Origin of the sequence: Centipeda noxia ATCC 43541 (assembly GCF_000160555.1) — a bacterium.
Lineage (GTDB): Bacteria > Bacillota > Negativicutes > Selenomonadales > Selenomonadaceae > Centipeda > Centipeda noxia.
The window spans coordinates 7702-63021 of record NZ_GG749278.1; the positions used below are offsets into that span (position 1 = coordinate 7702).

At 55.1% G+C, this 55320-nt stretch carries 62 protein-coding genes and 5 tRNA genes; 19 read left to right on the plus strand and 48 right to left on the minus strand.

The window, feature by feature from the left end; translation table 11 throughout:
* The 8 genes from HMPREF7545_RS00050 to HMPREF7545_RS00090 all read left to right on the plus strand — a co-directional run.
* Positions 1-385, plus strand: a 385-nt coding sequence (locus tag HMPREF7545_RS00050; RefSeq protein WP_006693607.1) for an endonuclease toxin domain-containing protein, incomplete at its 5' end; no start/stop codon positions are given.
* A 13-nt stretch (positions 386-398) separates the two neighbouring features.
* Positions 399-839 carry a hypothetical protein gene (locus HMPREF7545_RS00055; protein ID WP_040571054.1) on the plus strand — a complete coding sequence of 147 codons (441 nt, stop codon included), beginning with the start codon at positions 399-401 and terminating at the stop codon, positions 837-839.
* Positions 840-896: 57 nt separating this feature from the next.
* Complete coding sequence (locus HMPREF7545_RS10315) at positions 897-2054, plus strand: hypothetical protein (RefSeq protein WP_006693609.1); 1158 nt, start codon at positions 897-899, stop codon at positions 2052-2054.
* A gap of 86 nt (positions 2055-2140) precedes the next feature.
* A complete protein-coding gene (locus tag HMPREF7545_RS00065; RefSeq protein ID WP_040571055.1) occupies positions 2141-2521 on the plus strand; it encodes an endonuclease toxin domain-containing protein in 381 nt (126 codons plus the stop codon).
* A gap of 13 nt (positions 2522-2534) precedes the next feature.
* On the plus strand, positions 2535-2975 hold the full coding sequence (locus tag HMPREF7545_RS00070) for a hypothetical protein (RefSeq protein WP_006693611.1): 441 nt from the start codon (positions 2535-2537) through the stop codon (positions 2973-2975).
* Positions 2976-3419: 444 nt separating this feature from the next.
* Complete coding sequence (locus HMPREF7545_RS10320; protein WP_040571057.1) at positions 3420-3911, plus strand: hypothetical protein; 492 nt, start codon at positions 3420-3422, stop codon at positions 3909-3911.
* Positions 3912-4382 (plus strand): hypothetical protein, encoded by a 471-nt coding sequence (locus HMPREF7545_RS00085; protein WP_006693613.1) that lies wholly within the window; start codon positions 3912-3914, stop codon positions 4380-4382.
* Positions 4383-4931: 549 nt separating this feature from the next.
* Positions 4932-6602, plus strand: coding sequence for a ShlB/FhaC/HecB family hemolysin secretion/activation protein (locus HMPREF7545_RS00090; RefSeq protein ID WP_040571058.1), 1671 nt, complete (start codon positions 4932-4934; stop codon positions 6600-6602).
* A gap of 54 nt (positions 6603-6656) precedes the next feature.
* On the opposite strand, the gene HMPREF7545_RS00095 is transcribed toward HMPREF7545_RS00090, so the two are convergent.
* From HMPREF7545_RS00095 to map, 21 genes are all read right to left on the minus strand, one after another.
* Positions 6657-7277 (minus strand): hypothetical protein, encoded by a 621-nt coding sequence (locus HMPREF7545_RS00095; RefSeq protein ID WP_006693617.1) that lies wholly within the window; start codon positions 7275-7277, stop codon positions 6657-6659.
* Between the two features lies 1 nt (position 7278).
* Positions 7279-8430: a molecular chaperone DnaJ gene (gene dnaJ / locus HMPREF7545_RS00100; RefSeq protein WP_006693618.1), complete on the minus strand. Its 1152-nt coding sequence runs from the start codon at positions 8428-8430 to the stop codon at positions 7279-7281.
* Positions 8431-8439: 9 nt separating this feature from the next.
* On the minus strand, positions 8440-10296 hold the full coding sequence (gene dnaK / locus HMPREF7545_RS00105) for a molecular chaperone DnaK (RefSeq protein WP_006693619.1): 1857 nt from the start codon (positions 10294-10296) through the stop codon (positions 8440-8442).
* 35 nt (positions 10297-10331) lie between these two features.
* Positions 10332-10910, minus strand: a complete 579-nt coding sequence (grpE, locus tag HMPREF7545_RS00110; protein WP_006693620.1) for a nucleotide exchange factor GrpE — start codon at positions 10908-10910, stop codon at positions 10332-10334.
* Positions 10904-11938 carry a heat-inducible transcriptional repressor HrcA gene (gene hrcA, locus HMPREF7545_RS00115; RefSeq protein WP_006693621.1) on the minus strand — a complete coding sequence of 345 codons (1035 nt, stop codon included), beginning with the start codon at positions 11936-11938 and terminating at the stop codon, positions 10904-10906. The genes grpE and hrcA overlap by 7 nt, the downstream gene beginning before the upstream one ends.
* A 232-nt stretch (positions 11939-12170) precedes the next feature.
* Entirely contained in the window at positions 12171-12650 is a 480-nt protein-coding gene (locus HMPREF7545_RS00120) for a YfbM family protein (RefSeq protein ID WP_006696719.1), read from the minus strand.
* Between the two features lie 97 nt (positions 12651-12747).
* Positions 12748-13122, minus strand: a complete 375-nt coding sequence (gene rplL / locus HMPREF7545_RS00125; protein ID WP_006693623.1) for a 50S ribosomal protein L7/L12 — start codon at positions 13120-13122, stop codon at positions 12748-12750.
* Positions 13123-13163: 41 nt separating this feature from the next.
* Complete coding sequence (rplJ, locus tag HMPREF7545_RS00130; RefSeq protein WP_006693624.1) at positions 13164-13700, minus strand: 50S ribosomal protein L10; 537 nt, start codon at positions 13698-13700, stop codon at positions 13164-13166.
* A gap of 196 nt (positions 13701-13896) precedes the next feature.
* Complete coding sequence (gene rplA, locus HMPREF7545_RS00135) at positions 13897-14580, minus strand: 50S ribosomal protein L1 (RefSeq protein WP_006693625.1); 684 nt, start codon at positions 14578-14580, stop codon at positions 13897-13899.
* 54 nt (positions 14581-14634) lie between these two features.
* Positions 14635-15060: a 50S ribosomal protein L11 gene (gene rplK / locus HMPREF7545_RS00140; RefSeq protein WP_006693626.1), complete on the minus strand. Its 426-nt coding sequence runs from the start codon at positions 15058-15060 to the stop codon at positions 14635-14637.
* 40 nt (positions 15061-15100) lie between these two features.
* Positions 15101-15652 carry a transcription termination/antitermination protein NusG gene (nusG, locus tag HMPREF7545_RS00145; RefSeq protein ID WP_006693627.1) on the minus strand — a complete coding sequence of 184 codons (552 nt, stop codon included), beginning with the start codon at positions 15650-15652 and terminating at the stop codon, positions 15101-15103.
* Positions 15653-15666: 14 nt separating this feature from the next.
* Positions 15667-15852 (minus strand): preprotein translocase subunit SecE, encoded by a 186-nt coding sequence (gene secE / locus HMPREF7545_RS00150; RefSeq protein WP_006693628.1) that lies wholly within the window; start codon positions 15850-15852, stop codon positions 15667-15669.
* Positions 15853-15865: 13 nt separating this feature from the next.
* A complete protein-coding gene (gene rpmG, locus HMPREF7545_RS00155) occupies positions 15866-16015 on the minus strand; it encodes a 50S ribosomal protein L33 (RefSeq protein WP_006307107.1) in 150 nt (49 codons plus the stop codon).
* A gap of 148 nt (positions 16016-16163) precedes the next feature.
* Positions 16164-16240: transfer RNA gene (locus HMPREF7545_RS00160), tRNA-Met, on the minus strand.
* A gap of 6 nt (positions 16241-16246) precedes the next feature.
* Positions 16247-16322 (minus strand) — tRNA-Thr (locus HMPREF7545_RS00165).
* 9 nt (positions 16323-16331) lie between these two features.
* Positions 16332-16407, minus strand: a tRNA-Met gene (locus tag HMPREF7545_RS00170).
* Between the two features lie 6 nt (positions 16408-16413).
* Positions 16414-16499: transfer RNA gene (locus tag HMPREF7545_RS00175), tRNA-Tyr, on the minus strand.
* Between the two features lie 18 nt (positions 16500-16517).
* Positions 16518-16593, minus strand: a tRNA-Met gene (locus tag HMPREF7545_RS00180).
* Positions 16594-16736: 143 nt separating this feature from the next.
* Positions 16737-17999 (minus strand): diphosphate--fructose-6-phosphate 1-phosphotransferase, encoded by a 1263-nt coding sequence (gene pfp / locus HMPREF7545_RS00185; protein ID WP_006693629.1) that lies wholly within the window; start codon positions 17997-17999, stop codon positions 16737-16739.
* Between the two features lie 134 nt (positions 18000-18133).
* A complete protein-coding gene (locus HMPREF7545_RS00190; RefSeq protein ID WP_006693630.1) occupies positions 18134-19411 on the minus strand; it encodes a DEAD/DEAH box helicase in 1278 nt (425 codons plus the stop codon).
* Complete coding sequence (gene map / locus HMPREF7545_RS00195) at positions 19408-20280, minus strand: type I methionyl aminopeptidase (RefSeq protein WP_006693631.1); 873 nt, start codon at positions 20278-20280, stop codon at positions 19408-19410. Before map ends, HMPREF7545_RS00190 begins: the two co-directional genes overlap by 4 nt.
* Before the next feature lie 162 nt (positions 20281-20442).
* Between map and HMPREF7545_RS00200 the strand changes: the two genes are divergently transcribed.
* Both HMPREF7545_RS00200 and HMPREF7545_RS00205 read left to right on the plus strand, forming a co-directional pair.
* Complete coding sequence (locus HMPREF7545_RS00200; protein WP_006693632.1) at positions 20443-21288, plus strand: polysaccharide deacetylase family protein; 846 nt, start codon at positions 20443-20445, stop codon at positions 21286-21288.
* 91 nt (positions 21289-21379) lie between these two features.
* Positions 21380-21580: a hypothetical protein gene (locus HMPREF7545_RS00205; RefSeq protein WP_006693633.1), complete on the plus strand. Its 201-nt coding sequence runs from the start codon at positions 21380-21382 to the stop codon at positions 21578-21580.
* A gap of 54 nt (positions 21581-21634) precedes the next feature.
* On the opposite strand, the gene HMPREF7545_RS00210 is transcribed toward HMPREF7545_RS00205, so the two are convergent.
* Positions 21635-23092 carry a sucrose-6-phosphate hydrolase gene (locus HMPREF7545_RS00210; RefSeq protein ID WP_006693634.1) on the minus strand — a complete coding sequence of 486 codons (1458 nt, stop codon included), beginning with the start codon at positions 23090-23092 and terminating at the stop codon, positions 21635-21637.
* Positions 23093-23360: 268 nt separating this feature from the next.
* On the opposite strand from HMPREF7545_RS00210, the gene HMPREF7545_RS00215 reads away from it, so the two are divergent.
* Complete coding sequence (locus HMPREF7545_RS00215; RefSeq protein WP_006696722.1) at positions 23361-23723, plus strand: PTS glucitol/sorbitol transporter subunit IIA; 363 nt, start codon at positions 23361-23363, stop codon at positions 23721-23723.
* 60 nt (positions 23724-23783) lie between these two features.
* Here the strand turns inward: HMPREF7545_RS00215 and HMPREF7545_RS00220 are convergent, their stop codons facing one another.
* Genes HMPREF7545_RS00220 through HMPREF7545_RS00240 form a run of 5 tightly spaced genes read right to left on the minus strand, consistent with a single transcriptional unit; the run spans position 23784 to position 28848 of the window.
* A complete protein-coding gene (locus tag HMPREF7545_RS00220) occupies positions 23784-24998 on the minus strand; it encodes a type II secretion system F family protein (RefSeq protein WP_006693636.1) in 1215 nt (404 codons plus the stop codon).
* Positions 24995-25990, minus strand: a complete 996-nt coding sequence (locus HMPREF7545_RS00225; protein WP_006693637.1) for a type IV pilus twitching motility protein PilT — start codon at positions 25988-25990, stop codon at positions 24995-24997. Before HMPREF7545_RS00225 ends, HMPREF7545_RS00220 begins: the two co-directional genes overlap by 4 nt.
* Complete coding sequence (locus HMPREF7545_RS00230) at positions 25983-27227, minus strand: GspE/PulE family protein (RefSeq protein WP_006693638.1); 1245 nt, start codon at positions 27225-27227, stop codon at positions 25983-25985. The genes HMPREF7545_RS00225 and HMPREF7545_RS00230 overlap by 8 nt, the downstream gene beginning before the upstream one ends.
* Positions 27228-27239: 12 nt before the next feature.
* Positions 27240-28019, minus strand: coding sequence for a tRNA pseudouridine(38-40) synthase TruA (gene truA, locus HMPREF7545_RS00235; protein WP_040571099.1), 780 nt, complete (start codon positions 28017-28019; stop codon positions 27240-27242).
* Between the two features lie 13 nt (positions 28020-28032).
* The gene (locus HMPREF7545_RS00240; protein ID WP_040571059.1) at positions 28033-28848 is read right to left on the minus strand and encodes an energy-coupling factor transporter transmembrane component T family protein; all 816 of its coding nucleotides are present in this window, start codon (positions 28846-28848) and stop codon (positions 28033-28035) included.
* 162 nt (positions 28849-29010) lie between these two features.
* Between HMPREF7545_RS00240 and HMPREF7545_RS00245 the strand changes: the two genes are divergently transcribed.
* Complete coding sequence (locus HMPREF7545_RS00245) at positions 29011-30234, plus strand: EAL and HDOD domain-containing protein (protein ID WP_211204973.1); 1224 nt, start codon at positions 29011-29013, stop codon at positions 30232-30234.
* A gap of 56 nt (positions 30235-30290) precedes the next feature.
* Here the strand turns inward: HMPREF7545_RS00245 and HMPREF7545_RS00250 are convergent, their stop codons facing one another.
* Complete coding sequence (locus HMPREF7545_RS00250) at positions 30291-31310, minus strand: HD-GYP domain-containing protein (protein ID WP_006693642.1); 1020 nt, start codon at positions 31308-31310, stop codon at positions 30291-30293.
* 229 nt (positions 31311-31539) lie between these two features.
* On the opposite strand from HMPREF7545_RS00250, the gene HMPREF7545_RS00255 reads away from it, so the two are divergent.
* The 3 genes from HMPREF7545_RS00255 (at position 31540) to HMPREF7545_RS00265 (ending at position 33817) form a co-directional block, all read left to right on the plus strand.
* Positions 31540-32343 (plus strand): amino acid ABC transporter substrate-binding protein, encoded by an 804-nt coding sequence (locus tag HMPREF7545_RS00255; RefSeq protein WP_006693643.1) that lies wholly within the window; start codon positions 31540-31542, stop codon positions 32341-32343.
* A 63-nt stretch (positions 32344-32406) separates the two neighbouring features.
* Positions 32407-33051, plus strand: a complete 645-nt coding sequence (locus tag HMPREF7545_RS00260) for an amino acid ABC transporter permease (protein ID WP_006693644.1) — start codon at positions 32407-32409, stop codon at positions 33049-33051.
* Positions 33032-33817: an amino acid ABC transporter ATP-binding protein gene (locus HMPREF7545_RS00265; protein ID WP_006693645.1), complete on the plus strand. Its 786-nt coding sequence runs from the start codon at positions 33032-33034 to the stop codon at positions 33815-33817. Before HMPREF7545_RS00260 ends, HMPREF7545_RS00265 begins: the two co-directional genes overlap by 20 nt.
* Before the next feature lie 72 nt (positions 33818-33889).
* Here the strand turns inward: HMPREF7545_RS00265 and HMPREF7545_RS00270 are convergent, their stop codons facing one another.
* The 3 genes from HMPREF7545_RS00270 to HMPREF7545_RS00280 form a co-directional block, all read right to left on the minus strand.
* Complete coding sequence (locus HMPREF7545_RS00270; protein WP_006693646.1) at positions 33890-34330, minus strand: hypothetical protein; 441 nt, start codon at positions 34328-34330, stop codon at positions 33890-33892.
* 126 nt (positions 34331-34456) lie between these two features.
* Positions 34457-35803, minus strand: coding sequence for an MATE family efflux transporter (locus tag HMPREF7545_RS00275; RefSeq protein WP_006693647.1), 1347 nt, complete (start codon positions 35801-35803; stop codon positions 34457-34459).
* Complete coding sequence (locus HMPREF7545_RS00280; protein WP_006693648.1) at positions 35800-36558, minus strand: YdcF family protein; 759 nt, start codon at positions 36556-36558, stop codon at positions 35800-35802. The genes HMPREF7545_RS00275 and HMPREF7545_RS00280 overlap by 4 nt, the downstream gene beginning before the upstream one ends.
* Before the next feature lie 125 nt (positions 36559-36683).
* Here HMPREF7545_RS00280 and HMPREF7545_RS00285 point away from each other — a divergent pair, with 125 nt between their 5' ends.
* On the plus strand, positions 36684-37028 hold the full coding sequence (locus tag HMPREF7545_RS00285) for a cupin domain-containing protein (protein ID WP_006693649.1): 345 nt from the start codon (positions 36684-36686) through the stop codon (positions 37026-37028).
* Positions 37029-37105: 77 nt separating this feature from the next.
* Here the strand turns inward: HMPREF7545_RS00285 and HMPREF7545_RS00290 are convergent, their stop codons facing one another.
* The 8 genes from HMPREF7545_RS00290 to ftsE all read right to left on the minus strand — a co-directional run bounded on the left by HMPREF7545_RS00290 (position 37106) and on the right by ftsE (position 45500).
* A complete protein-coding gene (locus HMPREF7545_RS00290; protein ID WP_006693650.1) occupies positions 37106-38320 on the minus strand; it encodes an ABC transporter permease in 1215 nt (404 codons plus the stop codon).
* Positions 38310-39026 carry an ABC transporter ATP-binding protein gene (locus HMPREF7545_RS00295; RefSeq protein WP_006693651.1) on the minus strand — a complete coding sequence of 239 codons (717 nt, stop codon included), beginning with the start codon at positions 39024-39026 and terminating at the stop codon, positions 38310-38312. Before HMPREF7545_RS00295 ends, HMPREF7545_RS00290 begins: the two co-directional genes overlap by 11 nt.
* Before the next feature lie 15 nt (positions 39027-39041).
* A complete protein-coding gene (locus tag HMPREF7545_RS00300; protein WP_006693652.1) occupies positions 39042-40154 on the minus strand; it encodes an efflux RND transporter periplasmic adaptor subunit in 1113 nt (370 codons plus the stop codon).
* Positions 40151-41557, minus strand: a complete 1407-nt coding sequence (locus HMPREF7545_RS00305; protein ID WP_040571061.1) for a TolC family protein — start codon at positions 41555-41557, stop codon at positions 40151-40153. The genes HMPREF7545_RS00300 and HMPREF7545_RS00305 overlap by 4 nt, the downstream gene beginning before the upstream one ends.
* A gap of 98 nt (positions 41558-41655) precedes the next feature.
* The gene (locus HMPREF7545_RS00310) at positions 41656-42801 is read right to left on the minus strand and encodes a S41 family peptidase (RefSeq protein ID WP_006693654.1); all 1146 of its coding nucleotides are present in this window, start codon (positions 42799-42801) and stop codon (positions 41656-41658) included.
* 16 nt (positions 42802-42817) lie between these two features.
* Positions 42818-43933 (minus strand): murein hydrolase activator EnvC family protein, encoded by a 1116-nt coding sequence (locus tag HMPREF7545_RS00315; RefSeq protein WP_006693655.1) that lies wholly within the window; start codon positions 43931-43933, stop codon positions 42818-42820.
* 3 nt (positions 43934-43936) lie between these two features.
* Positions 43937-44824, minus strand: a complete 888-nt coding sequence (ftsX, locus tag HMPREF7545_RS00320; protein WP_006693656.1) for a permease-like cell division protein FtsX — start codon at positions 44822-44824, stop codon at positions 43937-43939.
* Positions 44814-45500, minus strand: a complete 687-nt coding sequence (gene ftsE, locus HMPREF7545_RS00325; protein WP_006693657.1) for a cell division ATP-binding protein FtsE — start codon at positions 45498-45500, stop codon at positions 44814-44816. Before ftsE ends, ftsX begins: the two co-directional genes overlap by 11 nt.
* Positions 45501-45675: 175 nt before the next feature.
* Here ftsE and HMPREF7545_RS00330 point away from each other — a divergent pair, with 175 nt between their 5' ends.
* The 3 genes from HMPREF7545_RS00330 (at position 45676) to HMPREF7545_RS00340 (ending at position 48141) form a co-directional block, all read left to right on the plus strand.
* A complete protein-coding gene (locus HMPREF7545_RS00330) occupies positions 45676-46050 on the plus strand; it encodes a YbaN family protein (RefSeq protein WP_006693659.1) in 375 nt (124 codons plus the stop codon).
* Between the two features lie 125 nt (positions 46051-46175).
* Positions 46176-46931, plus strand: coding sequence for an esterase family protein (locus HMPREF7545_RS00335; RefSeq protein WP_006693660.1), 756 nt, complete (start codon positions 46176-46178; stop codon positions 46929-46931).
* Positions 46932-46947: 16 nt separating this feature from the next.
* The gene (locus HMPREF7545_RS00340) at positions 46948-48141 is read left to right on the plus strand and encodes an ATP-grasp domain-containing protein (RefSeq protein ID WP_006693661.1); all 1194 of its coding nucleotides are present in this window, start codon (positions 46948-46950) and stop codon (positions 48139-48141) included.
* A 38-nt stretch (positions 48142-48179) separates the two neighbouring features.
* Here HMPREF7545_RS00340 and HMPREF7545_RS00345 read toward each other — a convergent pair whose 3' ends face one another.
* The 9 genes from HMPREF7545_RS00345 to HMPREF7545_RS00385 form a co-directional block, all read right to left on the minus strand.
* Positions 48180-48830 carry a class I SAM-dependent methyltransferase gene (locus HMPREF7545_RS00345; RefSeq protein ID WP_006693662.1) on the minus strand — a complete coding sequence of 217 codons (651 nt, stop codon included), beginning with the start codon at positions 48828-48830 and terminating at the stop codon, positions 48180-48182.
* 2 nt (positions 48831-48832) lie between these two features.
* A complete protein-coding gene (locus tag HMPREF7545_RS00350; RefSeq protein ID WP_006696741.1) occupies positions 48833-49465 on the minus strand; it encodes a hypothetical protein in 633 nt (210 codons plus the stop codon).
* Between the two features lie 89 nt (positions 49466-49554).
* Positions 49555-50685, minus strand: a complete 1131-nt coding sequence (locus tag HMPREF7545_RS00355) for an MBL fold metallo-hydrolase (RefSeq protein WP_006693664.1) — start codon at positions 50683-50685, stop codon at positions 49555-49557.
* 146 nt (positions 50686-50831) lie between these two features.
* The gene (locus HMPREF7545_RS00360) at positions 50832-51239 is read right to left on the minus strand and encodes a hypothetical protein (protein WP_006693665.1); all 408 of its coding nucleotides are present in this window, start codon (positions 51237-51239) and stop codon (positions 50832-50834) included.
* Positions 51226-51666, minus strand: a complete 441-nt coding sequence (locus tag HMPREF7545_RS00365; protein ID WP_155812192.1) for a hypothetical protein — start codon at positions 51664-51666, stop codon at positions 51226-51228. Before HMPREF7545_RS00365 ends, HMPREF7545_RS00360 begins: the two co-directional genes overlap by 14 nt.
* 79 nt (positions 51667-51745) lie before the next feature.
* Positions 51746-52234: a flavodoxin gene (locus HMPREF7545_RS00370; protein ID WP_006693667.1), complete on the minus strand. Its 489-nt coding sequence runs from the start codon at positions 52232-52234 to the stop codon at positions 51746-51748.
* A 1-nt stretch (position 52235) separates the two neighbouring features.
* On the minus strand, positions 52236-53840 hold the full coding sequence (locus HMPREF7545_RS00375) for a DUF4127 family protein (RefSeq protein WP_050752673.1): 1605 nt from the start codon (positions 53838-53840) through the stop codon (positions 52236-52238).
* A 35-nt stretch (positions 53841-53875) separates the two neighbouring features.
* Positions 53876-54604, minus strand: coding sequence for a hypothetical protein (locus tag HMPREF7545_RS00380; RefSeq protein ID WP_006693669.1), 729 nt, complete (start codon positions 54602-54604; stop codon positions 53876-53878).
* Entirely contained in the window at positions 54604-55302 is a 699-nt protein-coding gene (locus HMPREF7545_RS00385) for a DUF2225 domain-containing protein (protein ID WP_006693670.1), read from the minus strand. The genes HMPREF7545_RS00380 and HMPREF7545_RS00385 overlap by 1 nt, the downstream gene beginning before the upstream one ends.
* Between the last annotated feature and the right edge of the window lie 18 nt (positions 55303-55320).

A 55320-nucleotide genomic window follows, 5' to 3' on the forward strand; every position in this document is an offset into this window, starting at 1 on the left:
CGATGTGTGGAAAAAAGGTTCCTTTAAAAGAGGAGACATGATCGATGACGCGTTAGGGAACAATCTCGGTCATAGTTTCCCAAAAATAGACAAATTGGATAATGGCGTAGCCGTCAGCATTAAGAGTATAAAACTCAGTGATAAGACTTACGAGACGGCAAAAGGTATCTATAACAAGTTAAGGAGAGATGTAGATGCGTTGGATGAATTTAAAGAGGCGGCTGATAAAAAAAGAAATATCAGCCCCAAAGATTATTCCGCTAAAAAGCTAGAAATTGCTGTACAAGACATGAAGATAACAGCGGAACAACAAAGGGGGCTCGAAATGGTGAAGGAATACGCAAAAGAAAAAGGGATTGAAATCAGTATAACTATTGTAAAATGAAAGGAGTATAGAAGTGAGAGGATTAGTACATATGTATGTAAACAAAAAAAATAGAGAAATCAACTTGTTAAAAGCATACATCACAAAAATTGGATATGGAAATATTATGGGCTATTTGATTCATACGGATCGAGGATCATTAAAACAGGAGGTTCTTGTTTGTATAAGAGATAGTCTATCTTCCTATGAAAAAGATGTCGAGGATACAGATCCATTTATAGCATCTCCATACAAAACGTGGAATAAATTTTTTAAGTATCACGATCATGTATCTATTTATTATGATACAAGAGATAGAACCTATTCGATAACTATGGGTGAAAGAAATGAGAAAAAACATTATTACGGAAATCCTCTTCCTGGTTGTGAATTTACACTAACGGAAGAAGAGTTTGATGAAAAATTCGATGAGATCATGGATTTTCTGATCAACAAAGTAGAAATCATTAAATGACATTACACGGCTAAGTCCTTCGCTATACCTATATAGGTTTCTTTTGTCCCCTATTCCATGCCCGTTAAGAGCAATGCGAGCAGCAGGACAAAATCTGCCGTTGCAGAGGGAACCATCAACATCCGCGAGAATCCGACGCAGGATATCTCGGCGCTCAGCCGTGACACAGAGAATGCACTCAATGAGCTCGGCAGAATCTTTGACAAGAAGAAGATCGAGGAGCAGCAGGAGCTTGCGGCTGTCTTCGGTGAGGAGGCATTCCGTCTTGCCCACAACATGAAGGACGACGGAAGCGGACGAAAGATAATCGTTCATGCCGCCATCGCCGGACTCATGAGTCGGATCACAGGCGCAGGCTTCACCTCAGGTGCCGTAGCTGGAGCTCTGAACGAAGCACTGATCAACAGCCTCAAAGGACTAGACCCCAGCACAGCGCAAATCGTCAGCGCCATCATCGGCGCCGCCGCGGCGAAAGTCGCCGGAGGAAGTGCCGCTGCAGGAGCAAGTGCTGCGGCAGCAGGAACGAAGTGGAACAAATACCAAAAAGAGCCCGCAATCAAATTTCAGTTAATGCAGCTCTTGGAAAAAAAGGACTATGAATCCCTCGATGAAAACGAATACCTTGTCCTTTACACAACATTGAAAGACGGAAACGTTGTTGGGGTCCTTGTGAATCATGAAGGAGAAGTACAGGACTTTGACAGCGAGACCGCACAGTATCTAAGCAGCCGTTTCCGCATCGATGCGCCGTTAAAGGAAGGCGAAGTAAAAACCATCACCATCTACAGAGATTACTATCAAACCAATCAGCCCAAGGATTCTACGCAAAAGTCATGGAACATCAAAATTGGAGAAAGTGACGGAAACATAACCCATGCGTTAACTTTTGGCGATGGTGTCAGAAAAGTTCTCTCTGACAAAGTCATAGATGTTTCGGACATCGCATATAATGTTGTGTTTCAAACGGCAGATACATTCTCTGCAGTAAAAAATATGCTTATTAATCTCATCGAAAACGGGTCAGAAGCGCCAAAAGCTATAATGCAAAAAGCAAAGGCGTACTTGGAAGAAGCAAACGATATCTCAAAAAACGGTACAAAGTATGAACAAGGAAAATTGTTCGCAGAAATAGTTACGTCGATCGTTCCTGCCGGAGGCGGAGCAAAAGCCGGAATCTCAGGAGCAAAGGTACTAAAGAACCTGTCAAGGTTCTAAAGAACCTGTCAAGGTTCGAAACATTTGCCAAGATGACGACCCGCACCTCCAAGATTGCCAATCGAACCGTTTCGATCGGAGACAATGTGTGGAAAAAGGGGCCGGCTAAAAGAGGGGAGATCATAGATGATGCTTTAGGGAACAACCTTGGTCGGAATTTCCCTGTCATAGACAAACTGGAGAACGGAGTCATCACGAGCATTAAGAGCATGGATCTGAGTGCGCCAAGTTATCAGAAATCGAGGGACATTTACAATAAGCTCAAAAGAGATGTGGATAAGTTGGATGAGTTTAAAAAACAAGAATGGAATAACAAATCGATAAGATCGAATGATTATTCCTCTAAACGCCTTGAGATTGCCATACCAGATATGGAGATAACAGTAGAGCAACGAAAGGGGCTCGAAATGATCAAGGAATATACAAGAAACAAAGGAATTGAAACAACAATCATTGTCGTAAAATGAAAGGAAGATTGAGATGAGAGGCTCTGTACGGATATATGTAAATAAAAAGGATAGAGAAATTTACTTACTCAAAGAGTATAAAACAAAAATTGGATATTGGAACGTTATGGGCTACTTGACTCAAACGGGTCGAGAATCATTAAAAAAAGAGATTCTTGTATGCATACGAGACAGTATCTCTGCCTATCAACAGGAAATTGAACCAACAGAACCATTTAAATCCTCTCCATACAAAACATGGAATAAGTTTTTTAAGTATCATGACTCCATATCTTGCGAGTATGACTCACAAATGGAAGAATACCGTATTGCAATGAATACAAGAGAAGAAAAAACACATTCTTATAGTTCACCCGCTCCTGGTTTTGAATTTATACTAACAAAAGAAGAATTCAATGAAAATTTCGATAAGATTATAGATTTCCTTATAAGTAATGTAAAAATGATTAAGTAACACAGCATAGCTCAGTGCCCCTATAATCCCCATAGATCTCTTTTAATCCCCTCTCCATGCCCGCGGAGGGAGATGCGGGCAGAACAACGAAGTCTGCCATCGCGCCCGGTACCATCGATATCAGGGAGAATCCCGCGCAGGATATCTCGGCGCTCAGCAGAGATACTGCGAATGCACTCAATGAGCTTGGCAGAATCTTTGACAAGAAGAGTGTCGAGGAACAGAAGGAACTCGTAAACGTGTTCCGCGAAGAAGCCTTCCGTCTCGCGCATAATCTCCCCGACGATGGCAGTGGACGCAAAGTCTTGATTCACACCTTTATCGGCGGACTTATCAGCCAACTTTCAGGAGCAGGCTTTGCGTCAGGGGCAACAGGCGCAGGACTCAACGAAGCGCTGATCAACAACCTAAAAGTTCTCGATCCTGCCCTCGCCCAAGGAGTTAGTGCTCTTTATTGGAGCAGCTGCAGCGAAAGCGGCCAACGAGAATGCTGCGGTCGGCGCATCAGCAGCGGCGGCAGGGACAAAATACAACTTTTTGATTGCAGCATTACCTCTAGTTCTTTCAGATTATATATTGGTAATCGCTGGTTTATCTGGCTATGTTGTCTTAAGCACCGATGATGGACAACAATTCTTAATGAATGCTACCGGCAAAATAATTGCAAAATGTAACAACCTTGGAGAATGGATGGTTAGTAATGGAGAAGAAGCATTTGATTATATTGGCGATACAGTAGAAGATATTATATATTGGGTTAGTACGGGTACCCCCCGTAATAATAAGGCTCAAAATGAGCAGGCTAGATCAGCAGCTAATAAGCATGGGCTGAACCGCGAACAACGTAGAAAATTACATGATGAAATTTCAGGTCAAAATTATGGCTATAAGGAAATAGACGAAACTGCCAGACGTATCAAAAATGGAGAATTATAAATGCACGACTTTAAATTTATATCTAGTATACTAAAAGGAACAGTTTGTTATGAGGTTGGAAAAGGAGGCTTAACCATATGGATAGGATTTGGAGAGAAAATCAAAATAAACAAAAAAGAAAAACGAACGTATTATCTTGTTGTTCAAACTCCATGGAGATTTTTACAAGACAAAAGAATTATTTTAGCTTCTGGAGATATGTATATCCCCATTGACAGTACCAAGCCATTTGATGTGGGAAATGATTATAATAGCTTATATGATGAGAGAGTAAAAGAATTGAATACAAAACTGTCTTGCGGTATCAAAGTAGTAGAAGCCACTTTTTCTGCTATAGGAGACATCACCTTATCTCTCGAAAATCACCTTCTGTTCCAAACATTTATAGATGAATCAACCAAAAACGAATTTTGGCGTTTTATTTCAAATGAACAAGAAGAATCCATGCATGTCGTTTTTTGGGATGTATGAATGTTTTATACGGTAGCGCGAGCGTTGGGTTAAATCTCACAATTGGGTATACTTTTTTCGTTGGAACACTATAGGAACTTGATATTATGCACAAAAATCCAATAGTAATGATGAAAAAAATATACAGAAGAGCTGTGCCCTTAATATCCTGCAGTATTCTAGTTTTATTTATATGTTGGCTGATATTAGGATAAGGTCTTAGATCAGTATACTCTGCAAAATATACATCTAGAGAAAAATACAAGGGCTTTAATTGCTCAATCACTTACCGCCTATTTCGTCACAGAAAAGGATAAAAACATCGTTCTTATAGAAATAAAAGAGTACCTATTAAACAATGGTTGGAAGATAGAATCGCATAGGGATATGAATCTTATTATTTCTCTGGAGTCTAAAAAAGATGATTATATATGTACCATAGAGACTTTAAAGGACGACACAGCTCACGCTTGGCATATAATAATTGAATATGTTGATTTTTTATCCGATTTAATTTATAAATCCAAATCCATGTCAAACAGCATTATTTCTTAAAGAAAAGGGAGCTTTATGTCAATCAACAAAACATCTGTGATCCTTCTTACCTCTCTCCTCTCACTCTCGGCGCTTTCGGCCTCTGCCGCTCCGCCCTCTCAGCAGGAGCAGCTGGATCAGTCGCGTGCGCAGGAGGCTGAACGACAGGAACGTATGAACAAGGAGCGTGCGGAGGTCGTTGCGCCGCCCCCTCCCTCCTCTGATCTCCCCGCCGATGAGAGTGTTCGCTTTCATATCTCTCACGTCACGGTCGAGCATCAGACGGAGCGCTTTCGCTTCCTCGAACGCGCTGCCCGTCCCTATGAGGGGAGAGAACTCTCTCTGCGCGAGATCAATGAACTGGTCACCGCGATGAACCGCACTCTCATGTCCCGCGGTTTTTCGACAAGCCGCGTTGCCGTTCCCGAACAGAATCTCTCCTCCGGCGAGCTGCGCCTTGTCCTCCTCGTGGGGTATATTCATGCCGTCCGTTTTGCAGACGGCAGTGATATGGTCTACTGGAAGAATCTCTTCCCCTTCCGCGCGGGAGATGTTCTGAACGTGCGGGACATTGAGCAGGGCATCGAACAGGCAAAGCGTCTCCCCTCACAGGATATCTCCGTTCGGCTGCTGCCTGCCGATGAGCCCCAGATGACGGATATCGTACTGAATGTGAAGCGCGGCAGGAATGTCTACGGAACGATCTCGTTCGATGACTCCGGTCTGGAGGACACGGGGAAGCTCCAGTGGTACGCCTCTCTCGGCATCGATCAGCTCTTTCATAAGAACGATATGCTCCGCATCGGTCTAAATCTCGACAGTGCGCAGGACGGATATGAGAAAGGAACGCGCGGCCACAATATCAGCTACACCTATCCCTACGGACGCCATACCTTTTCCCTCTCCTACCAGCGGTCAAAATATCATCAGACGGTGGACAGCATGCCCTACGATTTCATCAGCGCGGGCGATACGAATATCTCTACGCTCTCATGGGACTATGTGCTGAGCCGTTCGGCAAATCGAAAGACGAGTATGGACATTCGTCTGCGCAAGCGGAACTCGCATCGCTTCCTCAACGATGTCGAGCTGCCCATTCAGGCGATGCATCAGACATCGATGGAGGTCGGGCTTGCAGAGCGTCTGTATCTGAAAAGAGATACGCTCTACTTCCGTTTGGCCCACAGATTCGGTCTCGGGTGGATGGGGGCGCAGGAGGAGAGTCCCTATGAGGATATGCCGCGGACGCGGTATCGAATGTGGCTCCTGGATGCGGACTATGTGCATCCGTTTGAGTTCAGCCACCGTCCTGCGACGTTTACGACGTCCTTTCACGGGCAGTGGACGATGGACGGGATGGAGCTCTACGGCACAGATATGATCAGCATAGGGAACCGGTACACGGTGCGGGGCTTCGACGGCGAGGTTACGTTGATGGGAACGGACGGCTGGTATCTCCGCAATGAGTTTGCGACGCGGTTCCCGAAGCAGAAGCTGGAGGTCTATCTCGGCCTTGATGTCGGTGCAGTGTACGGCGCCGGTGCAGATCTCTACAACGGGCACACGATCGCGGGAGCGGCGCTCGGCGTGCGCGGGATGATTGATGCTCTGTCCTATGATGTCTTTGCGGCGATGCCGATCCGAAAACCCGACGGGTTCCATACGGCTGATGTGACGGGCGGATTCTCTCTCGGATGGCGGTTCTGAACCAAATACAACACGGGGCGCAGTCTCATATGAGACTGCGCCCGTGTTGTGTTTTTATGGAGTTGTTTCACATTCCTTCTGCTCCGAGAGGAGCACAAGCCCGCCTCGGCGCTCGTATCCGGTCTCCCAGAGCGTGCGCAGGTCGAGCCAGCGAAAGTTTCCGTAGGTGACCGCCTTAACGGCGCATTCCCCGTCAAAGTCCTCGTATCCCGTGAGGAGATACCAGTGCCAGACGTAGAACTCCATCGATGGGGCGCGGTGTTTCAGCGTGAGGCACGGGATGGGCATGCCGGCATCGATCTGCCGTCGAATGACCTCGCGTGTCTCTGCATAGGAATGCATCCCCTCCCACGGCTTAAGTGCAATCGCATCCACGCCGCGATCGCGCAAGTAGGAACCGAATCCGTCGATGTAGATATCGAGACGGTCAATCCCCGTCCAACGCGGGCTAAGGTAGGGGCGCATAATCTCGGAGAACTCGACGTAGTCCTCGCGCACCGCAGGAATACGGAACGGGTACGCGCGCGGGATGCCGCGATATACCGCAAGGTAGACCGAGACATCACAGGCAGTCTCCGCACCGCAGCCGCCCTCGCGCATCCAGTAGTCCGAGAACCAGTCCTGATTCCCGCCGTAGGATGCGCCGATCTGAAAATAAGGAAGTTCTTTTTTCATATCAGGCAAAGAGATCCTTAAATTTTTCAGTAAAACTCTTCTGCTCGGGGTTCACCGCATCTCCGCTGAGTTCGGCAAACTCCTTGAGAAGTTCCTTCTGCTTGGCCGAGAGTTTCTGCGGCGTTGTAACCTTGACGCGGACATGTTCATCGCCGCGTCCCGAACCACGCAGATTGGGAATGCCCTTCCCTTTCACGCGCAGCACGGTACCGGTCTGGATCCCAGCAGGGATCTTGAGGTCAACCGCACCGTCGAGAGTCGGCACCTGCACGGTATCGCCGAGCGATGCCTGTACAAAGGTGATCGGGATCTCGATGATGACATCGTTCCCGCGCCGCTGAAAGAGTTTATGTGGGCGAATAAAGATGTAGACGTAGAGATCGCCGTTTGCACCTCCGCGCACACCCGCCTCGCCGCCGCCCGTAACGCGGACGCGCTGTCCGTCGTCCACGCCGCGCGGGATATTGACCTTGATCTTCTTCGTTACGCTCTTGCGTCCTGTACCGTGGCAGTCTTTGCATGGATCCTTGATGATCTTGCCCGTACCGTGGCAGTGGCTGCAGGTGCGTGAGGTCATCATGCTGCCGAACATAGTCCGCTGCATGACTTGCTCCTGTCCCGTGCCGTGACATACCGAACAGGTCTCGGGGGTCGACCCCTTTGCCGCACCTGAACCGCCGCAAGTCGGACAGTTCTCCTCGCGCGGGATAGAGAGCTCGATCTCCTTGCCGAACGCCGCTTCTTCGAACGAGATCTCCAGATCATAACGCAGATCAGCCCCGCGTTCGGGGCCCTGTCTGCGTGCACGGCGACTGCCGCCGCCCATGCCGAACATATCAAAGATGTCGTCCATGTCAAATCCGCCGAATCCGCCGGCAGCGCCGAAGGGGTTTCCCCCTCCGGCGCTGCCGCCGCGGCGCGGATCAAAGGCATCGTGTCCGAACTGATCATACGCTGCCTTTTTCTGCGGATCCTTCAGCACATCGTACGCCTCGTTGACTTCCTTGAATTTCTCCTCAGCAGTCTTGGGGTCGTTACGGTTGAGATCGGGATGGTATTTGCGCGCGAGTTTCTTATATGCTTTTTTGATTTCATCGTCCGAGGCGCCCTTCGGGACGCCCAGGACTTCGTAGTAATCGCGTTTCTCGCTCACGATACCACCTTACTTCTCGTCATCCTTAACTTCGGTAAACTCTGCGTCGACAACATTGTCATCCTGCGGTGCACTGCTCTGTGCTCCTGCATCTTCACTCGGTGCTGCTCCTGCCGCGCCCGCTGCCTGCTGCGCCTGCTGATAGGCTGCTGCAGAGAGTTCATAGAGCGGCTGGCGTGCTTCCTCCGTTGCCGCCTTGATCGCCTCGATGTCCGAGCCTTTGAGAGCCTCCTTCAGCTTATCGACGGCAGTCTGGGTCTTTCCAACGAGTGCCTGATCCGCGTTCTCGCCGAGATCTTTGATGGCCTTCTCCGCCTGATAGACGAGAGAGTCGCCCGCATTGCGCGCATCGACAGCTTCCTTCTGTTTCTTATCCTCAGCGGCGTGCGTCTCCGCCTCTTTGACCATGCGCTCGATATCCTCTTTGCTCATGCCGCTGTCAGACTGAATCGTGATCTTCTGTTCCTTGCCCGTGCCGAGATCCTTCGCCGATACATTGACGATGCCGTTCGCATCAATGTCAAATTTGACCTCGATCTGCGGCACGCCGCGCGGTGCGGGCGGGATATCGGTGAGCTGGAAACGGCCGAGGGTCTTGTTTCCCGCTGCCATCTCGCGCTCGCCCTGCAGGACATGGATCTCAACACCCGGCTGATTGTCCGCCGCAGTTGAGAATACCTGACTCTTTGAAGTCGGTATGGTTGTGTTGCGGTCGATGATCTTCGTGCAGACGCCCCCGAGCGTCTCGATGCCGAGCGAGAGCGGCGTGACATCGAGGAGCAGCACATCCTTGACCTCACCGACGAGGACGCCGCCCTGGATCGCGGCGCCGATGGAGACGCACTCATCCGGGTTGACCCCCTTCGAGGGCTCTTTGCCGAGAATCTTGCGGATCGCATCCTGCACGGCAGGGATACGGGACGAGCCACCGACGAGAATGATCTTGTCGATGTCGCTGCCCGAAAGGCCTGCATCCTCCATCGCCTTGCGTGTCGGAACCATCGTGCGCTCCACGAGATCCGCCGTGAGTTCATCAAATTTTGCACGGGTAAGCGTGAGGTCGAGATGCTTCGGCCCCGATGCATCTGCCGTGATGAACGGCAGGTTGATATTGGTCTGCGTCATGCTGGAGAGCTCGATCTTCGCCTTCTCCGCCGCCTCGATGAGGCGCTGTGCGCTCATCTTGTCCTGCGAGAGGTCGATGCCGTTCTCCTTTTTGAATTCCTCGACCATCCAGTCCATGATCTTCTTATCGAAATCATCGCCGCCGAGCACGGTGTCGCCGTTCGTCGCCTTGACTTCGAAAACACCTTCACTGAGTTCGAGGATCGAGACGTCGAATGTACCGCCGCCGAGGTCGAAGACGAGGATGGTCTCGTCCTGATCCTTGTCGAGGCCGTACGCGAGCGCCGCTGCTGTCGGCTCATTGATGATGCGCAGCACCTCGAGTCCCGCAATCTTCCCCGCGTCCTTCGTTGCCTGACGCTGACTGTCGTTAAAATACGCAGGGACAGTAATCACTGCCTGCGAAACCGTCTCGCCAAGATACGCCTCTGCATCGCTCTTGAGCTTCTGCAGGATCATCGCAGAGATCTCGGGCGGCGTGTAGTTCTTGCCGTCAATCGTGACGTGATAGTTCGGATCGCCCATATGGCGTTTGATCGACGAGACCGTGCGATCTGGGTTCGAGACCGCCTGATTCTTTGCGAGGCGGCCGACGAGACGCTGCCCGTCCTTCGTAAAGCCTACGACGGACGGCGTGATGCGGCTCCCCTCGGGGTTCGTGATAACAACGGGCTCTCCGCCCTCCATGACCGAGACAACGGAGTTCGTCGTGCCAAGATCAATACCTATTACTTTAGCCATTTTATATTCCTCCAAAATCTTTTCGATGTTATTTTTTAGCTTCCGGCTACCTGTACCATTGCGGGGCGGATGACTCTGCCCTTTGCCTGGTAGCCCTTTTGCAGCACCTGCGTGATCGTTCCGTCCGGAGCGTCGGAATCCTCAACACGCATGACCGCCTGATGGAAATTCGGGTCGAAGGTCTGTCCCTCTGCCTCGATACTCTGGAGACCATGTTTGTCGAGTACCTCGCGCAGCTGCGTGAAGATCATCTCCACGCCCTTTTGGAACGCCTCCCCATCCGTCTGCTCCACTGCCATCGCTCGCTCAAAATTGTCGAGAAGCGGCAGCAGATCGCCGAGGATATTCTGTGTGATGACGGCCGCGAGTTCCTCCTTTTCTTTCGCTGTGCGGCGGCGAAAATTTTCAAAATCCGCCTGAAGCCGCAGGATGCGGTCGCTTTTTTCCTTGAGCTCCGCTTCGAGCGCGGCGGCCTTGTCTTCGACAGGCGCAGCCTCTGCAGTCTCCGTTTCGGGCGAGGGCGTCGTTTCCGCCGCGTTCTCCACGAGCTGCTCCTCCGCCGTCTCCGCGGTCATCTCTTCCTTTTCCTGCAAGCCGTTCACCTCTCCTACCATTTCAGTTGATAGATCATTTCTGTTAAATTTGTGTTCACATAGTCCAGTATGCGCATCGCCTTTGCATATTCCATGCGTGTCGGTCCGAGAACCGCAATGGTCCCGAGCAGCCTTCCGTCAACATGATAGGTCGCCGTGATGAAGCTGCTGTCCCAGAACGTGCTGTTCGTGTTCTCGCGTCCGATTGTAACCTCAAGGCCCTCGCCTGCGTGCGTATGCAGGATGTCCTTGACGAGATCCTCGCGTTCGAGAACGAGCAACATTGCACGGACACGTTCGAGGTCCTGAAACTCTGGATTGCCGAGCAGCTGTGCCGTACCGCCGAGATAGAGGCGATCCTCTGACCGTCCCTCCAAAGCCCGGTGCATGACCTCTACGGCAGCAACAAAGATCGACTCATCACCGATTGCATCGCGTACACGCCGCATATCCTGCTTTGTTACATCGCTGAGCGCTTTTCCGGCAAGTGTTTCGTTGACTGCGGCCGCCATCCGCTGGAAATCAGCGAACGTCGCGCCGTCGGGAATCTCTACGATACGGTTCTCAACGAACCCTGCGTCCGTCATAAGGACGGCAATCGCGTGCCCCATATCGAGGGGCAGAAACTGGAGCATGCGGAACGTCGACTGTGCCGCCTGCGGCGCAAGCACGAGCGAGACATTGCGCGTCACATCTGCAATCAGACGCGCAGTCTCTTGAAACACCTCGTCGAGACGCCGCACGCGCCCGCGATACCAATCGTGAATCTTTGACTTCTCGGCATCCGTTACCGGAGCTACGGGCTGCAGCCCGTCGACATAGAAGCGATACCCCTTGGATGAGGGAATACGCCCGGCGGATGTGTGGGGATGCTCCAGATAGCCGAGCATCTCGAGATCCGCCATCTCATTTCGAATGGTCGCGGGGCTGATGCCGAGATTGTATTTCTGCGCGAGCGTCCGCGAGCCGACAGGCTCAGCCGATGCGATATAATCATCGACAACCGCCCACAGGATCTGACTTTTTCGCGCGTCCAGATCGTCCGACATTCACCCCTCTCCTCTCCTTTCAATCTCTGTTAGCACTCTATAAAACTGAGTGCTAATCAAAATCTATACTGAATATACACGGTAAAAAGCAAAAAGTCAAGTATAAAATGACAAAAAGTCAAAGATTCTTCAAAAAAACCTGCTGTACAAAAAATACAGCAGGTTTTTTAAAGATCCGAGGTATGAAAATCACTTACGCATATCGGCCGGATCGTGCCGGCAGGAAGAGGCATCACAGGATGTAAAAGATAACGGCCTTCCCCTCCTCCGCATTTTTCTTAAAGTAGGAGATCAGCTCCAACAGATAGGAATGCAGATATGAGTAAAATTCCTCTGCATCGTCTTCGGCAGTGATCGGATAGGTCCCGTCTCCCCGCATAGAGTCAAAACCATACATGTCTCGCAGCGCATCGTCGTCCAGCGTGCTCAAAAAATCAGCCGCTTCCTTTACCTCCGAAGGCGTGATGTAGAACGCACCGAAATCCGATTCACTCTCGATCCTGTTGTCATACTGCAAAGGAACGACATATCCCATGGGAGGATCGCCTTCAAACGGTTCACCACAGAGGAGCTGATGAATTCCCTGCCATGATTTGTCGATGTCAAGCGTTTTTTCACCCGACGGATCAATGCCAAGAACAGATTGCGCTCCATCGATGACGTCCTGCAGCAGGGCATCATCGACGGCAATATAGTATCCGCTCATCCCCATTGTATTTTCCTCCTTTAGCAAGGGCATTCTCGTTATCCCAGTCAAAAACCGCCTTCCCATGCGGGAAAGCGGTTTTCAAAAATCAGTATCGGCTGAATTACTTCAGTTCGACCGTTGCGCCGGCCTCTTCGAGCTTTGCCTTGAGCTCGTCAGCCTCGGCCTTTGCAACATTCTCCTTAACCGGCTTCGGTGCGCCGTCAACGAGCTCCTTCGCTTCCTTCAAGCCAAGCCCCGTTGCCTCACGGACGGCCTTGATGACGTTGATCTTCTTGTCGCCGGCAGCTGCGAGAACAACCGTGAACTCCGACTTCTCCTCACCGCCCGCAGCAGCCGGGGCAGCGCCGCCGGCAGCAGCAACAGCAACCGGTGCAGCCGCACTGACACCAAACTTCTCCTCCATAGCCTTAACGAGCTCGGAGAGTTCGAGAACGGTCATGTTCTCAATGGCTTCCAGAATCTGATCCTTATTCATACTGTATACCTCCAAAAATGTATAGTTTCTTCTTTATTCTGTTATGCGGACGCCTTCTGCGCACGCACTGCATCAAGCACATAGACGGCATTGCGGAGAACGCCGTGGAGCACATTCACCGTATTCGAGATCGGTGCATTCATGCTGCCCATAAGCTTTGCAATAAGCTCTTCGCGCGACGGGAGCGAAGCAAGCGCCCGTACCTCATTCGTCTCGATGACCTTGCCCTCGACGGTACCGACCTTGATCGACAGGATCCCCTTTTCGTCGAGCTTATTCTTCTTAATGTAGTCGCAGATGACCTTCGCCGGAGCGACTGCATCCTCTGCTGAGAATGCAAATGCCGTCGTCCCCTCAAGATGCGGGTCAAGGCCCTCGAGCCCCAGCGCATCGGCAGCGCGGCGCAGCATTGTGTTCTTCACAACGTGATAGGTAACGCCTGCAGCGCGCAGTTCACGGCGCAGCTCTGTATCCTGTGCCACGGTGAGCCCGGTATAGGTTGTGAAGACCGCGCCCTTCGCCGAAGCGAGCTGCTCTTTCAGCTCTGCAACGATGACTTCTTTCTTATGATCTGCCATTAAAAATTTTCCCTCCTTTCTTATTGCCGTTCGTCTCTGAGACGGCTTTTGTTTTGCCTAACTAAAAATCTCCGGCTGCTCTGCTGCCGGAGATGAATGTTCAAATTCACGTCCGGCCTCGGCAGGCGACTACGTCGTTAGATGCTTGCGCAAACCTGCTGTCTACAGCCCGGGGAAATTCCGTATGCGCCTTACTTTAGCTGAGCGCAACGGGGACGGCGGGACCCATCGTCGCCACAACCGTGATGGAGCGGATATACTGCCCCTTTGCCGCTGCCGGCTTCACACGGATGAGCGTGTCGATGATCGCCTGATAGTTCTCGCGGAGCTTGTCCGCGTCGAACGACGCCTTGCCGATCGGGACATGGACGTTGCCCGCCTTGTCTGTGCGGTACTCTACCTGTCCTGCCTTGATCTCGGTAATCGCCTTCTTGAGATCCATGGTGACTGTGCCGAGTTTCGGGTTCGGCATGAGTCCCCGGGGGCCGAGCACCTTTCCAAGACGGCCGACCGTGCCCATCATATCGGGCGTTGCGACGGCGACGTCGAAGTCGAGCCAACCGCCCTGGATCTTCTGCACGATCTCATCCGAGCCAACGAAGTCGGCCCCTGCGGCCTCTGCCTCCGCGACCTTTTCACCTTTGGCGAAGACGAGAACGCGCTGGGTCTTGCCCGTGCCGTGCGGCAGGACAAGTGCACCGCGCACCTGCTGGTCTGCATACTTCGGATCGACGCCGAGGCGCACGTGCAGTTCGATGGTCTCGTCAAATTTAGCAGTTGCCGTCTTCTTTACGAGCTCCATCGCCTCCTGCGAAGCGTAGAGCTTGCCGCTCTCGATGAGCTTCGCAGCATCTTGGTATTTCTTACCAGATTTTGCCATTATAGTCTCCCTTCGTGGTCATAACGGGCATGTGCCCTTCCACTGCATCATAGATTAATCTACGATTTCGATTCCCATGCTGCGGGCAGTCCCCTCAATCATGGATGTTGCCGCCTCGATCGACGCGGCATTCAGATCCGGCATTTTGGACTCCGCAATCTCGCGCGCCTTTGCACGCGGGAGCTTTGCCACCTTCGTCTTGTTCGGCTCGCCCGATGCCTTCTCAATACCCGCCGCTTTCTTCAGCAGAACCGCTGCCGGAGGGGTCTTCGTGATAAAGGTAAAGGAACGATCTTCAAAGACCGTGATCTCAACCGGAATGATGAGCCCCGCCTGTTTCGCCGTGCGCTCATTGAAGTCTTTGACGAACGCCATGATGTTCACGCCCGCCTGGCCAAGCGCAGGTCCAACCGGAGGAGCCGGTGTCGCCTTGCCCGCAGGAACCTGCAGCTTTACGACACGCGCAACCTTCTTTGCCATCGACACATCACCTCCTTTCGGTGTATATGTTTTTAGACAATCAGATCAGTTCGACCTGATCGATTTCCACATCGAGGGGTGTCCCCTCCACGTCGACCTGCACGCGCAGCCCCGACGAGTCGATTGACGTGATCTTGCCCGCATAGTCCTCGAACGCGCCCGAAGCGATGCGGACCGTGTCTCCAACACTCACCTTTGTGCGGCGCTTCGGCGCACCGCCCACAGAACCGGAGAGAATGCGTTCTGCCTCCTCCGCCGTGAGAGGGATGGGGTGTTTCTCCGAACCGACAAAGCCCGTGACGCCTGTCGTATTGCGCACAACATACCAAGAGTGCTCGTCGACAATCATGTCGACCAGCACGTAGCCCGGGAACACCTTGCGCGGGACGACCTTTTCCTTGCCGTCCTTGACCTCGATCTCATTCTCTACAGGAACGACGACGTTAAAGATCATCTCGCTCATGCTTGCCGAGTGCATCAGGCGCTCAAGGTTCGCCTTGACCTTGTTCTCATAGCCCGAATAGGTGTGGATGACATACCATGCCCGGTGCGGGTTCGCCTGTCTGAGATAGAGTTCTTCCTTATCCGCCATATCCCTCACCTAGCCTAGTAATGCAGAATGACCTGAAACACACGGGCAAAAATCGTATCACAGATCCAGATCAATGCGCAGACGACGACGATGGCGATGCCGACGACACCCGTATAGGTGACGAGCTCCTTCTTCGTAGACCACGAGACCTTCTTCATCTCGGCGACGACTTCCCGCAGGAATTTGACTATTTCTCCCATGATAGAGATGCGCTTACTTCGTCTCTTTGTGCGGCGTGTGCTTGCGGCAGAACTTGCAGTACTTGCTGAACTCAAGACGGTCCGGGTTGTTCTTCTTGTTCTTGTTCGTGCGATAGTTGCGGCTATGGCACTCCGTGCACTCAAGCGTAATGTTGTTGCGCATGAATATCAACTCTCCTCAATAAGTTCTTGTAAAATCACTCTTACCAATTTATCATACTTGGAAAATACTGTCAACGTATGCCGCGCATTTTCGTAAGGAAGCAGCGATAAAAGCATAAAAGAACCCCCGAGGCGGGGGTAATATACAATGGTGGCGGCACAGAGATTTGAACTCCGGACACTGCGGGTATGAACCGCATGCTCTAGCCAACTGAGCTATGCCGCCGTTATATGGAGCTGATGACCAGGATTGAACTGGTGACCTTATCCTTACCAAGGATACGCTCTGCCGACTGAGCTACACCAGCATACAGACTTGGTTGCGGGGACAGGACTTGAACCTGTGACCTTCGGGTTATGAGCCCGACGAGCTACCGACTGCTCCACCCCGCGATATGGTGGTGGGCAGGGATGGATTCGAACCATCGTAATCCGAAGATGACAGATTTACAGTCTGTTGCCTTTAACCACTCGGCCACCTACCCATGATAATTATGCGATTTTGGTTGCGGGGACAGGACTTGAACCTGTGACCTTCGGGTTATGAGCCCGACGAGCTACCGGCTGCTCTACCCCGCGATATTTCTGTCGCTCGGACAGGTGCTTGCGCATTGCGCTAACAAGACGATATTATACGGCATAGGGCTGCGCCCGTCAATACCTAAAATAAAAAATGGAGCAGAATTTTTCTGCTCCATCGGTTTCTTTCAAAAGAATAAGTGTTACTCCTCCGCATCACCGTCGAAGAGATATGCATAGCGCTCTTTGAACTCCTCGGGCGTCATACGGTAGGCGTTTGCAAGCCCCGGATCATCGAGGTCGCCCTTCTCAATGCGCATCATAAAGCCGCGCGCAATGCGGTAGTGTACGGAATCGATGTTGACCTTGCGCACCTTCGTCTTGCCCGTCTCTGGGTCACGGATCTCATCGAACCGCATCGGCACAGCCTGGTTGTCCTGGATGGTGATGATCGCGCCTGAGTCGCCGCTCATCAGGAACTTCACGGCAGAGTAGCCGAGCGAGCGGCAATAGTCAATGTCGTATGCGATCGGAGCCGTGCAGCGCAGTTCGTAGCCGATCTCCTTGTCAATGATGGTGAGGGCAATGCCGAGCTTCTTCGTCTCGGCGAGCACTGCCTGCTTGAGGATCTCGCCGAAGTCCAGCTCGCTGTAACGAATGTGTCCGTGCTCATCGGTAACGACACTGCCGAGCTTTGCGAAATCCTCCTCCGCGATCTTTTCAATGACGCCCTCGGCGATAACGGCGACGCCGTAGTTGCGGCCCGTAAGATAGCGCTTCACAATGGAGCCGGTGATGACGTCGACAACCTGCTGGAGCGGGATCTTATCCTGTGCGAACTCCTCAGGGATGACGGTGATCGCTGCGCCCGCGCTGCGGCCCATGCCAAGCGCAAGATGGCCTGCCGTGCGCCCCATCGCGATGGTGAAGTACCAACGGTTATTCGTCGTACTCGCGTCCTCCATGAGATTTTCAATCTCCATCGTACCGAATGCACGCGCTGTCTCGAAGCCGAAGGTCGGCACGCCCTCAGGCAGCGGTAGATCGTTGTCGATGGTCTTAGGGACGTGTACAACATTGATCGTGCGTCCCATCTTGCGCGCATATTCGGAGACGGCCATCGAGCTGAACGCGGTATCGTCGCCGCCGATGGTAACAACATGGGTAACGCCGAGTTCCGTAAGCGTCTCGACGACGGTACGGAGATCGGATTCCTTCTTCGTCGGATTAAAACGCGACATCTTGAGGATGCAGCCTCCGGTCAGATGGATGCGGCTGATGTTCGCCGTCTCGAGGCGCACATAGTTCTTCTCGCCGCGCGCGAGCCGCGAGAATCCGTCGTAAATGCCGAGTACATCCCAGCCATGGCGCGTCGCCTCACTGGTAACTGCGGAGATAACACTGTTGATGCCGGGCGCGGGGCCGCCTCCGCAGATAATCGCAATCACATTCTTGATACCAATCATGAAATCCGCCTCCTTTTTGGAATTGTCTGTACTTTATATAAATTCGACGAGGTGGAATGTTTTCCTTCTCTGTGAAAAATTTTGGTTCCCCATAGGGTCGTCATTCATGGTGACAGTTTTCCGCAGGTACGGATTCAAGGACGTTTTCTGCTGCGTCGTCCGAGGTTTGTGACAGTCTTTCCCGCCTTCCTTCCGTGCGTATGGGATTTCGCGAATTTTTTCCGTCCCCTTGTCTGAGACGCACGAGGCGGACGGGGGGCCCCGTTTCGCGGCTTCTCGGTGCACGTTTTCGGGCGCGGCTTCTTCTTCGCCGCCGTGCGGCGCAGACGTTCCTTGAGCGCGGCCTCCATCTTCCGCAGCTTCTCGTGCTGATGCGCCGCGACAAGCGTGATCGCCTTCCCCTGCGCTCCGGCACGCCCCGTACGGCCGATGCGGTGGATGTAGTCTGTCACGGTCGGCGGCAAATCATAGTTGTAGACGTGGGTCACGCCCTCGATGTCGAGGCCGCGCGCGGCAATGTCGGTCGCACAGAGAATCTGCAGCTTTGCCTCACGGAACCTGCGCAGGACGAATGCCCGCTGCGTCTGCGTGAGGTCGCCGCTGAGCGCATCGACAAGATAGCCGCGGCGGGCAAGCTCCATCATGACGGTATGCGTACGCTCCTTCGTTGCGCAGAACACCATTGCGAGATAGGGCGCCTCCTCATTGATGGAGGCACAGAGGCGGTCGATCTTTTCCCCCTCACTCACCGAGAGTGCAATCTGCTCAATGGAGGCGAGCGTCGTCGTCTCCCCTTCAATGCGGATGTGCGCCGGGTTCGTCATAAATTTCTTCGTAAGGCGCACGATGCGCTCAGGCATTGTCGCTGAGAAAAGCGCGAGCTGATAGTCCTGTGCCGCACAGCCAAGAAGGCTTTCCACGTCCTCAATGAAGCCCATCTTAAGCATTTCATCCGCCTCATCAAGAACGATTTTGTTCACGCTGCCGAGTGCAAGCGTGCCGCGCCGCACATGGTCGAGCAGGCGGCCGGGCGTGCCGATGACGAGCTGCGGGCGGCGGCGCAGCTTCTCCTTCTGCCGCTCGATATCCGCACCTCCGTAGATGACGATCGTCCCGATGCCGAGCGGCTCTCCAAGCGGTTCCGCCACACGGGCAATCTGGATCGCAAGTTCGCGCGTCGGTGCGATGACCAGTGCCTGTGCTACCGTTCCCTGCGGCTTGATCTTCTCAAGCAGCGGCAGGAGGAACGAGAGTGTCTTGCCCGTACCAGTCTGTGCCTGCGCGATCACATCCCGTCCTGCGCGCATCGGCGGGATCGCCTGCTCCTGCACGGGGGTCGGCTCCGTAATGCCCTGTCTTTGGAGAAGCGCTGTCAGCACCTCCGAGACGCCGAGCGCATCAAATTTCATCATGATGAGAGCACCTCTGCGCCGGTCTCCGTGATGAGGATGGTCTTTTCCCACTGCGCTGACAAGCTGCGGTCCTTTGTCCGCACCGTCCATCCGTCCTCCGCGTCCACCGTCACATCATAATCGCCTGCGTTGATCATGGGCTCGACCGTAAATACCATGCCGGGCACCATAAGCATCCCCGTGCCCGCCTCGCCTTCGTGCGGAACAAACGGTTCCATGTGGAAGTCCTTGCCGACGCCGTGCCCGCCGAGGGCGGTGACAACGGAGTAGCCGTTCGCATGCGCCCAGTCGCCGCACGCTGCACTCACGTCACCGAGGAAGTGCCACGGACGCGCCGCCGCAATGCCGCGCTCCATGCACTCCTTCGTCACCTGCACGAGACGCTCCGCCGCCGCGGGCACCTTTCCCACGAGATACATACGGGAAGCATCCGCATAGTAGCCGTCAACAATCACGGTGGAGTCGACGTTGACAATATCCCCCTCTTTGAGGACATCCTTCTTTGACGGAATCCCGTGGCAGACCACATTGTTGATTGATGTGCAGATGCTCTTCGGGAACCCCTCGAACCCGAGGCAGGCCGGAATGCCGCCTCTCTCAACGATGTAGTCATGTGCCGCGCGGTCAAGTGACTCCGTATCGGTGCCGGGGCGCACAAGCGTCTCCATGAGATCGAGCACGCCGTCGTTGATGACCGCGGCCCGGCGGATCCCCTCGATGTCCGCAGCGTTGTTGATGATCTTGCGCGGCGGGCGCACCTGCCCCTTCAGCACATCGTACCGGATGGATGCAATACGATCGTCAAAGTCTTCATGGCACTTTTTATATTTCTTTCCGCTGCCGCACCAGCATAGCTCGTTTCGGTTCATTCCTCTTCCTTTCATAGATGCTTTACCTCTCGTATTATAGACCGAAAATGTATTTTTATCAAAGCTTTTTCCTGCCGAACCAGCACATGCAGAGTGCTTGACATAAGGCGAGGTATCGGCTACACTGGTCGCGGTATGGATTCTAAAAAGAAGGTAATTTAATTGAAATTCTCTCCTAAGCGGCTCATATTGATCCTCCTCTGCGTGTTCGGGCTCCTTGCCGCAGCAGTCTTTGTCGGGATGGCTTCTGCCCCCGGCGTTCCGGTCCTCAACTATCATCAGGTCGAGGATAAGGACGGAAACCCGCTCACCCTGTGGACGGACCAGTTCGAGGCGCAGATGGCCTATCTTGCTGCCGAGGGATACACGACGATCACCATCGACGAGATGATGGACGCCTATGAACACGGAACGCCGCTGCCGGAAAAACCGGTCATTATTACGTTCGATGACGGCTATGCCGACAACTATGAGAACGCCTATCCCATTCTGAAGAAGTACGGATTCAAAGCGACTATCTTCCTCATCTACGATTTCACGAACACCTACCCGAACTATCTGACATGGGATCAGATTGCGGAGATGAAAGAGTCCGGGCTGATCCGCTTCGAAAGCCACACGATGACGCATGCAAATCTGGCAGAGCTCACATCCATCGATGACCTGCGTCACGAGATTGCAGACTCGCATGATCTGCTCTCCGAGAAGCTCGGCTATGACATGCACTACATCGCCTATCCCGGCGGCCGCGTCAACGCAGAGATCGAGGAGATCACACGCGCGGCCGGATATCGGGGCGGCTTCACCGTTCACTACGGCCTCTCCACGCCGTCCGAAGGCGTCTATCAGATGGACCGCATCCCGATCTTCGGCGCAAACATGCATACCCTGAGCCGCTTCAAACTGCGCCTCGCCTTTGCGCCGCTCATTGCCCCACTCGAGGATCTGCGGCTGGATTGCCGCGCATGGGGTCTTCCCTGGCTCGCCAACTGTATGCCCATCCCCTGAGCATGCTGAGAAAAATCTGTATAAGTTGGGACAGCATTTGAAAAATATGCTATAATATAGGCACTGTTTATTGTATGAAGGAGGACTTTTCATGGATTTTGAAGCATTGGTCAAGGCAAAATTTGATGAAGCATATGCATCGTCAGAGCATCCGAAAAAATTCTTCCTCACGGAAAACGGCCGCGGCGTCGTCGACGGCGGCGAGATGTACAATGCGCTGCTTCAGGATGTACTCGACGTCGTGCAGAAGGCAATCGTCGGCATTTTGAAGGACAGCCATCATACACATTGACAACAGACACACAAAGAAGCGGCTGCATGTCAGATGCAGCCGCTTCTTTTATTTTTATGATATTCTCTCGTAGTGAAACGGTTCAAGCTCCCAGAGCACACCTGAGAGTGCTGTCATATCCACATCGGAGAAGATGCGCAGCATCGGGCGGATGTTCTTCTCCGGGAAGACGGCAATCGCCGCCGCCTCCTCCCCGTGCTGGAAGAACACCTCCACGGCGCTGTGATCGACGTACATGCGCAGGGACAGCGTATGCTCGGCATAGAGTTTGAAGGTGCGGGTGCCGCGTCCGCCAAGCTTCATGCCGCTGCGGTCAATGGTCATGACCTGTTCCAGCCGGTTATAGCGCAGGACCAGCTTTTCAAGCCCAAAGACCAGTTCCACAGAGATGGTGTACGCATCCCCCATCGTCAGATCAAGGATGATCTCCGTAAGGTCATAGAGCGTCGTACTGAACGAGTTCTCCCCCTCCGCCTCAAGCGCGCGTTCCGTCTCGCGGTGGCGCAGGGCCTTCAGCTCGTGCGCCGGCTCGGAGAATATATGCCCCTGCCGGAGCGTCAGCACGCGCGGCAAAGTCAGGCTGTGCATCCAGCCCTCCTCCCGGGTCGGGTATTCCTCCTCGCGGTCTGGCATCCCCATCCAGCCGATCAGGATATGCCGTCCTTCGTGCGTCAGAATCTGCGGCGCATAGAAGTCAAAGCCATGGTCGAGCTCCTTGAAGCGCCCGTGCATGAGCATCTCCATCGCGTCCATAGAGGCATGTCCCACGATATACCCTGCCTGATAGACGTTCTGTCGGTCGTATGCACGCGCCTCCACACCCTGCGGGCAAAATGCGAGCACATCATAGTCGCCGAAGGAGAGCAGGTTCGGACACTCCCACATATAGCCGAAATCCTTCAGCTGCGTCCGGAATTCCCCGAGGAACATCCAGCCGTCCGCCGTCTCCCGGTAGACAAGCACACAGCCGCGCTTCTCCTCTGTCTGTGCGCCGATGACAAGGTGACGGGTACCGCGCCAGTCAAATAGATAGGGGTCGCGAAAATGTGCCGTAAAGCCCGGAGGAGGACCGTCGATAATGATCTCTTCCTTCTTCACTGCGCCCGCTGCCTTCGTATAGGTGCCGAAACGCTGTACGGACCTCCGATTGCCTGCTTCATCCTTCGCATTGCATGTGTAGAGAACACGCAGGCGCCCTTCCTCCTCTGCGGCGCAGCCCGAGTAGCAGCCGTCCTTGTCATGTTCATCCGTCGGCCAGAGCGCCAGATGCGGAACGGCATAGGTGCAGAAATCCCGCGTCTTCGTATGCGCCCACGACTTATTCTTATGCGCACAGCCGAAGGGATTCCACTGGTAAAAAATATGGTAGGCGCCGTTGTGGTAGGTCAGCCCGTTCGGGTCGTTGATGAGGCCAAACGGCATCTCCAGATGAAAGCGGTTGTGCCAGCGGTGCGTGAAGGGAAAGCCCTCCGCAAGGCGGGCGTCAATTGCGCTCTTGTCAAAATTCTCCACAGTGCTCACTCCTCAGGACGAAAGAAGACGAAGATCAGACCAAACGCAGCGAGAAAACTGACGATGTTGACGAAAATATATGCAGAAAGATGGTCAGAACGCACATTGAGTCTCCGCACGATCCGGTTTCTTCTAAATAAAAGTGTACTAATTTCCTTTTCTGTTGTCAATGCGCACGGCCGGTGAAAAGATTTTACAACGCGAAAACCATGTGATAGAATGGTTAAGGGAAATTCATAAATCCGGAGCACCTGGGGAGGAATCATATATGAATGTAAAGTATGAGGGTACCGTCACGGCTATCGGCAAGTTGGCGCGCAAGTTCCTCGAGACCAACAACAGTGTTATTCTGCTCGATGAAGGCGCTCATCCGAACCTCGCCGAGATGGTTGTCGAGCATACGCCCGGCGAACTCAAGGGAGATATTGCCGTCGGCGACACGTTCTCGCTCGGAAAGCAGAAATACAAGGTCACACGCATTGGAGAGAACGTGAACGACACGATCCGCGAGAGCGGACACTGCACCCTCCTCTTCAATGCAAAGGGATCAATGCCGGGGCAGATCGAACTGGAAGGAGGCGCCGTTCCTCCGCTCTCACAGGGTCAGAAATTCGCCTTTGCAGGAAAATAACAGACGGCATAAAAGGCCGGCCGCACATCACTGCGATGTGCGGCCGTTTTTTGATGCCCCCTACATCAACGCATCCATTGCGTCAAAGACGGGCAGCAGGAAAGAAAGCACGGCAAAGAAGATCACAGCCGCGATAAAGACGGTCATCACGGGTTCGGCAAGCGCTTCCATACGCGCTGCGTACTGCGCCGATCTGCGCTGACAATAGTCCGCCGTCTGCCAGAGCAGGCGTTCGAGATCGCCCGCGGCATCCCCCGCCGCAAGCATGCCGCGCACAAGGATCGGCAGATACGGATCCCGCGCCGTCGTCTGCGCAAACGTCCGCCCCTGCAGGAGTCCCTGCTCGATCTGTACAAGGCGATGCGAAAGTGCACGGTTCTGTGTGACGGAACGCGCAAGGCTCACAGCACGATCCAGACGAATCCCGCTGCGCATGAGAATGGCAAGCGTACGCAGGATCATGCGCCACTCCGCAAGACATATGAATGTACCGAGTACGGGAATGCGCAGGAGCAGCTCATCCAAGCGAAACCGCACCTTCGGCATGCGCAGCAGCGCTGCAGCGGCGGCGAAAACCACGGCAATACTGAGAGGAATGAGATAAGGCTCTGCAGCAGCAATATCAGAGAGCGTGAGGAGCAGCTGCGTAGGCAGAGGTACTTCGGCGCGCAGATCGCGCAGGAGCGCAGCGAAGATCGGCAGAACGAATATTGTCATGAGCAGCAGCGATGCCGTCGCCGCAGCGAGCAAAAAAAGAGGATAAGCAAGCGCACTCCGCAAAGATTCGCGCATAACATGGCCTTCTGTAAGAAATTCGGCCGTCTCCCGCAGGATCACATCGAGCGTACCGCTCTCCTCCGCCGCGCGCACCATGCCGACAACACTCGGCGCGAACGCCTGTGGATGCATCTCCATCGCCTGCGACAGCGCCGTTCCGCGCGTCACCGACCGATGCAGCTCCGCGACAAGTTTTCCATAGGCAGCCGAGGAAGCCTTCGCCGCTTCCGCGAGACGTGCAAGCGCCTCATGGACAGGCATGCCTGCCTGGAGAAGAGCCGCCGATTCATGAAAGAATGCAATCCTCTCCTCCGCCGTGATGTTGCTGCGCATACGCAGGAACGACGGCAGATGAAATTCCCTCCGTTCCTCAAGACGTACGACCATTCTGCCCTGCGCCGCAAGCGCCCGCACTGCCGCGGGCGCACTCTCGGCCGCAAGATGCCCGCGCACCTCTGCTCCATCCGTCGTGCGGGCACGATAGGAGAATGTCCTCATACGATAATGCCCTTCGAGCGCAGCATCGCCTCCGCCATCTCAGACGTCTGCATCCCCTGCTCCGCGCCGCTCATCATCACAGAGAAAAGTTGGCTGTACTGCCCATTCCGCACAATATTGCGCACCGCCGGCATGGCACGAAGCACCTCGAACGCAGCAGCGCGGCCTCCGCCCACACGCGGAAGAAGCCGCTGCGCAAAGATCCCCGTCACGGCATCGGCGAACTGCGCACGCACGGCATCCCGCACATCTGCCGGGAACATACTCTCCACGCGCATCGCTGCCTGCGCCGCACTGCGCGTATGGAGCGTACCGAGTACGAGTATGCCTGTCGCCGCCGCCATGAGCGCCGCTTCCATCGTCGCACGGTCTCGTATCTCGCCGGCGAGCAGGATGTCGGGATCCTCACGCAGAGCGGAGCGCACAGCATCCGGGAAGGAAGAAAAATCGCGGCCCAGCTCCCGTTGACTGATAAACGCGGATGCGGGCAAAAAAATATATTCGATCGGATCCTCAAGCGTAATGATATGCACACGCCGTGTCTGATTGATGACCTCGATCAACGACGCGAGCGTCGTCGTCTTACCCGCGCCCGTCGGTCCGCAGACAAGCACCAGACCGTCCCGCACGTCAGCGATGGAGCGCAGCGCATCCGGCATGCCGATCTCATCCGGCGTCATGATGCGTGCAGGCAGGAGGCGCAGAGCCAGTCCGATCCCATTCTCCATATGGTAGGCATTCCCGCGAAAGCGACGGCCTGCATATGTCCACGAAAAATCAACATCATGTCCAGGGAGGATCGCACGGCGGCCCTCCGAGATCATCTCGCCCAGCAGCGCATCCATAAAAGAAGCACTCGGAACGAATGCATCCGATACAAGAGCTCCGTCTCTGCGTATCCGAACGCACTGCCCCGGCGCCGCATGGAGATCAGATGCCTCGACCGCAATCATATGCTGAAGGAGTTCCTTCCACTTTCCTTTCTCATCCATAGAGCGCTCTCTCTACCTCCTCCAACGTCGTCTCTCCGGCACACGCCTTTGCCATGCCGTCCTGCCACAGAGTCTCCACGCTGTCCGCCTCCGCAGCTCTGCGCAGCGCGTCCCTATTGTTCCCGCATAGGATTGCCTCCCGTATCCGCTCCGATACGAGGAGCACCTCATGGATCGCCATCCGCCCGTGATATCCGCTCCCATGACAAAGTGCGCATCCGTGCCCGCGCACGAGAGTCATCCCCTCATGATAGTCCGCGCCAAGCCGGATTGCCTCGCGCGATCCCGGCAGCACGATATAGTCTTCTCGGCAGTGCGTACACACGCGCCGTACGAGCCGCTGGGCAATCACGCCCGAGAGTGTCGCCGCGAGCAAATAGGGAGGCACGCCCATCTCGATCATGCGAAAGACCGCCGAAACCGTATCCTCCGTATGCAGCGTTGAAAAGAGCGCATGTCCTGTGAGCGCAATGCGCACGGCCATCTCCGCGGTTTCTCGATCGCGGATCTCCCCAAGCAGGATCTTCTGCGCATCCTGTCGGAGCGCCGCACGCAGTCCCGCAACAAAGGTCAGCCCCGCCTCCGGATGCACCTGAAACTGACTGATGCCCTCGATGCGCCGCTCTACCGGGTCCTCAAGCGTCATGATATGACAGCTTGGATCATTCAGCGCCGAGAGCGCCGCATAGAGCGTTGTCGTCTTGCCTGAGTTCATCGGACCGCAGAGGAGCAGCAGCCCCGTCGGCCGACGAATCAGCTGCTCGAAGATCTCCTGATTGCGCGGTGTAAAACCGAGTTCCGCACAGCCGAGAAAACGCTCCGCCGCGTCCATGATTCGCACGACCATACGCTCCCCGTCCACTACAGGCAGCACGGCCGCACGCATATCGATCGTGCGCCCGCCGTGCACATAGCGGATCTGTCCATCCTGCGGGCGATTGCGCTTTGCCGTATCGATGCCCGCCATTACTTTCAGCCGCGCAATGATCACCGGCGCAAGCTCCGCCGGGAACTGCACGGGATTCTCCTGCAGCAGTCCGTCCACACGCATGCGGATGCGCAGCCGACCGCCCATGGGCTCGAGGTGAATATCGGTCGCCTCTTCTTCCAGCGCCGTATCCAGAATAATATTGACCAATGTAAGGACGTGACTGCCGCGGACACCGTCCTCAGATGTACCGCGCCGCACCTCGCGTGCAGCTTCCGTCACCAGACGCTGCAGTGCTTCCTGCTCCATGCCGTTCTCCCTTTAATCCGCCGATTTTTGCGGCGCCGCATCATAGTCCACGTGAAGGAGATAGAGTCCGCAGGCAGGCGCCGTCGGACTCGCAAGGCGACGGTCGCGCGCAGCAAAAATCTCCGCAAAACGTCCCACAGAGATGCGCTCCTGCCCCACACTGACGACCGTGCTCATGATATTGCGCACCATATGGTAGAGGAATCCGTTCCCATGCAGATAGCATGACAGGCGGCCTTCTCCCTCATCCTCCAGCCGTATCTCATCGATTGTGCGCACAGGCGACATTGGGGCGCCGCCCGCCGCACGAAAGGAACTGTAATCATGCGTCCCCACAAGCATGGCAAGTGCCGCACGCATCGCCTCCACATCAAGTGGACGAAAGATCTGCCACGCATAATTGCGCGTGAAGGGATTCGGCACTGTGCATTGCTCCATGCGATAGACATATGCCTTGCCCTTCGCGCTGTGCCGCGCGCTGAAATCACGCGCCGCCTCCCATGCATCCGTAACGGCAATATCCGGCGGCAGGAGTCCGTTCACCGCACGCGGCAGACGTTCCGTCGGGATGCGTCCGTCCGTAAAGAAATTCACCACCTGCCCGCAGGCATGCACACCCGCGTCCGTGCGGCCGGCAGCGGCAAGCTCCACTGTCTCCCCGCATACCTCCGCAAGTGCTGCCTCGAGGGCGTTCTGCACGGCAACAACAGGCGGTGACTGCCGCTGAAAGCCATGATAGCGCGTTCCGTCATAGGCAATTTTCAACGCGAGATTGCGCGCGCGCCGCTTCATCATCTCCACATTTTCAGGGCGCAAGGGTCAGCCCTCCGAAACTCACGGCGCAGATCCCCGCCGCTCCGAGAAAGAATATGCCGATCGCCGCATAGTCCAGCCGGCCCGTGCGGAGTTCCTTCATCTGCGTACGTCCTTCGCCGCCGCGATAGCAGCGCGCCTCCATCGCGAGTGCGAGTTCGTCCGCGCGGCGAAACGCCGAGAGAAAAAGCGGCACAAGAACCGGCACAATCGCACGCAGGCGCTGCATGATATTTCCGCGTTCAAAGTCCACCCCGCGTGCCTTCTGCGCCTTCATAATGCGGTCGAGTTCCTCGAGCAGTGTCGGTACAAATCGCAGAGCAATCGTCATCATCATCGCGAGTTCGTGTACCGGCACACCCACACGCCGCAGCGGAGAGAGCAGCGCCTCGAGGCCGTCGGTCAGACGCAGAGGACTCGTCGTCAGCGTCAACAGTGTGCTGAGAAGGATCAGCAGAATAAGGCGCAGTCCAATGTATGCGCCGCGCACAATCCCCTCCCACGTCGCTGTGAGGAATCCGATCCGGAACGCCTCCGTGCCCGGCGTCATAAAAAGATGCACAGCGAAGGTGAAGAGCACGATCCAGAGAATCGGACGGATCGAGCGCAGCTGCATCATGAGCGGAACCCGCGAGAACACCATGAGAAGTGCGACAGCGCATGCGAGCGCGGCAAAGCCGGCCGCATTCTCGACAAAGAAGATCAGCAGCAAAAAGAAAAAGAGCAGGACAATCTTCACGCGCGGATCCATGCGGTGCAGGAACGAATCTCCAGGCAGATAGCGTCCGATTTGTATATCGTTAAGCAAAATCAATCACTTCCAATTTTATGAACTTTCACCATTATAACATTAAAGAAAGTCTTTTTCATTTCTTTTTCGCATAATATATGCTATAATTCTCTTACTATAATTTAAGATATCGAATGGATACAGCAGTAATTCGGTGTAATGACACAGAAAGGCTCTCTTATGGAAGAAGCATTTATCGGGCGGCAAGCCATATTGGATCAGAAAAAGAACGTATACGCATACGAGATTCTCTTTCGCAGCGGTCTCAAGAATGCTTTCGATCCGAGTCTCGACGGAAACGTGGCGACACAGAGCGTCATGGTGAATACCATGCTGGACTTCGGCATGAAAAAACTGGTCTCGGACAAGAAGGCGTTCATCAACTTTACCGAAAAAAATCTGCTGAACCGTGCGCCGCAGCTTCTGCCGGCAGACAGCATTGTTGTGGAGATTCTCGAGACGGTACAGCCGACGCCCGCGATTTTGGAGGCCGTACAGGAGCTCAAGGACGAGGGATACAAAATTGCCCTCGACGACTTCGTCCTTCTGCCGGGCTACGAGCCGCTTATCGACATGGCGGACATCATCAAGGTGGACTTTCGAATCACGGAGGATCCGGAGGAACGCAAACGCCTGCGCGAGATTCTGCCGGGACATGTGCGTCTGCTCGCCGAGAAGATCGAAACCGAGGAGGAATTCCACCAGGCCCTCGAATACGGCTATGTCCTCTTCCAGGGATATTTCTTCTGCAAGCCCGTTGTCCTGCATAAGAAAAAGCTCACGAGCAACGCGCTCTCGCAGATACGTCTCCTAAAGGAAGTTAACCGTCAGGACTTCGATTTCTCCGCGATCATCAATGTAATCTCCTCGGATACGAACCTTGTTCACAAGCTGCTCACGTATATCAATTCCGTCGGCATCGGTCTCACCTATCACATCTCGAACCTGCGGCAGGCGGCGGTCCTCCTTGGATCCGGCGGCATGCGCCGCTGGGTGACCCTCATCAGCCTCCAGACATTCTCTGAGGATAAACCGCCCGAGCTCTTCACGATCTCACTTCTGCGCGCAAAGTTCTGCGAGCTGATCGCCCACGAGATCAAACGTCCCGATCTCACGCCCGATACCGGCTTCCTGCTCGGCATGTTCTCGCTCCTGGACGTTCTGCTGAGCCAGCCGATGGAAGAGGTGCTCAAAGAAGTTGGACTCTCATCCGAACTCAACGCGGCGCTGCTCGGCGAAGACAATATCCTCCGTCATGTGCTCGATCTCGTTATCGCCTACGAGCAGGGCGATTGGGATAAGGTGATCGCGTGCTGCAGGCGCGAGAATATCCCGGTCGAACATTTGCAGCCCTGCTATGACGAAGTGCTCAAATGGTATAACACACTGCAGACGGTCCGCTGACACAACAGTAAAGAGCCCATCGGAAAATCGATGGGCTCTTTGCATGCTTTGCTGTTTTATTTCGGGTTATATTCTACGATTGTAATATTTTTATTCTCGTTGAGATCAATGACCTCATCCTCCGAGATCGTAATGATCGGGAGCGGCACAACACCGTGCGGATATGCCGTGATCGTCCCCTCGCGATGATTGCTCAGCAGCACGCGCGAACCGAGGAACGCATTCTTGATATTCGTCAGCACCGGCATGCAGACCTGCGGATCAAGTGCAGTATACATCTGCCGTGCGATCTCTGTCACCGCGTCGAACGGCGTGCGGCGCGGATATCCCTCGCGCTCAATCGTGATATTATCATAGAGATCTGCCACCGCGACAATGCGCGCATAAAGATGAATATCATCCCCCTGGATGTTAAAGGGGAATCCGCTCCCATCCATCCGTTCATGGTGCTGCAGCGCGGTGAGCCGAACGCCCTCCGTCAGCCCGGCAACATGGTTGAGGATCTGCGCACCGTCCACTGTATGCTGGATATACCGCTCATAGTCCTCTCCCTCAAGCGTCTCAATATTCTTTTCGAGCAGACGCTGGTCGAACCTCGACTTTCCGATATCATGCAGGAATCCCGCGAGTACGATGTCCTTTGCCGTCTCACGGTCGAGGCGCATCCACTTCGCGAAGACGCCCGAAAGGATCGAAACGCGGAGCGAGTGGTTGTAGATGTCGCTCGCCAGATGGTTGATCTCGTTCAGATAGTCGATCGTCCCGCTGCGTCGCGAGAGCGGCAGCAGCTCTTCCTGCACCATCTCGTTGGTTTCTTCGACCGGCACATTCCCTGTCCGCTTTGTCTCTTCAAAGATGGACTTTGCCGTCCCGACGACGTTCTCATACTGCTTGATAAAGAGGTTGCTGCGCGAGAAGATGGGCGAGCGTTCCTCCTTCAGCTCGGTCTCATCCTTAATGTAGACAACGGGAATCTTGAGAAATTTGAGACGCGTGATGTGCGCCTGCGTCAGCTCTGTATTCTCAGACACGACCACCACACGCTTGGCGTTGACGATCGTTCGCGCAAGTATCATTCCATTTTCCAGATCATCCACGGATATTGCACGCAATGTAAGCCCTCCCTCGGTTTACGTTGTTGATCACGTACGAAATCATTGCACTTATAGATATTTCGACCTTTATTAAAAAAAACCTGCCTTGCAGAAAATAATTCTTGACTTTATTTTAATTTGTAACGTATAATAGCCTACGTTAGTGCTTTATCTTATTAAAGGGGTAATTAATTTAAGGAGAGATACTGCAATGAACTGGAAAAAAATCCTGACGGGCACGGCAGTCTTTGCCTGCGCGGCGGCGCTGCTCACGGGCTGCGGCGGAGACAAGGCGGCTGCGCCGGACAAAGGCGCAGACAAGAGCAAGATCGTCGTAGGACTCGACGATAATTTCCCGCCGATGGGCTTTAAAAATGAGAAAAACGAGATCGTCGGCTTCGACGTTGACCTTGCCAAGGAGGCAGCAAAGCGTCTCGGCCGTGAAGTCGAGTTCAAGGCGATCGACTGGTCGAGCAAGGAGGCCGAACTCAAGAGCGGCCGCGTACAGATCCTCTGGAATGGGCTCGACATCACCGAGAAGCGCAAGGAGAACATGCTCTTCTCAAATCCCTACATGGACAACCGCCAGATCATCTTCGTGAAGAAGGGCAGCACCGCCGTCTCGGACGAGAAGAGCCTCGCGGGCAAGACGATCGGCGTTCAGAGCGCCAGCACCGCCGAGGAGTACACCGATACAACGGACTTCTACAAGAATGAGGTCAAGGAGGTCAAGAAGTACCCCGACTATGTCGCAGCATTCATGGACCTCGAGAACGGCCGTCTTGATGCGGTCATCGGCGATGAGATCGTCGGCCGCTACTACATGAGCAAGCATCCGGATGAGCTGGAAGCACTCCCGATTGTCGTTGGCCCTGTGAGCGAGTTCGGCATTGCATTCGCAAAGGATAACACGGCGCTGCAGAGCGAGGTGCAGAAAGTCATCGACGAGATGAAAGCAGATGGTACCATAGCAAAGATCTCCACCGAGTGGTTCGGCAAAGACATCACAAAATAAACAAAACCAAAGGAAGCTGCCGTTTTGTGCGGCAGCTTCTTTTTGACGACTGGGATGAAATGAATGGATAAGATACTCGATACTGCTCTTTTGATGCTCGAGGGGTCGACCGTTACCCTCGAAATTTTCTGCGTGACCCTCGCTCTCTCCCTCCCGCTCGGCCTCTTTGCCGCGCTCGGGAGGCTTTCGCGTTTCCGCATACTCAGCCGTCTGCTCGAGGTCTACATCTGGATCATGCGCGGTACACCGCTCATGCTGCAGCTGCTCTTTGTTTACTTTGCCCTGCCGATGATCGGCATCATGCTCCCCGACATCGCGGCGGCTCTTCTCGCCTTCGTCCTCAACTACGCGGCGTACTTCGCCGAGATCTTCCGCTCCGGCATCCAGGCGGTGCCGCGCGGACAGTTCGAGGCCGCGCGCGTGCTTGGCATGAGCGCGCCGCTCACCATGCGGCGCATCATCCTACCGCAGGTGCTGCGCATCACACTCCCTCCCGTCAGCAACGAGACCATCAACCTCGTCAAGGATACCTCACTCGTCTACATCCTCGCCATGAATGACCTGCTGCGCGTTGCGCGCACGATCGTCCAGCGCGAGTTCGACATGACCCCCTTCCTCATCGCCGGCATCTTCTACCTCGCGATGACCGCCGTGCTCACCTATGGATTCAAAAAACTGGAGGTGCACTATGGCAGATACGAGAACTGATGCGGACGTCATGCTCCGCATGACCGGCATCTGCAAATCCTTCGGCGGTCTCGAGGTTCTGCGCGGCATCGATCTCAGTCTCACGCGCGGCGAGGTGCTCGCCATCATCGGCCCCTCCGGCTCAGGGAAATCTACCCTGCTCCGCTGCATCAACAAGCTCGAGACCATCGACCGCGGCAATATTACGATCCGCGGGGAGAAACTCTGTTGGACGAATCCCGGCGGCACAACAGCGACCTACGCGAGCACCAACGACGTGCGGCGCATCCTCATGTCGACGGGCATGGTCTTCCAGCAGTTCAACCTCTTCCCGCATATGACCGTCATCGAGAACCTCATCGAAGCGCCCTGCCATGTCAAAGGCATGAAGCGGGACGAGATTCTCCCCTATGCGCGTGAGCTTCTCGCCAAGGTCGGCCTCGTGAACCGCGAGGATTACTACCCGAGTCAGCTCTCCGGCGGACAGCAGCAGCGCGTCGCCATCGCACGGGCGCTTGCCATGCGGCCCGACATCATGCTCTTTGACGAGCCGACCTCCGCGCTCGATCCTGAGCTCACGGGCGAGGTGCTGCGCACCATGCGCGCCCTCGCCGCCGAGCGTATGACTATGATCGTCGTCACGCACGAGATGGCATTCGCACGCGAGGCAGCGACCGACATCATCTTCATGGAGGACGGCGTCATCGTCGAGCAGGGCCCTCCGGCCGAGTTCTTCAGCGCACCGAGAGAAGAACGGACAAAGGAGTTTCTGCAGAATATGCTTTGAGATTCTTCGCAAGAAAAGGGCATCGATGGAAATGTACTGCTTCCATCGATGCCCTTTTTTATTGGCTACTGTTTATTTCGGCTCTGGGTAGCCGCGCCCGTTGTTCATCTCGTCGAATGTCATGGATTTGTCGCTGACGCGGTCGTAACTATGCTTGTCTGCTACGAGTTTCCCGTCTTGAATATAATATTTGACTGAAAAATCTTTTTCAAGAATCCCGTCTTTATACTGCGCAGGGAATTGTTTCTTGTTGGTATCAAGTTTTGTTTCCCCAGAAGGTTTTGCAACATCATTTTTTAGCTCATATTTTGTAACGATATATGCAGTATCTCCATTCTGAGCTTTTTCAATAACATAGAAAATATCATATGTTTTATCATAGTGTTCACCTCTATATTGTCCAGAGTATTTCCACGTCCCGACAAATTCCCTGCCGGGCTGTTTCCCGCATCCTGCCAGAGCCATGCAGAGTGCAGCAAGCAGGAGCATAACTGTTGTCATCTTCTTTATCATAGCAAAACCTCCAATGAATCCTATTACCCACAGGACAAATCATAGCATATTTCACCCCCCCGTAAAGACATTGCGCATACAAAAAGAGCAGATTGAACTCTGCTCTTTTTCTGTTTGTGAATTATTTTATTCCGCCGCAGGGCGCAGCGTTTTCTCCGTCCAAAGGTATGCAAGCACAACGGGAACGGCAGCGCCGATCCATGCGAGCGGATTCGCAAGGCATGCGCCGAAAAAGCCGAGATACGTACAGAGGAAGATCGCTGCAGCTGCGCGCATGAGGAGCTCCATCGCGCCCGCAATCGTCGGTATGACACTCTGTCCGAGTCCCTGCAGGACATTGCGGTAGACAAGCAGGAGGGCAAGGATAACATAGGTTGATCCGTTGACGAGGAGGAAGGTCTCCCCGTAGGCAATGACCTCCTCTGCTCCTGCCGCGTCCGCGCCGACGAAGAGGGCGAGCACATGCGAGCCGAATGCGATGAGCAGCGCGCCGATGGCCACGGCGAACGCCATTGACATTTTGAGACAGGCACGCACGCCCATGCGGATGCGCTCGTATTTCTGCGCGCCATAGTTCTGCGCGGTATACGCCGCCAGCGCATAGCCGAAGGAGAGCATGGGCATGACGGCGACGGCGTCGATCTTTTGCGTGGCCGCATACGCCGCAACTGGAATCGCGCCGAGATTGTTCAGCGCTACCTGCAGGATGATCGCACCGAATGCAATGACGGAGGCCTGGAACGCCATGGGGAGACCCATACGCAGATGCGCCATGAGGACGGCACGATCTGGCTTCCAATCCGTCCAGCGCGTATGGAGCGCCGGCACGCGCCGCCAAATGTAGACAAAAAACAAAACTGCTCCAATCGCCTGCGAGAATACGGTCGCGAGCGCTGCTCCCGGAATGCCCCAGCCAAGCACAAGAATGGCGACCGGCTCGAGCGCGACGTTGATGGCGAGCGTAACGGCAAGGAAGATCGTGGGCGTTGTGCTGTCGCCGAGCGAGCGGATGAGACAGTTCTGCAAATAGAGCAGGAGGAAGATTGTCAGCCCCGCAAAGACGATGGAGATAAAGTCCTGCGCGCCGTCGATGATCTCAGCCGGTGTCTCCATCAGCAGGAGCAGACTGCGCGTCAGCGGCAGAATGATTGCCGTCAGTGTGAGTACCGCGAGTATGCCGAGCACGACGCATGCCGCCGCACTCCTGCGTACGCCCTGCGCATCGCCCGCACCGAAGCGCTGCCCCGTATAGATGGTGACGCCCGTACAGAATCCCATGATGAAGCCCAGCGTGAGAAACATAAGACTGCCTGTACAGCCGACTGCCGCAAGTGCATTTACCCCGAGAAAGCGCCCCACGATGAGCGTGTCGATGAAGGCGTAGAGCTGCTGCATCATATTCCCCGCGACAAGCGGCAAGGCAAAGAAGAAGATCAGCCGCGCGGGATCTCCCTCGGTCAGATTCTTTGTCATTCCAAATACCTCGTTATAAAAGTCCGAAGCTTTTCTTGGAGAAATACAGTGTTCGTGAGGAGTGCCGATGCGTTCGGCGCGAATTTGAGCGCATAGAGCTGCGGGTTGCCGCTTACCCAGAAGTCCGTCGGGTAGGGCGTCACCGCAACTCCCTCTTTCTCAAAGTTGAGCACGGCGCGCGGCAGATGAAATGCTGAAGTCACGAGGATGGGATGCGCAAAGCCCTCGCGGCGCAGAATCTCCGCCGAATAGCGCGCGTTCTGCCCCGTCGTGCGGCTGTGCGTCTCCACATAGATCATCTCGCTGGGCACACCGAGCGAGCGCAGAACACGCCGCGCGATCTCCGCCTCCGAGCCCGTATCGCTGAACACCTGTCCGCCCGAGAGGAGGATCGGCAGATGATAGCGGCGATGGAGACGGAGCACCGCGAGGAGACGTGAGGAGGGACTCTGCGCGAGCATCCCCGTACCGTCCACATCCCGCACATCGGCGATTGCCCCGCCGCCAAGCATGACGATGATATCCCCCTGCGGATGCACAGGCACCTCGTACGTCCGTTCGAGGCTTCCCATCAGGGAGTCGGCAGCCGCCCCCGTCGAGAGCAGGTAAAGTGCACACGCAATTCCGCAAAGGACTCCGGCGGCAAGCCGCGCCCCGCATTTTTTCCAAAGCCATGCAGCAGCCGCAAGCATCACAAGAATAAAAATGCCCGGCGGAAGAATCCAAGCCGCCCCGAATTTCAAAATATAGATCATAAAAAAGGAAAATACGCCTCCATCGCGAATATTTTAGAACATACAACGAAACACGTCTTCATACGCGCTTCGTTTTCTCATTCTATCAGAAACTGTGTCCAATTACAAAGGAGAGATCCATTTCTATGGCAATCATCGAATCCGAGCACATTGATGCCGAGAAGCGGTTCGGCGGCAGCGGCACGATCCACATTCAAAAGCTGCTCAGCCCGGCAGAGCTCGACGGAAAGTGCGCGATGTACGCGCGCGTAACGATCCCGCCCCATGCGTCGATGGGTGTGCACAAACACGAGGGCAATACCGAGACCTATCACATTCTCTCGGGGCGCGCCCGCTACAACGACAACGGCACGGAGATCGAGATCGGTCCCGGTACAACGACGTTCTGCGCAGACGGAGAGGTGCATGCCATTGCCAATGCCTCCGACACGGAGGACCTCGTCTTCATGGCGCTGATCATCAATAAATAACTGCAGAGATGGGAAAAGCCCGCGGCGGGAACAACCCCGCACGGGCTTTTTTGCTATATTCAGCTGCTGTTCAAATCCTATTCATACCGCAGAGCATCGATTGGATCGAGGCGTGCGGCTTTGCGTGCGGGATAGATGCCGAAGAAAAGGCCGATCCCGACGGCGAAGGAGAAAGAAACGAGCACCGGCAGGATATCGACGGTGGTCGTGAGCCCGCCGAAGGCACCGATCGCTTTGGAGAGCAAGATCCCGCTCGCGATGCCGATAACTCCGCCCACGATGCCGATGACCATGGACTCGATCATGAACTGCATGAGCACGTTCGACGAGGTCGCGCCGAGTGCCTTGCGGATGCCGATCTCACGTGTGCGTTCGGTCACCGAAACCATCATAATGTTCATGATGCCGATACCGCCGACGAGCAGCGAGATGCTCGCGATCGAGCCGAGGAGCAGCGTGATCATATTGGTATTCTCCGTGAAGCTCTCCATGAGACTGGTCATATTGCGGACGGTAAAGTCATCCTCCATGCCGGCACGGATGTGGTGGCGCTGCCGCAGGAGGTTCTCGATCTCCGCCTGTACCTGATCCATCTTCTCCGGACTCGATACCTGTATGTTGACCGAATGTATATGGGTGATCGCAAGCATGCGCTCCTGCGCCGTCGTCAGCGGAATGTAGATCACATCGTCCTGATCCTGGCCGATGGACTGCCCCTTGGATGCCGTGATACCGATGACCTTGAACGGCTGGTTGTTGATGCGGATGTTCTGTCCGACGGGATTCTCCGCACCGAACAGGTTCGCCGCGACGGTCGGTCCGATCACGGCGACGCGGCTGCGCTTATTCATATCGCTGGCCGAAATGAACGACCCGTTTTCCACCTTCAGCGCACGAATCTGCATAAGTTCGGGCGTGACCCCCTCCACCGAAGTATTCCAGTTCAGATTACCATTGACAACCTGATACGAGGAAGAAACCGTGGGGGAAACGTAGTCGATGCCTTTGATCTTGCTCTCAATCGCCTTGGCATCATCATACTTCAGCGATTTGCGTGAGCCGGCTGCGCCGCGCACACCTCCGTGATTGGTCGATCCCGGCATGATGATGAGCATGTTCGAGCCGAGGCTGGCGAAGGAGTCTGCAACGCTCGTGCGCACGCCCATGCCGATGGATACCATCGCAATGACGGCGCCGACGCCGATGATGATGCCGAGCATCGTGAGCAGGGAACGGAGCTTGTTCGCGAGGAGGGCGTTGACCGCCATGCCGAAGCATTCTTTAAACAACATCCATCACGACCCCCTTCCCTTCATCGCGCGTGATCCTGCCGTCGCGGACGAGGAGCTGCCGGCTCGCGCGCACGGCGATCTCAGGCTCGTGCGTAACGAGAATGATCGTATGTCCTCTCTCATGCATCCGTTCGAAGATGTCCATGATCTCCTTCGTAGATTTTGTGTCAAGGTTTCCCGTAGGCTCGTCCGCCATGATGATATGCGGCTCGTTGACGAGCGCACGGGCGATGGCGACGCGCTGACGCTGTCCGCCCGAGAGTTCGTTCGGCAGATGCTGTCCGCGGTCGGCGAGGCCGACGGAGGACAGCACTTCCTGTGCCCGCTCCAAGCGCTCGCGCCGCTTTATCCCCGCATAGACGAGAGGAAGAGCGACATTATCGAGTGCCGAGATACGCGGAAGCAGGTTGAAGTTCTGAAAGACGAAGCCGATCTTCTTGTTGCGCGTGAGTGCCAGCGCATCATCGCCGAGCCCTGCGACTTCCTCACCGTCGAGCTTGTACGAGCCCTCAGACGGACGGTCGAGACAGCCGAGAATGTTCATCAACGTGGATTTTCCCGACCCCGAGGGTCCCATGAGTGCAGCAAATTCCCCGCGTCCGATATCCAGATCGATGCCGTCGAGCGCTGCGAGCGTCTCCCCGCCAATGCGATAGAGTTTCCGAATGCCGCGCAGGCTGATCGTGGGCGTCTCCTTTTTTTCCATTGAGATCACCCCGCATCAAAACGGCGGAGGCCCGTCGTCATGTCCGTTTTTAGACGCTGATGTCTTTGCCTTATAGGTATTGACGACGCGCTCTCCATCGCTGAGCCCGGACAGGATCTCCACGTACTCATCGCTGTAGATGCCGGTCTCAACATAACGCTGCTCCTGCGTGCCGTCTTCGTTCATCACGAGCACATACGAGCCCGCCGCATCCGTTTTAAGCGCAGAGAGCGGCACGACGAGCGCGTCGTTCCTGTCCGCCGTATTGATGACGACGCGCGCCGTCATCGCAGGCAGAAGGAGGTTCTCGGGGTCCTCCACATCAAGGGTCACATAGTAGTAGATAACGCTTGCACTCGTGGACGTGGAAGACGAACCCGACGAGCTCGTATCCCAGCTGTTGGATACATCGGTCTGCGAAATCTTCGAGACACGGGCCTTGAACGTCTCATCCGCATGAGCGTCGACGGTAAATGTCGCCTCCTGTCCGATGCGAATGTTGCCGATGTCAGTCTCATCGACCTTTGCCTTGATCTGCTTTGCGGAGAGGTTGGCAATGCGCATGATGACAGTCGGATTATCCGAGCCCTGTACCGCCATTGTTCCGACGGTCTTCGGCTCGCCGACGACAACGCCCGAGATCGGTGCAGTGATGATGGTCTCGTTGGCATCCGAGTTCGCTTCCTCTAGATTCGACTGCGCCGTGTCATAGTTGTACTCGGCATCTTCGAGATCGGATTTGGACTTTGCTCCGATGCTTTCCAGATAGTTCATGCGGTTGTACTTGGCGCGCGTATTCGTGACGCGGTACGCTGCCTGGTCGCGCTTTGCCTCATAGTCCTTGCCGTCGAGGGTTGCAACAACCTGCCCGGCCGTGACGGTATCGTTCTCCTTGACCAGGACAGAGTTGATGCGCGCCGTGATCTTCGAACTGACCTCGACAGAATCCACCGGGCGAATCGTACCGGTCGCCTCGACCGTGGACTTGATATCCATGCGCTGTACCGTAAACGTTTCCACAGCCTGTGCGGACTTGTCCGCCTCGCTTGAGGCATAGTAGAGATAGGCGCCGCCGGCGGCCAATACGGCAGTCAATAGGCCGATGCCGATGATTGTTCTTCGCTTCATTTTTGCGCCCCCTTCTGCGCTGCTGCCTTCGATCCTGCCTCTGCATACGCCGCCTGCGCAGCATCACGCTCTTCCTGCGTCACAGAGAAGAGCTCGTTCGCCGCCGCATGCTCGCTGTCGGTAAGGGCCTCCCCCATAATGCTCTCAACCTGTGCCCGATAGCGCGCATAGTCATAGCGCGCGCTGATTGCATTCTGCTGCGCCGTCGACAGGGCGGCCTGCGCATCGAGAATATCAAGCAAAATGCCCTCACCCGCACGATAGCGTTCATTTGCGATGTAGTAGTCGTTCTGTGCCTGCTGGACCGCATCCCCCGTCGAGGTGAAGCGCTTCTCCGCCTCGCGCATATTGAGATAGGCCTTTCTGAGATCCAGATCGATGGTCTCTTCCGTCTTCTTCACGTTCAGCAGGGCAATGTCACGCTCCGCCTCCGCCGCCTCGATCTGTCCGCGCGTCACGCCGCTGTCAAAGATGTTCCACCGAACACCGACGGACGCGGACACATCCGAACTCGTATCGTGCCGTGGACGGAACTGGCTCGTGAGCCCCGATCCGACCGTGAGATCCACGGTCGGTTTTTTGCCCGCCTTTGCGATATCGACGGCAAGTTCGCGCTGACGAAGCTTTTGCCGCTCTGCCGCGAGGTCGAGTCGATTTCGATAGGCATATGCAATGCAGTCCTGCATGGAGGTCTCAAAGGGCTGATAAGCAACCTCCGTTGTGAGCTGAATCGGCTCTGCACGATCGATGTTCAGCAGATTGCGCAGTGCCGCAAGGTTCACCTCGTAGGTATTCTCCGCACGGATAAGTTCCTGCCGTGCATTCGAGAGTTCTACGGAGGAGCGGAGGACATCAATGCGCGCCTGTGCCCCGGCGCCGTAAAGCGCTGTCACATTCTGCAGATGCGCATCGTATTTGTTCACGGTGTCGCGCTGCACATCAATCTTCTTGAGCGCTTCCGCCGCGTTCCAATACGCAGAGATCACCTCATACTTCAGTTCTTCACGGGCACGCTCCGTCGCAAAGCGCGCGGCACGCGCACCGATTTCGCCGGATTCGATGCTCGCCTGGTTCGCACCGCCGCTGTAAAGCGGAAGACTCGCCGACAGATTCACGCCGTTGCTCGCCTGTGCGCTCTCATCCTTTGCCTTGCTCGTACGCAGCGTATCGCTCGCTGTCACCGAGACGCTGTTCTTTCCGCGTGCCTGCTTCAGCGCGGCGTCTGCCGTCCGCTCGCCCTCATGCGTGATACGCAGTCCCGTGTTTGCAGCAAGCGCCGTATTGATCGCCTCTTCGAGCGTAAGGCTCATCGCATCCGCAGATACCGGAAGGAAGAGTGCCGTACTCAGAGCGAGCGCGGCAAACATCCGGCGGCGGCGCGGCCTGTACCGTTGATCGTACATAAAGGCCTCCTACTAGGAAATCAAAAATACATCCATAATAATGCGCCCATGCTAACGCAGGGGCGCTAATTATTTCTTAGAATCCCATTATTTTTATATTAGAGCGTCGGATGTTCCAGGAGCCACTGCTTTGCCGCCTCGAACTGTGCGTCTGTCACATCCTTCGGTGAACGATCGACAATGATATCCGGCGTAATGCCTGTACCGTCAATGGAGCGTCCATTCGGTGTCACATATTTTGCGATCGTCAGTTTCAGCCCATCCTCGTGAAAGAGCGGCAGGACTGCCTGTACAGATCCCTTGCCGTAGGAAGTTGTGCCGATGATCTCTGCCGCACCCGTATCCTGCAGCGCACCTGCGAGGATCTCTGACGCGCTCGCACTGTTCTCGTCGATGAGTACGGCGATGGGATATTTCCGCGCGGTGAGATGTGATTTGTAGACTTCCTCGTCACCGTCGCGGTTGATCACGGAGACGATTGGGCCCTCCGGCACGATCTGCTCGGCGACAGCGACACAGCTCGTGATGAGGCCGCCCGGATTCTCGCGCAGGTCGATGATGAGCGCCGTCATGCCCTCGCCCGCAAGACGCTTCATCTCAGCGGAGAATTCCTCGCCTGTGTGCTCGGCAAAAGAGCCAATGCGAATATAGCCGATCGTCGTCCCCTCGATCATTACGCCACGCACGGAAGGCACCTGGATGACGGCACGCGTAATCGTATACTCCTGCTCTGTCCCGTCGCGCAGGATGCGCAGGAGGACATTCGTCCCCGCTTCACCGCGAATGCGCAGAGCGACCTCCTCGCTCTGCATCTCGCTCGTCGGCGTGCCGTCCACGGTCAGGATCTCGTCTCCTGCGCGCAGACCCGCCGCCTCGCCGGGCGTCCCCTCAAGAACGGAGATGATCTTCACCGTCCTGTCCTTGAACCCCATCGTCACGCCGATGCCGCCGAAGGCGCCCTCGGTATGCTGGCGCAGCTCCTTGAACATATCGGGCGGCATGTAGACGGAATGCGGATCGCCGAGCGATGCGACCATGCCGTTGATCGCTCCGTCGATGAGCGCCGTCGTATCGGGTGCGCTCACATAGCGTGCTTGTATGAACTTCATCACGCCAAAGAGGCGCAGAACATCATCGCCGTAGATCCCCGTCATGCGCAGGAGGCCGCCGGCGAACAAGACAGTCAGCATACTCCCAAAGGCTGCGGACAGGACGATGGTTAAAATGAGTTTCTTTCTGTTCATATCCTCTTTCGCTCAATCAAAGGTAAGCGAGCGGGTTCACCGGCTCGCCGTTGACGCGCACCTCAAAATGGCAGTGCGGACCTGTCGAGTTGCCCGTAGAACCACATTCCGCGATCAGCTCGCCCTGCGCCACACTCTGCCCCGTACTCACCTCAAGCGACTGACAGTGGCCGTAGAGCGTCGAGATGCCGCCGCCGTGGTTGATGATGACAGCATTGCCGTAGCCCGAGATCCAGCCCGCATATTCGACGGTTCCCGCCTGCGCTGCATAGATCGGATCGCCGTAGTCACCGCCGATATCAATGCCGCTGTGGAAGCGCTGTGCGCCCGTGATCGGGTGCGTGCGCCATCCGAAATCCGATGTGATCGAGCCTGCGAGCGGCCAGATCATCGCCCCCGAGCCCTGCACGGGGAGATTGCGCAGTCCGCTGCGCTGAAGCATGCGCGTGATGCGCTCCGATGCGGCGCGGGATTCATCCTGCTGTCGGTCGATTGTCGCCTTATCGTATTTCATCTGCTCGATGAGTACCTGCTGCTGTGCGACCTTGTCCTCCATCGCCAGACGTGCCTCACGTGCCTTTTTCTCGAGCGGTTCTTGTTCCGCTCGGTCCTTCTCCAGCTCCTCCTTGAGGGCACGCATCGCGTCACGGTCGGCGAGAATCCCGTGCACGAGATCATAGTCCTGCTTGATGACGCGCTTGAGGAGATCCATGCGCGTAAGGAAATCCGAAAAATCCTTTGCGCCAAAGAGGACGTCCACATAGGAGATCTGTCCGTTGATGTAGATATCGCGTACGCGTCTGCCGAGGACATCGCGCTTGCGCTCGTATGCGCGCTCCGTAATTTCGAGTTTCTCCTCGTTCTCCTCAAGGCGCGCGAGCGTCTCATTCAGCTCGGCACGGCGCACTTTATGCTCGGCGATCGCCTCGTCCGCCGCCTCATCCAGAATGCGCTTCTGCTCGGAGAGAGAGTCGATCTTTCCGGCGAGTTCAGCACTCTGTCGTCCAAGTTCCTCGACCTGCGCGTCGTAGCTGTCGCGTTCCTCCTCAAGCGTTGCCGCAGCTCCCTGCCCTGCGGCAAGTAATGTAGTGGCAAGAGCTGCGCAGAGGCCCCTTTTTATCTCTGATCTCATCAATTACACCCTCAGGAAACGCTTGAGCGACACCCATGCGCCGGTCGCACCGATCGCCATGCCGAGCAGGATGATGATGAGACCGACATAGTTCATAAATGGCGACTGCGGAATCAGCGGGAAGAAGGCAAGTGTATCGTAAACCTTGCTCGCCACACCCGCATAGAAACTGCGCAGAACGATGGCTGAGATCAGTCCGCCGATGAAGCCGAGCACGACGCCCTCAAGCACGAACGGCCAGCGGATGAATCCGTCCGTAGCGCCGACGTATTTCATGATCGCGATCTCACGCCGCCGCGCGAATACCGTCAGGCGGATCGTGTTCGCGATGATAAAAACGGTCGCGCCGCCGAGCAGCAGAATGAGCATGACGCCAAAGATACGCACAAGCCGCGTAATGTCGAAGAGATGCTGCACAACATCCTGTCCGTATTTCGCTGACTCTACGCCGGACATACGCTCGATCTGATGTGCCGCTGTCTCCACCATGTCTGGCTGGCGTACAGTCACCTCATATGCGTTTGGCAGAGGGTTTGTTTCTCCGAGCGCATCGAGCAGATATTTCTGCTCGCCCAGGCGCTCAGAGAGACGCGCGCGTGCCTCTTCGCGCCCAACGTATTTCACAGACTCGATTCCCTGCAGCGCACGGATCTTTGCGCCCAGTTCCTCCTCCTCTTCTTCGCTCAGATCATCCTCCATATAGACGCTGATCTGTACCTGTGACTCAAGGAGAGATGCCGCGCGGTTCATATTGAGCGCGAGGATGAGAAACACGCCGAGGATGAAGAGCGAGACTGCAACTGTGCCGACAGCGGCAAATGTCATCCAGTTGTTGCGGCGCAGCGATCGAAAGACCTCCTGGACATAGTATTCGGCGGTCCTAATCTTCATATCCGTATCCTCCGCGCATCTCATCACGTACAATGTGACCGCCCTCAATGGCGACCACGCGGCGCTGCATTGTGTCGACGATGCCCTTGTCATGCGTCGCCATGACGATCGTCGTACCTGCTGCGTTGATACGCTTGAAGATATCCATGATATCCCAACTCGTCTCAGGGTCGAGATTGCCCGTCGGCTCGTCCGCAATGAGGATCGCAGGATCGTTGACGATGGCGCGCGCGATCGCTACGCGCTGCTGCTCGCCGCCTGAAAGCTGCGAGGGGAAGTTGCGGTATTTGTCCCGCAGCCCGACCACGTCGAGCACGGCGTTCACACGGCGTTGGATCATCTGGCGCGGCGCCTCGATCACGCGCATCGCGAACGCCACATTCTCATAGACCGTCTTGTCCGACAGCAGACGATAGTCCTGGAAGATGACGCCAAGGCCCCGCCGGAGATACGGTACATCCTTTACATTCATATGAACAACATCATGTCCGTTGACGAAGAGTTCCCCCTCCGTCGGCAGCTCCTCGCGAAAGAGCATCTTAATGAATGTGGACTTGCCCGCGCCGCTCACACCGACGACAAAGATGAACTCTCCTTTTCCGATCTCAATGTTCACGTGGTCCAGCGCAAGCGCGCCATTCCCATATATCTTTGAGACATTTTTCATCCGAATCATTGTATTCGTCTCATTCCTCTCCGCTATGACTCCCCTATGAATCCGGAGTCACTAAAAACCGTTTTTTATTATAGCACAAATCAAAAAAACTACAAAATGCCGCGTTGCCATTTTCTTCGCCCCATGTTATTCTCATCCCCATGAGAACATATTTCATTTCAAGAGAACGCCGCCTATGATCTTAAAAAAATTTTTATTTATCGCGCTCGGCCTCGTCAGTCTCGGGCTCGGCATCCTCGGCGCCTTCCTCCCCATCCTGCCGACCGTGCCGTTCGTCCTGCTCTCTGCCTGGTGCTTTGCGCGCGGGTCGCATCGCCTCGATCGCTGGCTGCAGGCCACGCGCATCTATCGACAGACGATGCTTCTCATGCACAGCGGACGGCGCGGCATGACCATCGTCCAAAAACTGCGCGTCATGCTCCCCGTTACCGTGCTCATGGGCGTCTCCTTTCTCGTGGCCGACCCTCCGCACGCACGCATCGCGATCGGCATCGTGTGGACGGCGCATGTCATCGTGCTTGTCTTTCGCGTTCCTACGATAAAAAAATAAGCTGCCGCGGCAGCTCTTTTTTTGCAGAATTTTATGGACGGTGCAATCCCCGCTGAATTGACAAAAACAAAAGGATTCGATAGAGTATACATATATTGTCATATGCAAATTCAGGGAGATCAATCATGACAAACTGGAAAGAAGCGAATTGGCACAGTACGCGGCTGAACCGCGTGATGAATATACGCGTCTACGGAATGCCGAGCGGTGTTCCCATGCTCATCTTCCCGACACAGGACGCAATGAGCGACAACTTCGAGAACTTCGGCATGATCGAGTTGCTGTCGGAGGATTTGCGCCGCGGACGCATCCAGCTCTTTTGCGTGGATACGGTCGACACGGAGACATGGTCCAATATCTGGGGCGACAAAACGTGGCGCGCACAGCGGCAGGAACAGTACTACGGCTACATCATCGACGAGGTCATCCCCTTCATACGCACAGAGAATACGAGCAAACGTCTGCCCATTGCCGCCGGATGCAGCCTCGGCGGTCTGCATGCAGCCATCGCATTCTTCCGCCGTCCCGATCTCTTTGACGGCGTGCTCGCTCTCTCGGGCGTCTACGACGCAAAATTCTTCACCGACGGCTGGATGAACGACACACTTTACGACAATTCTCCGCTTGACTTTCTCGCGAACATGCCCGGCGATCACCCCTATATCGACCTCTACAATCAGCGGCGCATCGTGCTCTGTGTCGGACAGGGCCGTTGGGAGGAGGAGGGACGCCGCACGACGGCGCTCATGGGCGACGTGCTCTACGGCAAGGATATTCACGCATGGGTGGATTTCTGGGGCTATGATGTCGATCATGACTGGGACTGGTGGAAGAAGCAGTTCGCTTATTTCCTCCCCTTCGTTCTGCGCGAGCAGACATAACCTATGAGGTACGATCATGAACTTTGTCTTTGTATCCCCGCAGTTCCCGCGCGTCTATTGGAATTTCTGCGACCGTCTGAAGAAAAAGGGCGTCAACGTCCTCGGCATCGGTGACACGCCCTATGATCAGCTCGCACACGAGGTGCGCGAGTCGCTGACCGAATACTACTTCGTCCCCTCGCTGGCCGATTACGATCAGATGATGCGTGCCGTCGCGTTCTTCACCTTCAAATATGGGCGCATCGACTGGCTCGAATCCAACAACGAATACTGGCTCGAGAGCGATGCGCATCTGCGTACGGATTTCAATATCCGTACGGGCTGGCAAAGCAGTGACATGGAGCACATCAAAAATAAATCCGCCATGAAGCCCTTTTACAAGAAGGCAGGCATCCCGACGGCACGCCTCTCAAAAGTGACAACGCTTGCCGCTGCCGAGGAGTTCCTCGCCGCGGTCGGCTATCCCGTCATCGTTAAACCCGACACGGGCGTCGGTGCGACGGACACTTACCGCATCGACAATCATGACGAACTCTGTCATTTCTACGCATCCAAACCAACGGTGCCCTACGTCATGGAGGAGTTTGTCACAGGCGATATATGCTCCTACGATGCCATCGTGGATGCGGATGCCAACCCGATCTTTGAGTCTATGACCGTCTGGCCGCCGTCTGTTATGGACATCGTGCTCTATCAGCTCGATCTCTCCTACTATACAACGGATCGCGTGCCCGACGCGCTGAAGAAGGCGGGGCGCGCCACACTCAAAGCATTCCATGTGCACAGCCGCTTCGTTCATTTCGAGTTCTTCCGGCTGACAAGGGCAAAGCCGGGGCTCGGCGATATCGGCGACTTCGTTGGGCTCGAGGTCAACATGCGGCCGGCCGGCGGCTACACTACGGATATGATGAACTACGCGCACTCCACCGATGTCTATGAGATCTGGGCCGATATGATTACGGAGAACCGCCGCGTTCTCCCCGATCGCAGCGAGCACTGCTACTGCGCCTATGCGAGCCGCCGCGACTTCCATCGCTATGTCCGCACGCACGAGGATATCCTGCGCCGCTACGCAGGACAGATCGTTATGTGCGAGCGCATGCCCGAGATGATGTGGCCGCAGATGGGCAATCAGATGTATACGGCAAAGCTGAACGGACAGGAAGAAACGGATGAATTTATCCGCTTCGTCCAGGAACAACAGAACTAACGACATAAAAAAAGACTGTGCATGCAGTCTTTTTTTTATTATCTCATTCCGCAGACAGCGATCCAGTATTCGCCTTCCTTGAAATGCATATGAACTTCTTGGAATCCCGCCGCACGGAAGAGCCGCTCAAACTCCTCAGGCGTCGGATTTGTCAGTTGATAGCCGGCGATCTTCTCACGTATGCTCTGCGGCAGATCGTCCCGCCCATAGACCTCTGCAAGCAGGAGGAACGTGCCGCCCGGCTTCAGCACACGAGCGACCTCTTTCAAGCTTTCGGCGGGATTCGGCCAGAAATAAAAGCTCTCCACCGTGACGATCTCGTCAAAATGTACGTCATCGAACGGCAGCGCCTCGACCGACGCGTGCAGAATCTCCATCCGCCCCGCCTCAATGAGAGGTGCATTGAACGCGCGCGAAGCCTCCACCGAGGTCTCCGCATAGTCGATGCCGACGAGATGCCCCTGCGTCACACACTCCGCCATCCGTGCGAGAGTATTCCCGCCGCCGCAGCCGATATCGAGCACGATATCACCCGCATGGAGGGTGATCTGCGCGAGTCCCCAGTCGACGAGCCGCGCATGGCTTTCATTCATGCGGGCGAGCATTGCGCGTCCGGCCGCTCCCTCAGGACGCCTCGGATTTCCCTCTGCAGTCACGCGGTCCGTCTCTGTCCAATCAGCATCTGCCATCGTCACTCAACTCCCATCGTCTGTTTTGACAAATCAAAGCCGAATTGCATGGGATCGGCAGGATCCCAGATTCGTGTTTTCTCGTTATAGCGTACGGGCACATAGAATGTCACCGTTCCCATAGGCTGCAGCTCGCGATACACCTCTGCCGTTGCCTCTACTGCTATGCGGCGCAGCTCCTCCGGCGAGGCATCCAGCTTCATCCGCTGGCGAAAGAGCGCCGATGCCTTTTCCCGTGCCGCCGTCATATTGAACCGCGTCACCGTCACCTCGACCATCGCCTGTTCCTTCCCCTGCTCAGAAACAGCAGTCTCCACCGTCGCGCTCCGCAGAGACTCCAGATAAGCATCGCCGATCTCCGCTGCCTCTTCCGGTGTGAGCATCGCCCCCGAGGTCTGCAGCGCATTTGAAAATGCCATTTTCATATTGAACGAATCCGTTGACGCACCGTATGAGACAAGCTGTTTCTGAGCCGCCTCATCCTGCCGCACAAAAGCATCGCAGTAGAGCTTAATGCTTTCCGCGGCATCCGCCTTCTCCATGCGCCCGATTGTTGCGAAATAGAGCGCCGCAAAAATCGCGGCACTAAAGATCATAATGAAGATGACGGGGAATCGAATCTTGGGTGAAATCACCTTTATCACTCCTCCATATCTATTTTATCGGCCAAAAATCCGCGTCGTATTAGGCGCGGATTCATCTTTCATCAGAATGTAATATGTTTCTATGCCATCCCCTCCCACCAACGGGGGAAGTCTGCGGGGCTATCCATATCGACCATCTCCCCGATGCGCGGCGTAACCATCCGGTAGGGGCGTCCCGCACTCTCCTTCAGGAGTTCTGCATAGGGCTCCTGCCACGTGTGCAAAGCAAGCGCAAACTTTCCGCCGTGCGCGGGCAGCATCAAACGCGTACGGACATCCTCCGCTGCCTGCGCTGTCTCGTTCGGGAGCATGTGTATTGCGTGCCACTGCATATTATACTGTCCGTTCTCCATCATCGCGAGATCAAAGCCGTCAAAGCGTGCGCCGATGTCCTTGAAATGCTTTCCATAGCCGCCGTCACCGCTGATGTAGACGCGGCGCTCCGGCGTTATAACGGCAAAGCCGCACCACTGCGTATTATTGCGCGTCAGAAAACGTCCCGAAAAATGCTGCGACGGCAAAATGTGGATGTGAAAATCATCAGCCAGCGCAATGTCAGTGTCCCAGTCCTCCTCGTGCAGGTGCGCGAGATCAAAGCCCCACTGCTCAAAAAACTCGCCGACGCCGAGCGGGCAGATGACCTCCTTCACCTTTGGCTTCACCCCCATCACCGTATCATAGTCGAGATGATCCCAGTGATCGTGCGTCATGAGCAGCACATCGAGTTCCGGGATATCCGCGGACGTATAGACATTGCTCCCGCGAAACGCGCGGTTGATGAAAAAGATCGGCGAACCGTATGCCGAAAATACGGGATCGACGAGAATACGGCGCCCGCCGACCTGCAGATAGAACGTCGAATGCCCCATCCATATCACAACATCCCGCTCGCGCGGAATCGCGTGCAGATCCGTTTTATTGCTTGGGATGGCCTCCTTCGGCACACGCCCGTCATCGCCGCCGAAGAGCACGCGATAGAGCGTCTCGATCCGGTTCGGCTTCTCCTCGTCAGGCAGATCCTCCGTCATCACCTCGACCGGCTCAAGGCAAACGAATTGCCCGTTCACATAATGCGGCGACGCCTTGATCCGCTCAAGGCGCGCTCCCGAAGGCGCACGCCCGAACTTCTCCTGTCGCACAAAGAGCCCGGCGCCGCCGGCAAGCGCACCGATCCCCGCCAGCGCACCAAAAATAAAATTCCTTCGTTTCATAAAATCCCCTTACTAAATATCAAATACAGCGGTCCCCGCCATAAAAGAATTATCCCCTGTTGTCCAACAAGCTAATCCTATATCGCTATCATAAAATATAAGTGAAATACCGCAAACAGATTCGATGCATAACTATTTCAGCATTCCTAAAACAATGGAGAAATAAGGATTTCGTAACTCCCCCAGCCCTGCGAAACCTGAATAAGGCAGTCTGCTCGTTTTCCCTGAACGGTATCTTTCTCTCTGCGGACATCATACCATCCGGTCCGCGTCATCATCTCCTCTGTAAATGCGCCGTTCATATCGCCGCGCACTTTGATTTTAAGCTTTCGATCGCCGCCAAGGAAGTCGATTTCCTCGATGCTGACAATCGGTGCATTCTGAATCTCCTTCAGATCATTCAGTGCGTAGACCAATGCCAGTTCGCGTGCCGGCGTATCTGCTCCTTGATGCCGCTGATAATATGTATCGCTCCAAAAAACTATAAATAAAAGGACGATCACAGCGGAGAGAAGGATTTTATTTGCTCGCAAGAACTTATTAATATCCTCCATTTGAAATCCTCATTTGATATGTATCGTCCTTCCTGCTCAGATAAAAATGAAGCAAATGATCGGGCGCGTGAAAAACATATTGCTGCGCATCGCCTTTTTCCATAACAAAATGTTCCCGTTCCAGCATAGGACGGTAGCCCTCCAACTCTTTCTCCATATCATTCCGGCTTCTATATGTGAGCGCAAACGAAAAAGGTGTTCCTATTCTGTCATGGATATCTACTTTGATGACATCTGCTTTATCAGGCAGTGCAACGCCTTGAAAAAACACGATGAAATTCATCCAGTTGGAGCATTTTTTCATGCTGACATCGTATACGGAAATACCAATCCCCACGATGAAGCAGATCACCATAAAAAGGGAAAACAGACGCCGCTTCTTCATGCGAAGAATCTTTTTCATCCAGACATATCCCCGTTCTGACAAATCAACACCTCCGCAGTATTGCCCTCATAACAAAAATACGGCTGCTCTCAGCCGTATTTTCATATTCACTGCATCGCCTTCAGATTCCGAGCGCTGCGATCCACGAGTTGATGGCCATCGGCGTCTCTCCCATCTCAAAGCGGCGGCCTTCCTTCATCTGTGCCCCCTTGGCAGAGGGACGCAGATGCGCCGTCGTCTGTCCCATGGGACTGCCGCCCGAGGTCGCGAACGGGACGACAGTCTTGCCCGTCAAGTCATAATGCTCGAGGAATGTGTTGATAATATGCGGCGCAACGTACCACCAAATCGGAAAGCCGACGAAAATTGTATCGTATGCCGAAAGATCCGGCAGCTCCCCCGCAATCTCCGGACGGCTGTTCGGATCGTTCATCTCAATGCTCGAGCGGCTTTTGCGGTCGTTCCAGTTGAGATCATCCTTCGAATACGCAGCGGCGGGCACAATCTCATAGAGCTCGGCACCGATTACATCTGCAAGTTTATGCGCAACTTTCTCCGTACGGCGCGAGGGCGAAGCGGAGAAGAAGGCAATCAGGGCTCTCCCGTGCATATCATTTTCTCCTTTCGAGGAATTCATGAGCAAATCCGCGGTCATCAGGCAGAATATCCGATTCAAACAGGCGGTTCCACGGGAAGGTCACCTCAACGACATTGATCTCTGCAATCGGCGGCAGATTCTCCTCAATGAAGCGGTTCATCATACGCGTCGAACGCACGGAAACAGCATCTTTCTTCGTGCCGAGGCTGCCGTAGAAGCCATCGCCGCGCAGCCATGTGAGCTGGCGCGCAATTGTATTGCGCACATTCGCCTGATATGCCCAGTCGTCAAGATAGCGCGTGGTAAGGAGATGGTCAACGGCATCCGGCTCCATATGGCGGACGAGCATACCCTGCCCGATGGCAAAACCAGAGCTGTTTGTCGGTGTATTCCATCCGGCATAGGCGCGAATCTTATAGAGGAGTCCGCGGTGCTGGAGCGCCGCCATGAGCGCGTTGTCAGAGCCGTTCGCAAAGGCGATGTCCGCGATGGCCACAGGATATCCTTTTGCCACATAGTCTGCGACAATATCGGCGAAATATTTCGTACCGTCCCGCTCCTCGCCGTCATTCATCAGAGCGTTCGCCTCATAGGTCTTCCCGTCCGGGTTCGTGTTCACCGTGAGCACGACATCTGCTTTCTCGGGTGCGCGGACGATCATGCCGCCTGCCGCCGTCACGGCGTCACTGATCGATGTTCCGATCTTTTCATCCGAGTAGGCAGGCACTGTGTCCTGCCCGCGCCCCCAATTGTAGCGCGCATAGACAAACGGAACTTCGCGCCGTTGTTCGTTTACTGCGCGCGTCAGCATCAGCAGGGCGATCTCATCGATGCCCGCCATCGTCTGAAATCTCGTCTTGCCGAGATCTGCACCCGTCTCAGTGAGATGACGGCTCTCAAGATGCGTCTGCGAGAAAGGCGCGTTGTCGTCGCGTCCGAGCGCGAGATAGCGGAATGTGCCGCGCTTGCGCATGAGATCGATCATATACTCGTTGACCGCATAGTTCTTCTCGCGCCGTCCCATCCAGTCGGCAAGCGCCTCCTTCGGGATCAGACGTCCGAGGAAGGCGTATTCCTTGCGCTCGCGGCGGGAGAGTCCCTCGACCTCCTCCTTATCGCGCAGAACGGTATAGCGGAAAATATCCGCGCCGTAGCGGCGGTAATACTCCGGCTCCTCATGTCCTGAAGCCTCGCCTGAGCGCGGCGTGCGCATAATGGACCCGAACACATAGAGCGGCGTCTTCGGATGCGCGCGCTGCAGCTCATCAAACCGAGCCGCCCGTGCAAGCACCTCCTCACGCGTATAGCTGTGCTTGCGCGAACCGACGAGGCTGCCGTAGATCATTGCGTCCGAAGAGATGACCGCAGCCTTTACCCCGGGCTGCGCCATATTCTCCCGCGCCCACGCCCAAAGTTCGTCCGGATGTCCCCAGTCGTCACGGCTGCCGAGCAGTTCCTGCGGCGGCACAATGACGTCATAGCCGGCCTGCTGGACAACATCCGCCGTCTGCTTGCTCGAGATCGGGCGTCCGTCGTGCGGGATGAAGATGATCTTCTCTTTTGTCGGCTCCGCCTTTGCCGCATCAATTGTCTGCGGCAGCAGCAGCATGACAAGCATCGCCATACAAAGCGTACGAATCAAGCGGGATGTGCTCAATGTGTTCCTCCTTCTTCCGCGCCGCTTGACGCGGCGCCGGTCTTCTCTTTCAAAATCGCCTTGAGGGCTTCTCTTACATCATCGGGCACATTCAGCTTTGTATCGAACATGATGCCGCCCTCGCGTACCTGGGCCCCCTCAATCTCGACCATATCCATCAGACGATGCCCGCGAAACTCGGTCTGTCCGAGCTTCGACGCGGCAAGTACACCGCGAAAATCGACGCGCACCTTATTCCCTTTGATGTCCACGGGCAGACGCTCGGATACGTCCAGATGCCCAACCATGCGCTCCACCATCGAGAGCGAGATGCGGGAAAATATCCACGATACAAGCCCGTGGTCCGGCACTTTCTTCTTTCGAACGCGATAGACAGCATAGGACTTTTTACCATCGTGAACAAATTCTTCGATGGTGCCTGAGAGCTCGATTTTCTTGTATTTTTTTGTTGTCGTACAGACGATATCGAGGCGCCCATTCTCATGTGATGTGAGTTCTATCCCGCGTATGGTGCCCTCTGTTCCGATGTTGTGGGCAATCGCATCATTCAGCACGGCGTCGCGTACGAAAAGATGCCCCTCAGCGATCTGAGCCAGCGTCTCGCGGTCCCACGTATCGCGCAGGACCGTCAGCGCGGGACCATAATCCTGCACGGCCTCCCGGAGGCTGCTCCAATCGATGTTCTGCACCTGCTCAACAACATGCGCAGGGATATCAATGACCATTATTTTCCTGCCTTTTCCATTTCTGCTTTCTTTTCGCGCAGATCAATCCAGAGGTTCTGCACGCGTGCAAAGAGCTTTGCATCGTTTCTGCGCACTTCCTGATCGCTCATGAGGCGAGAGAGTATCTGCGTCGCTTTCCCATAGTCGCCCAGGCGATAATAAGCCGCGCCTGCAATGTAGATCGCCATGTTCTCGCTCATGCCATGGACCGGATAGTGTTCCGTCATCACGGATTCCTCGTAGAGTTCGGCGGCGCGGCGCAGCATTTCCGCCTCCTTGTCTCTCTCCTCCGTATCGCGGTAGACCCATGCCATACCCATGCAGTAGCCCGCCTGCTTTTGAAGCGACCAGCCAAGGCGCTCGGCAAAGTAGATGCCGAGCTTATAGGCACGGATCGCTTCCTCTGCCGTGCGCTCTTCTGTATATGGCAGATTGATCTTGTGCCCTTCGAGCATCTCCTTGATCTTTTCCCTATCGTGCGTACTGATCGGCTCCTCCGTGAACTGCTTTTCATCGGCAGCAAATCCGCAGTGCTCGCACATCCAAACGCGGTAGCGATAGGGATTGACGCCCTGATAATGTACGCAGAAATCCTCGTCCGTCTCAAGCGTGATGAGACGAGACTTCAGCTTCGTCACGTGCGTCTTTTCTCCACAGATCGGACACGTCTTCTCGACGGTATATGTGTACTCTGCCATAGTTCTTCCTCCCTACAA

Excerpts from the sequence above, each read along its gene's own strand:
- HMPREF7545_RS10315 (WP_006693609.1), top strand. The coding sequence starts at position 897 with ATGCCCGTTAAGAGCAATGCGAGCAGCAGGACAAAATCTGCCGTTGCA.
- HMPREF7545_RS00070 (WP_006693611.1), top strand. The coding sequence starts at position 2,535 with ATGAGAGGCTCTGTACGGATATATGTAAATAAAAAGGATAGAGAAATT.
- HMPREF7545_RS00085 (WP_006693613.1), top strand. The coding sequence starts at position 3,912 with ATGCACGACTTTAAATTTATATCTAGTATACTAAAAGGAACAGTTTGT.
- HMPREF7545_RS00090 (WP_040571058.1), top strand. The coding sequence starts at position 4,932 with ATGTCAATCAACAAAACATCTGTGATCCTTCTTACCTCTCTCCTCTCA.
- HMPREF7545_RS00095 (WP_006693617.1), bottom strand. The coding sequence starts at position 7,277 with ATGAAAAAAGAACTTCCTTATTTTCAGATCGGCGCATCCTACGGCGGG.
- dnaK (WP_006693619.1), bottom strand. The coding sequence starts at position 10,296 with ATGGCTAAAGTAATAGGTATTGATCTTGGCACGACGAACTCCGTTGTC.
- grpE (WP_006693620.1), bottom strand. The coding sequence starts at position 10,910 with ATGGTAGGAGAGGTGAACGGCTTGCAGGAAAAGGAAGAGATGACCGCG.
- hrcA (WP_006693621.1), bottom strand. The coding sequence starts at position 11,938 with ATGTCGGACGATCTGGACGCGCGAAAAAGTCAGATCCTGTGGGCGGTT.
- HMPREF7545_RS00120 (WP_006696719.1), bottom strand. The coding sequence starts at position 12,650 with ATGGGGATGAGCGGATACTATATTGCCGTCGATGATGCCCTGCTGCAG.
- rplL (WP_006693623.1), bottom strand. The coding sequence starts at position 13,122 with ATGAATAAGGATCAGATTCTGGAAGCCATTGAGAACATGACCGTTCTC.
- rplJ (WP_006693624.1), bottom strand. The coding sequence starts at position 13,700 with ATGGCAGATCATAAGAAAGAAGTCATCGTTGCAGAGCTGAAAGAGCAG.
- rplA (WP_006693625.1), bottom strand. The coding sequence starts at position 14,580 with ATGGCAAAATCTGGTAAGAAATACCAAGATGCTGCGAAGCTCATCGAG.
- rplK (WP_006693626.1), bottom strand. The coding sequence starts at position 15,060 with ATGGCAAAGAAGGTTGCGCGTGTCGTAAAGCTGCAGGTTCCTGCGGGC.
- nusG (WP_006693627.1), bottom strand. The coding sequence starts at position 15,652 with ATGGCGGATAAGGAAGAACTCTATCTCAGACAGGCGAACCCGCACCGG.
- secE (WP_006693628.1), bottom strand. The coding sequence starts at position 15,852 with ATGGGAGAAATAGTCAAATTCCTGCGGGAAGTCGTCGCCGAGATGAAG.
- rpmG (WP_006307107.1), bottom strand. The coding sequence starts at position 16,015 with ATGCGCAACAACATTACGCTTGAGTGCACGGAGTGCCATAGCCGCAAC.
- pfp (WP_006693629.1), bottom strand. The coding sequence starts at position 17,999 with ATGATTGGTATCAAGAATGTGATTGCGATTATCTGCGGAGGCGGCCCC.
- HMPREF7545_RS00190 (WP_006693630.1), bottom strand. The coding sequence starts at position 19,411 with ATGATGAAATTTGATGCGCTCGGCGTCTCGGAGGTGCTGACAGCGCTT.
- map (WP_006693631.1), bottom strand. The coding sequence starts at position 20,280 with ATGAACCGAAACGAGCTATGCTGGTGCGGCAGCGGAAAGAAATATAAA.
- HMPREF7545_RS00205 (WP_006693633.1), top strand. The coding sequence starts at position 21,380 with ATGGATTTTGAAGCATTGGTCAAGGCAAAATTTGATGAAGCATATGCA.
- HMPREF7545_RS00215 (WP_006696722.1), top strand. The coding sequence starts at position 23,361 with ATGAATGTAAAGTATGAGGGTACCGTCACGGCTATCGGCAAGTTGGCG.
- HMPREF7545_RS00220 (WP_006693636.1), bottom strand. The coding sequence starts at position 24,998 with ATGAGGACATTCTCCTATCGTGCCCGCACGACGGATGGAGCAGAGGTG.
- HMPREF7545_RS00225 (WP_006693637.1), bottom strand. The coding sequence starts at position 25,990 with ATGGATGAGAAAGGAAAGTGGAAGGAACTCCTTCAGCATATGATTGCG.
- HMPREF7545_RS00230 (WP_006693638.1), bottom strand. The coding sequence starts at position 27,227 with ATGGAGCAGGAAGCACTGCAGCGTCTGGTGACGGAAGCTGCACGCGAG.
- truA (WP_040571099.1), bottom strand. The coding sequence starts at position 28,019 with ATGAAGCGGCGCGCGCGCAATCTCGCGTTGAAAATTGCCTATGACGGA.
- HMPREF7545_RS00245 (WP_211204973.1), top strand. The coding sequence starts at position 29,011 with ATGGAAGAAGCATTTATCGGGCGGCAAGCCATATTGGATCAGAAAAAG.
- HMPREF7545_RS00250 (WP_006693642.1), bottom strand. The coding sequence starts at position 31,310 with ATGATACTTGCGCGAACGATCGTCAACGCCAAGCGTGTGGTGGTCGTG.
- HMPREF7545_RS00255 (WP_006693643.1), top strand. The coding sequence starts at position 31,540 with ATGAACTGGAAAAAAATCCTGACGGGCACGGCAGTCTTTGCCTGCGCG.
- HMPREF7545_RS00260 (WP_006693644.1), top strand. The coding sequence starts at position 32,407 with ATGGATAAGATACTCGATACTGCTCTTTTGATGCTCGAGGGGTCGACC.
- HMPREF7545_RS00265 (WP_006693645.1), top strand. The coding sequence starts at position 33,032 with ATGGCAGATACGAGAACTGATGCGGACGTCATGCTCCGCATGACCGGC.
- HMPREF7545_RS00270 (WP_006693646.1), bottom strand. The coding sequence starts at position 34,330 with ATGATAAAGAAGATGACAACAGTTATGCTCCTGCTTGCTGCACTCTGC.
- HMPREF7545_RS00275 (WP_006693647.1), bottom strand. The coding sequence starts at position 35,803 with ATGACAAAGAATCTGACCGAGGGAGATCCCGCGCGGCTGATCTTCTTC.
- HMPREF7545_RS00280 (WP_006693648.1), bottom strand. The coding sequence starts at position 36,558 with ATGATCTATATTTTGAAATTCGGGGCGGCTTGGATTCTTCCGCCGGGC.
- HMPREF7545_RS00285 (WP_006693649.1), top strand. The coding sequence starts at position 36,684 with ATGGCAATCATCGAATCCGAGCACATTGATGCCGAGAAGCGGTTCGGC.
- HMPREF7545_RS00290 (WP_006693650.1), bottom strand. The coding sequence starts at position 38,320 with ATGTTGTTTAAAGAATGCTTCGGCATGGCGGTCAACGCCCTCCTCGCG.
- HMPREF7545_RS00295 (WP_006693651.1), bottom strand. The coding sequence starts at position 39,026 with ATGGAAAAAAAGGAGACGCCCACGATCAGCCTGCGCGGCATTCGGAAA.
- HMPREF7545_RS00300 (WP_006693652.1), bottom strand. The coding sequence starts at position 40,154 with ATGAAGCGAAGAACAATCATCGGCATCGGCCTATTGACTGCCGTATTG.
- HMPREF7545_RS00305 (WP_040571061.1), bottom strand. The coding sequence starts at position 41,557 with ATGTACGATCAACGGTACAGGCCGCGCCGCCGCCGGATGTTTGCCGCG.
- HMPREF7545_RS00310 (WP_006693654.1), bottom strand. The coding sequence starts at position 42,801 with ATGAACAGAAAGAAACTCATTTTAACCATCGTCCTGTCCGCAGCCTTT.
- HMPREF7545_RS00315 (WP_006693655.1), bottom strand. The coding sequence starts at position 43,933 with ATGAGATCAGAGATAAAAAGGGGCCTCTGCGCAGCTCTTGCCACTACA.
- ftsX (WP_006693656.1), bottom strand. The coding sequence starts at position 44,824 with ATGAAGATTAGGACCGCCGAATACTATGTCCAGGAGGTCTTTCGATCG.
- ftsE (WP_006693657.1), bottom strand. The coding sequence starts at position 45,500 with ATGATTCGGATGAAAAATGTCTCAAAGATATATGGGAATGGCGCGCTT.
- HMPREF7545_RS00330 (WP_006693659.1), top strand. The coding sequence starts at position 45,676 with ATGATCTTAAAAAAATTTTTATTTATCGCGCTCGGCCTCGTCAGTCTC.
- HMPREF7545_RS00335 (WP_006693660.1), top strand. The coding sequence starts at position 46,176 with ATGACAAACTGGAAAGAAGCGAATTGGCACAGTACGCGGCTGAACCGC.
- HMPREF7545_RS00340 (WP_006693661.1), top strand. The coding sequence starts at position 46,948 with ATGAACTTTGTCTTTGTATCCCCGCAGTTCCCGCGCGTCTATTGGAAT.
- HMPREF7545_RS00345 (WP_006693662.1), bottom strand. The coding sequence starts at position 48,830 with ATGGCAGATGCTGATTGGACAGAGACGGACCGCGTGACTGCAGAGGGA.
- HMPREF7545_RS00355 (WP_006693664.1), bottom strand. The coding sequence starts at position 50,685 with ATGAAACGAAGGAATTTTATTTTTGGTGCGCTGGCGGGGATCGGTGCG.
- HMPREF7545_RS00360 (WP_006693665.1), bottom strand. The coding sequence starts at position 51,239 with ATGGAGGATATTAATAAGTTCTTGCGAGCAAATAAAATCCTTCTCTCC.
- HMPREF7545_RS00370 (WP_006693667.1), bottom strand. The coding sequence starts at position 52,234 with ATGCACGGGAGAGCCCTGATTGCCTTCTTCTCCGCTTCGCCCTCGCGC.
- HMPREF7545_RS00375 (WP_050752673.1), bottom strand. The coding sequence starts at position 53,840 with ATGCTTGTCATGCTGCTGCTGCCGCAGACAATTGATGCGGCAAAGGCG.
- HMPREF7545_RS00380 (WP_006693669.1), bottom strand. The coding sequence starts at position 54,604 with ATGGTCATTGATATCCCTGCGCATGTTGTTGAGCAGGTGCAGAACATC.
- HMPREF7545_RS00385 (WP_006693670.1), bottom strand. The coding sequence starts at position 55,302 with ATGGCAGAGTACACATATACCGTCGAGAAGACGTGTCCGATCTGTGGA.